Origin of the sequence: Dethiosulfovibrio salsuginis (assembly GCF_900177735.1) — a bacterium.
Taxonomy (GTDB): Bacteria; Synergistota; Synergistia; order Synergistales; family Dethiosulfovibrionaceae; genus Dethiosulfovibrio; species Dethiosulfovibrio salsuginis.
Map to the genome: position 1 here is coordinate 288,357 of NZ_FXBB01000001.1, position 42,817 is coordinate 331,173.

A 42,817-nucleotide genomic window follows, 5' to 3' on the forward strand; every position below is an offset into this window, starting at 1 on the left:
TTTTGTTTTTTGTCCACCGCAAAGTACCCTTCCCTGACCTTTTCGACGTCGTCGTAGTCGGGAAAATAGTCCTTAAACCTCTCGATTTTCTCCCTATGTTTATCGATGTAATCGCCGTACTCCTCGTCGAAGATGCGAAGGTACTCCCCTCTGCCGTCGGGGCGGTCGTTGTCCCTCACCTTCTTCACCGAGTCGATGAAGAACAAGGTCAATCCCTTGATCTTTCTGTCCCCCTCGAGTATGGAGAATTGTTTTTCAAAGTGGTTTTTTATGGCGAGCCTTATCTGGATACGGACGGCGTCGCTATCCTCCAGGCCGTTGTTGCTCTTTCCCTTCTCCAGCTCGAGATACCCCTCGGAGGTGGATATCTTTAAGGGCTTATTCTTATTGGGCTCCTCCGCCACCCTCATCTCCCTGTACTGGGCCAGACCACCGGACAGCTCCTCCAAAGAGGCGTTGGACCCTACGTTGAAGGTCTTAAAACGGATCTTGCCGCCCTGATCCTGGGATAATATCTCTATCTTGGCCTTGAGGTCTTTGGTGAAGGATAGATAACGAACGTAAGGGAAGTCTTTTGGCGTAACTCCGTTCACCGTTTTGACCTGTATTTTCTTCACCAGATTTTTTTTGTAGGCGTCGTAGGAGTTCAGCTTATATATCTGGTTGTAGAGCTTTTTATGGGTGGCGGAATAGCGAAGGACGAACAGGGGATTTATGTCCTCTATGGCTTCCAGGGATTTGGATTTCTTTCCCTTGGCCCCCTCTATCCTCTGAGGCTCGTCGACTATGACCACCGGCCTGATGTATTTGATTTCCTCCCAAAGGATGCGACCACGTTCGTCCTCGGACCTTATTTTATTGGTGTCCTTGTTGAACGCCTGGATGTTTATGACGCAGATGCTCAGGTCGTCACTCTCAACTAGGTTATAGCTCATCTTCTGGGGGTTTCCGTCGTAGACGAAGCTGTATTTCAGGAGGTCTATGCCGAACAGCCTCTTAAAATGATCCTGTAGCTGTTCTACGGATTTTTCGACCCCTTTACGGATGGCGATGGAGGGGACCACTATCATAAACTTCTTGAGACCGTATTCCCTGTATAGCTCCAGGATCGTCCTTAAGTAGACGTAGGTCTTTCCCGTCCCTGTCTCCATCTCGACGGTGAAATCCAGTCCATCCAGAGATTCGCTGGCGAAAAGCCTGTTACGGAGCTGGACCTGTCTGAGGTTCTTCAAAAGCCTGGTATTGCCGACGATCTCCGGATTTCTGACAGGGCCTGTCTCATCTATCCGTTTTATGCCTGAGGGGGACGGAGGATAGATACTGTCGCCAACCTGTCTTGAGATGCCTTTGAAGAGCTTCACCGTGGAATCGATGGCCTGAATCTGATAGTCCAGTTTATCGTCGAACTGAAAGGTTATTCTTTTGGACACCGAGACCCCTCCTAGATAAACTCGACGGTGTAGGTCTTTTTGACGTCGCCGGAGTTTTTGGCGATAAGGCCCTCCAGCCGTCGGAAGGTCTCGTCTTTGAGGCTTATGTCGTCTTTAAAGGCCGAATCTCGAAAGACAAACTTTATAGGAAGAGGGTCGATAACCGCCAGCTTATCCACCATGCCCTCGGTTACCTCGGTCTCCAGACAGATCAGATAAGAAGAGCCGTAGAGATAGGTTCGATTTCCTATGTGGCTCAGTACCTCCATAGACTCGGAGAGGGGAACGTCCTTCTGACGGAGCATGATCTCATAGACGACGTCCACGTCTTTGGCAGAGGAGGTGAAGTCCATCACGTCGGGGTTGTCCTTTATGGAGTCCAGGTCGAGCTGACCGTGGTCGCTTTCTACTAGGTTCCACTTTATGTTTGTGTCCGAGGTCCTGAAGACCTTAAAGCCTATATCGGGGACCTTTTTAGGATCCTCCCCCAGCTTAAGCTGGCCGTTCTCCCCCTCGATCTCCTCCTTTATCCTCTCCCCTGCCCTTCTGATCCGCTCTTTGCCTATCTCGCAGATGTTCTTATATCCTGCCTTATAAGCCTCGGATTCCTCGTCGCAAGTCTCGGGTAGCTGGACCATGATAAACCTGCGGTTACCACCGTCCTCGGCGTTCAACTGCATGACGGCGTGGGCGGTGGTGGCGGAGCCGGAGAAGAAGTCGAGGATGATGTCACAACTAGTCGACCCACATTTTATTATCTTTGATAAATATGGAATTGGCTTTACAGTATCAAAAACTTGCTGTCCCAAAAGGCTCTTTATTTCATCAGCAGCATTAGCTGCATTTGATGCATCAAGCCATATTGTTTCAGGGATATCTCCCTTATATTCAGAAAGAAAAAGCTTTCTATATACCTTATCTCCATTAAAGACTAATTTGCCATCTTCATCCAATATCTTCATGGTATCTTTGCCTACAAGCCAACTTCGCTCTTTAAAAGTCAGGCCTTGCTTAGATTTAAATTCATAGACTGAGCCCCCTTGTATTCCACGAGCCCAAACACCTAAAAGTCGATAATCTCCTCTGGGATCAGAGTCTGGATTTCTATAAGCCTTTCTAGTTTCCGTAGGCATATTCAAACGCCCAATCCTAAGCGAGATAGATGACTTAGCATAAACAAGGAGATATTCATGGTTCCTGCTAAAAAACCTCGCCGAGTTGTCCTTACCACGTTTTCTAGCCCAAATTATAGTCGATATAAAATTATTAGCATCAAAAATTTCATCACAAACTCTTCTGGCATTATGTGCTTCATTATCGTCAATACTGATAAAGATAACCCCATCATCGGTAAGCAGATCCCTAGCGACCTTAAGCCTTGGATACATCATGTTGAGCCAGTTGGCGTGGTAGCGGTTGGTGGATTTGAGGTTCTTCTGGAGCCTTTCGCCCTCCTCGGAGACCAGGCCCTCGGCTATGTCGCTCTCTTTGGCGTTCATCTTGAAGTTATCGTTGTAAACGAAGTCGTTTCCCGTGTTGTAGGGAGGGTCTATGTATATCATCTTGACGGAGCCGTAGTAGTTCTGTCTTAGGAGCTTCAGGACCTCCAGGTTATCCCCCTCTATGTAGAGGTTCTGGGTGGTGTCGGGGTTTTTGCTGTCCTCCTCGATGTAGTTCAAGGTCCTGCCGAGTACCTTTTCATGGGCTTTCCTCTTGGCGTTCTGCTTGCCCGACCAGGTGAGTTCGTACTTTTCGCCGTCCACCTCCTCGAACTGTCCAAGCTCCTCCTTCAACGCCTTAAAGTCGACCTGGCCGTCTTTGATCACCGAGGGAAACAGCTCCGACAGGGCTTTGAGGTTGTCGTTGGTGAAGTCGTTTATGTCCTGAGGCACTTTTTTGTATTCCATCTCTGTCATTACCACCTTTAGAGGTTTATCAGTTCATCCAGGCCGGTTATGGCCTCTTTTATCCGCCTGTTGAGCTCCATCTTTTCCTGTGCTGTGACCGCTTTTTTCAGTTTTTCCCTGCTCTCCACCGAGGCCTTCAGCAGTAGGTGAAGCTCTTTCACCCTGTCCTGGCTGTACCACAGGGGAGAGGACAGAAAGTCCATCGCCTTCGAGTGGGCCTTTTGATAGGTCAGGATGTAGGCCTTCAGGTACATCTCCAGGTAAAAGGAGACCTTATCGGAGAGGTTATCCATATTGCCGTAGGAGAGGGTGTCGATAAAAAGCTCTCTGTTCCTATCCGGCAGGACGGTCTGGAACGGATCGGTCATAAAGCTGTCGGTGACCACTATCTCGGTCAGGTCGTTTCTGTTCAGCCTCTTGAGGGCGAAGGAGTAGACCTCCCGTCCTCCGTCGTGGAGCCGAAGGACCGAGGGGGGCTTTATGATCTCCTGATAGGTTTTCGCCAGGAAGGAGGCTTTTTTGAGGTCCAGTATCTCCATATCGTAAAACTGGATTATCCGATAATTGTAGGTGTCGTTCAAAACCGACGGTATCCTCTCCCCTTCCATCTGATACAGGAGGGTGGCTTTTTTTAGGCAATCCCTTATCCTCTTTTTGGTGGCAGAGTTGAGGTTTGCGGGTATGAAGTCCTTTAGGGCGATCCTTTTCGACTTTCTGTATTCCTCCGGTATGGCGAACATCACTCTACCACCAGAAAGGACACCAGCTCGAAGTCGTCGGCGGTTTCGTCGGCGAAAGAGTTGTTGAAGCCGGTGAAGTCGAATATAGAGGTGGTGGCCTTTTCCTCTTCCGCCCCTTTGATGGAGGATACCGCCTTGTTCAGGAGGTCGGAGTAGAGGGCCATGTCGGAGGTTCCTTTCGTCCTGGCGAAGAAGGAATCGAAAAGCTCCCCGACAGGCTCCTTTCTGCCGTAGCATAGCTTTCTGAAGAGCTTTACTGTCTCTCTGGCCCTGCTGTTTCCGTAGAGGACTTTTCCGTCGTTGTCTATGTATATGAGGTAGTAGGGATAGAGAGAGCTGTCCGAGTTGGGCTTTACATCCTGATTGCGGTGGTTGAAGCAGAACAGGACCCCCTTTTCCTCCCCTCCTGTGACGGAGAAGATTCCTCTTGGAACTTTTTTGGTCTCCGGCACTTTGCTGACGTACTGGGAAAGCTCGTAGAGATAGTCGTTCATGTTCAGGTCGGTCAGGGAGATGTTCTCCTTGGCGTCCTCTATGTCTATAACCTCGTTTTTGAGCCTTTCGAGCTGCCTTTTTCTGAAGTTGAAGTCGTTCATGTCGGGGCTCAGGAAGTCCTCGTCTCCGGTGGAGGCTATATTGAGGGTGGTCATTTTGCCCTTCACACGTTGCTCCAGGCCCAGATAGTCGTTGAGCTCCATGTTGGGGAAAAAGTTTATCATCTGGATCCTCTCGTTTACGCTGCCGATACGGTCTATCCGGCCAAACCTCTGGATCAGTGACACCGGGTTCCACTGGATATCGAAGTTTATGACAGTATCGCAGTCCTGAAGGTTCTGGCCCTCGGAGATACAGTCGGTCCCTATGAGCAGGTCAATCTGATATTCCTGAGGAATCTCTTTTTTCATCTTTGACTGAGGCGAAAAGGCACAGAGGATGGAGTTAAACTCCCTGTGTATCCTTTTGTTGTTGGTCTTGACGTCCTTTCCTGTGACACAGGCGGTATGTATGCCCATATCTAGAAGCTCCTGGGCCAGGTTGGAGTAGATGTAGTTCGCCGTGTCGGAGAAGGCGGTAAAGACCATTATCTTGCGGTTTCCCCGGTTGTAGGGGGTGAATTTTATCTTGTCCACCACGATATCCCGGAGGACCTTCATTTTGTTGTCTCTGTCGTGGTGGAGAACAAGCTCGGCGTCCCTGTAGACGCTGTCTATGATCATTCTGTCGCTGTGCAGATCATGGAGGAAGTCGGCGACGTTTAGGTGTTGAACCTTTATCTCGTATTTGCCCTCCAGGTAAGGGTCTTCCGAGTATTCTTCGTCTAAGACCTCCATGGCCTCCTCGACCTGACCTCCTCCCTCGAGGACTTCGATGGTTACGTCGATCTTCTCGATCAGCCGTCGCAAGGTCTCTTTGAAAGAGAACACCGAGCTTTCCAGTCGTTTGAACAGGTTGAAGCGATGCAGGACGACCATGCCTTTGGACTGTCTCTGAAAGTCCATGTTGCCGCCTCGTTTGCCTTTCAGGCTGTATTTATCCATATAGAAAAACTGATACTGGCTTTTGATGTATCTGGTTGGGGTGTAGACCGATAGGTTCAGGACCTCCAGAAGCTCGTTGGCGTCCTCGAACCTCAGCAGCTCCCCCTGGGTGTCTATCTCGGGATAGTAGGTTTCGGGCCTGTTTTTCTCGGGAAACTTGCCTACGCTGTCGTCGCCGTAATAGCCGGTGATGTGTTTTCTGCTTCTCGATATGGTCATCATCTCGAGCAGTCTGTAGAACTCCGACGGCAGGCTGTCCAACAGGTCGTTTTTATCGTGACAGGGCATTTCCTCCCACTTGTTTATGACCGTCGAGGACTTTCTGAGAAGGTTGTCTATGCTGGCTATGCCGTGTTCATCAAAGGCGGAGTCTTTATCCCCGGTGATGATGCTGATCTGGTTTTTAAGGTCCACAAGGCTGTTGTTGACCGGAGTGGCGGAGAGCATGAGAACTTTGGTGTTGTTGTTTCCCTTTTTTATGACTTCCTGTAGGAGCCTGGCGTAGCGGGTCATTATGAGGCGATCTTCCTCGTCGTATCGGTCTTTACGATTTCTGAAGTTGTGGGATTCGTCTATCACCACCAGGTCGTATATCCCCCAGTTGAACCGCTCCAGGTCCTGGCCCGATCTGGACATTCCCTTATATCTGGACAGGTCGGTGTGAAACATGATCTTATAGTTGAAGGTCTCGGTCAAAAAGCTGTCTTTGTAGGTTCCCTTGAAGGAGTTCCAGTTGTCGTAGAGTTTCGCCGGGGTCAGGACGAGGACGTTGTCCATCTTGATCTCAAAATACTTTATGACCGCCAGGGCCTCGAAGGTCTTGCCCAGTCCTACCGAATCGGCGATTATACATCCTCCGTATTTGGTCAGTTTCTGGATCGCCGACACAACGCAGTCTTTCTGAAAATCGTAAAGGGCGTTCCAGATCTCCGTCTTTTTGAACCTGTCGCTATCTCGCTCAAACCTCTCCAGACCGCTGTCTATCTGGTGTCCAAACAGCTCGTTCAAGGTAAAATAATAGATAAATTCCGGTGAATGTTTTTCGTAGACGAACTCCAGGCTTTCGAGCAGCTTTTCCCTGTAGTCCGACGATACTTTTTCGTCGTACCATATGCGACGGTATAGCTCTAAAGCGGCCAGTATCTGCTCTTTGTCCATGGTGCCGTTGAGCATGGTATCGAAGTTGATGTTTTTGATCCCTCTTCCTTTGTCGCCCAATATCTCCAAAGAAGAGGAACCTTGTATCATAAAGTCGTCGTCGATGATAAGGATATTGCCGCTGATCTTTATTCCCGGATTGACTTTTTTTACGTTGACGTTGTTTTTGATAAAATCGTGCATCGACTTAGCTCTGGAAAAATGGCGGAGTTTATTTTTTTCCGCTATGTCGTAGGAACTGTACAGGATATCGTTTGGGGTCATCTCGAACTGCTGAGGGATCTCCGACCGCTCGGGTATAAACTTGGTGTCCCGAATGACGAAGTTTATCTCCTTGACGTTGGCGAAGTTACGCTCGAGCAGGGCAAATACCGAAAGGGTCAGCTTGTCGTTCACTATGTTTATGACGGCGTCTTTTTTGGTCCTCAGGACTTCGTTGATTTTCTCTATCATCTGCTCCGTCGAATTGATCACGTTTCCCATGAAACACGCTCCTTTAGGGAGTATGGTCGCTTACCGCACTTCAAAAACCTTACCCCAAAACCCCCTCCCGGTCTATAGGGGATTCTCCCTAATAGTGGCCCTGCTGGACCAAAAGGTGAGACAGAACCTGGGTCTTCCGGAGGTGCCGGAGGAAGCGTTTAGGTAGGGGGAAGAACAAAAGAGTCCCACTCTTCGAGATGGAGAGTGGGACTCTTTATCACGCAATTCCACCAGCTACTATATGCCTCACAGCGTCACGAAAAACGTTAAAACTGCTAGATTTACTTCTGGAGACATCCATATGCTGTGCAATTTCCCGAGCACATTCTGCCTTGCGTAATCCTGTGGAAAAATAGCCCGCTCTCTTCAAAACGCGCTCCAATGCCTCCCAAGTACCTCCCTTTATACCATCAGGGTCCCGGTAGGGATCTTTTTGAGGAATAGTCGGGGACACCCTTGGATACGCGAGTTTAACAGCGTCCCAGTCTGCAAAAAACCATGATTCAAGCTCCTCTATCACAATTCGATTTGTAATCTTAAATCGTTGCCCCTTAGATGCGGTTGTCTTGGTTACAAAACCGGAGTCAAGGGCAAACTTTTCCAGCTGTTTTTTTAGTTTTATGCAATCGTCATCATCCCTATCAACCAGAACAAGAATAGACCAGTCGTCTGGAATCCATGAGCTGTAGCCCTTTAACCGTATAGGTAACTGCTTTAGCAGATCATCTTTGCATTGGAAACGAATAATCTGGTAATCAATCTCTCCAAGCATTTTAGGTAATAGAAGCTCAAGGGCTATCTCCATCGAATATTCCTCAACAAAAACTATCAACTTACCTAACATCACTTATTACCTTTAACTTCCTGTCTTGGAGCACCGGAGTTCACCAGGGGATCTCCAAAACCGAAATGGCCCTCCATCCAGAGATATCCGAGAGAGGAGCCAGCCCGAACCATTTCGGGTATCCCCTTGATATCCGACGCCCTAACGGCCTTGGTAAACCCTGTTTTATCCCTGTAGAGCACCCAAACCTCCTCCGCTCCCATCGAATTAAGCAAAAAAGGAGAATGGGTGGTTATCAGAAGCTGGGAATTTTCCGACGCAGCTCGACATTCTTCCGCTAATTCCGGCAACAACCGTGGATGAAGAAAATTCTCCGGCTCCTCTATGCCGACAAAAAGAGGTGGTTCGGGGTCGTATAAGACCGTCAGGTAAGCCAGCATTTTCATGGTTCCATCGGAGGCAAACTTCGATAAAACGGGCTGTTCAAAAGGGCCATCCTTGATCTGAAGGAGAAGTCGTCCATCGGCCATCGGCTCGGCATCTACTCGCTCCAGGTGAGGTATTCGCTTACGAAGCACATCGAAGATTCTCTCCAGCCTCTGAGGATACTGCTCCTTCAGATATTGGACGACGTTCGGAAGATTGTCGCCGCTTTTATTTAGACGCCCCTGAGGCCCTGCTTCCGGTTGATTTCTGGTTTGATCGATGGACAGATAGGAAACGTACCAGTCGGTGATAAACTCCCGCAGGGCAGCGATCCGAGGATGGTCGGACAGCTGGCCTAAAGCGTTTACCGCTATCAGATCTGGAGACCGGAGGTTACTTTCCTTTCTCACATCATCGGAATCGGGCATCTCTCCACTGACAGCACGTCCTATACCGTTTTTAAACTCCAAGAACCTGAATGGCTGCCCCTTAGATCCCCTTCTCCATTGAAGCCACTCTTCAACCACCAAAGGCCCCTTAACTCCCTCATCGATAGCCAGATGGTAGGTTATGATCGGTGTTTTAGGTGCTTCACGATATTTTAGTTCAAACACGATCGGTCCATCGGCTCCCCGACTTTTCAGCTCTTTCCCTCTCCCACGGCGATCCCAGGCATGACGGAGACCAAACTGAAAACACTCGGAAAGAAAGTTAAACACGTCGAATATCGTAGATTTGCCGCTACCGTTAGGCCCAAGCAGAACGGTCATGGGAGTCAGGTTGTTCAGGGTTATATCCTTCAGAGCTCGGTAGTTACGGACCTTAAGCGACTCTATTCGAGGAACCTCTTTTTTTATCGTACTACTCAACACCGCCACCCCTTTACAAACCCTCACCAGGTCTAGCTTATGGTTTTATAGCTATTCAGTTGACCCCGGTAAGGATAAAAACTCACCATCCGCAGATCGTAAACTCAAGGAAGCACGCCTAAAATCGTCTTTGATCTGCTGATCTGTGCGATTTATCGATAAACTCAAAACAACAGGATCCTTTTTCATCATCTGCTTTCCTATTTGCTTTACGAATTCGCTATCAAAAAATTTTTTAGATGGCATACAATCAGCCTCCTTGTAAAAAACGGCCTACGTTGCTATACCTATCTCTACAATATTCTATCACGGTGCAATCCTCCGGGGCGAAATCCCTTGGATGAAATAAATCTAGCCCAGCTCTCCATCAAGAGGGCTGGGCTAGATTGTGTTTTTTTATACGCGGTGGTTATCTTCTATCGTCCTGGATGCCCAGGCTTTCCCTTATAGCATTCTGGAGAAGAGCGGAGAAATTGATTCCCTTAGCCTCAGCGGCACGGTTTAGCCAATAGGGCAGGGTTAAGGTCTTTTTTACCGCCTTGCTCTCCATAGCATCTCTGACCAGAGGCATTATAGCCGAGATCATGACCGTTCTTTCACCTGCTTCAAGATCGATATCGGATAGGCGGGATGGATTGGGGATAGGTTCTCCTTCCTCCTCCATCCCAAAGAGATGGAGCTCAAGGGCTTCGGTGGCCTTTTTTATTCCCTCTTCGTCGGAGGTCGCCTGACTGACGCATCCGGGAAGATCGGGGAAGTATATTCCGATACGACCGTCGGGGTTATAGTGGAACACCGCCGGGAAGTTGTATCTGTCATGCATCTATCTCACCTCCCTTGGTTCATGTATCATAATTTTGCTCAGCCGTCAGAGATCAACACACTATACTTACGGACCAAAGAACCTCGCAACATCCTGCAACCTTACCCCAAAACCCCCTCTCGGTCCATAGGGGATTCTCCCTATAAGGGATCACTCTGCCGGAAGGGGTTTTTTGTTCTATAATCTATATTTAGAGAGGGGGGCTTTGCTTGGAAAAGATGATGTTGGGGAAAACAGGGCTGGAGGTAACCAGGACCAGTTTTGGGGCTTTGCCGATTCAGAGGATTCCGCTTAAGGACGCTGCCTATCTGCTCAGGAAGGCATACGACTGTGGGATAAACTATTTCGACACAGCTCGGGCCTACAGCGACAGCGAGGAGAAGATCGGGGCGGGCCTTGGGGACGTTCGGGAGAGGATCGTCATATCAACCAAGAGCCACAGCTCGACACCTCAGGAGCTGAGGGAACACGTGGAGACCAGCCTTAGCAAGATGAAGACCAATTACGTTGATATCCTTCAGTTTCACAACCCTAAGAAGGTTTTCCTTCCTGGGGGCGACGACGGCATGTACGACGAGCTTTTAAGGCTTAAGGATGAGGGGAAGGTCCGCTTTATAGGCTACACCAACCACAGCCTCGCTAGGGCTAAGGAGGCGGCAAAATCGGGGTTTTACGATACAGTGCAGTTTCCCCTGAACCATCTGTCCTCTCAGGGGGATATGGATCTGGCACGGCTCTGCGAGGATCTTGGGGTTGGGTTTATAGCCATGAAGGGGATGTCCGGCGGCCTTATCACCGATGCCAGGCTGCCTTTCGCCTTTTTGAGGCAGTTTAAGGGTGTGGTCCCTATCTGGGGAATCCAGAAGGAGGAGGAGCTGAACCAGTTTGTAGAGCTGGAAAAAGCCCCCCCAAGGCTGGAGGAGCTTTCTTCGCTGATAGATAGGGACAGAAAAGAGCTGGCAGGGGATTTTTGCCGTTCCTGCGGCTATTGTCTGCCCTGCCCGGTTGGTATAGACATCCCCCAGGCGGCCAGGATGTCGCTGTTGCTGGGGAGGGCTCCATGGGAGCCTTTTACGACCCAGGAGTGGCGGGATAAGATGGAACAGGTCGACAAATGCCTCAGGTGCAACCATTGCAGTAATCGCTGTCCCTACGGGTTGGACACGCCGGAGCTGATCAGGAAAAACCTGATCTTTTACAGAAATTTCCTCAAAGAGAAGGGTCTTTAAGAATCAGGACAGACACAGGGGGAGGCTAGCTCTACCGAACCGACGGTGAGCAGCCTCTCCGTCACCTCCGGGGACGCTGGGCGTCCAAAGAGGTAGCCCTGTCCGATGGAACAGCCGAGGTCCAGAAGTATTTTCCTCTGACTGTCGGTCTCGACGCCTTCCGCCACAACGGTCAGTCCCCTCACCTGGGCCAGGGCCAGTATGCTTTTGACTATGGCCTGGTTGACCTCTCCGTTTCCCTCACCGTTTTCCGGCATGAACACCTTGTCTATTTTTAGGGCGTCCACGTCGAACCTCGCCAGATATCCCAATGAGGAGTAGCCCGTCCCGAAGTCGTCTATTGAGAGGGACACCCCTAGGGATTTGAGGTTTCGGAGGACCGTCTCGCTCTGCTTGGCGTCCTGGATCAGGGCGGTCTCGGTTATCTCCAGCTCCAGAAGGTCGGAGGGGAAGGCCGAGGCCTCCAGGATGTCCGATAGGTGGGCCTCGATCTGGTCTTTGAGCAGCTGTCTGGCCGATACGTTCACCGACAGAGGGACGGCACAGCCCTTTTTTATCCACTCACGGCCCTGACGGCATGCCTCGAACAACACCCATTTTCCCAGTTCGCTGATCATTCCTGTGTCCTCGGCGACTGGGATAAACTGGTCCGGCGGGATGAAAAGCCCCATGTCGTCCCAGCGGCAGAGGGCCTCCAGGCCGACGACCGACCCGGTCGCCATGTCCACCTTGGGTTGATAGACCAGGAAGAAGCCCCTAGAGAGGGGGATAGACTCGGCCATACGCCTTTCGAGGCTGATCCTTCTGTGGAAGTCGTGGCCCATTCGGTCGTCGAAGCAGACTACGTCCAGGCCTTTGACCTTCGCCTCGTTGACCGCTATGTCCGCACAGCCCATGAGCTCCTCCCATTCCCAGCCGTGATCGGGATAGAGGGCCAGGCCGACCGCAGCACTTAGGGAGATCCGTCCGCTGTCCTCGGTGTCGAAGGGTTCCTTGAGAGCTTCTAAGACCGTCTTTCCAATTTCCGGGCAGGTTCGAGGGGCAAAACCGGACATGTCCGCCAGTATCCCGAATTCGTCCCCTCCAAGACGGGCGACCTGATCGTCCTCGGAAAAGGCTTTTCTGAGCCGTTCTGCTACCGAGGCCAGAAGCCTGTCTCCCGCCATAAAGCCTATGGTGTCGTTGACGTTTTTAAACCGCTTTAGGTCGATGTGGGCTATGGCGAAGGGGTTGCCCTTTCGGACCCTGGACCGTCCCTCCTGTACGAAGGAAACCCTGTTAGGAAGACCGGTCAGCTCGTCCCTAAAGGCCAGCCAGTGGACCTTTTCCTCCACCTTTCTCTGTTCCGTTACGTCTCTGTAGAGGCCGTATAGCCCTACGGTCTCGCCGTCCACCACCACCGAACAGCCGAAGATACAGACCCTGACGTTTTGCCCGTCCCCTCTCACCCGATTGGCCTCAATGGCTACCTGCTCTCGGTCAAGAACCTTTCGGTTTATCTCTCTGCCAAGGTATGCCCTGTCCTTTCCCATTATTAGGTCGTCCAGACAGAGGCCGACTATTTCGTCCTTGCGGTAAAGGAAGATCCTCTCAAAGGCGGGGTTTACGTCCATGATTATGCCGTCTTTGTCCAGCATGACCAGGCCGTCAGGGTTGGTCTGGAAGAGTCGATCCAGGCATGCCTTTTGACGGATGGTTTCCTCCTGAACCTTTATATAGGCTTCCCTTTGGGATTTTAGCTCTTTCTCCATCTGGGCCCATAGGGACAGCAACAGGACGGCCACCACCACCGCTGGCACCGCCCAGTAGGGATCGCTGCCTACGGTGGTAGCCCATGCGTAGTCCGGCAAAAGGAGGCATAAGGTCAGGGAAACGATAGTGGCGGCGAGGAACATCGGTTATTCCAGCCAGCGAGGTACGTTTTGCCGGTAGAGCTCGGCGATTTTGGCCGTTATAGGGCCCGGTTTTCCGTCCCCTACGGTCTGAGTGCCTATCTTAACTACCGGCATAATCTCCTTCACCGATCCCGAGATGAATGCCTCCTGGGAGGAGGATACCTCGTCCAAAGACGGGGCCCTCATCTCAAGAGGAATATCGTTTTCCTCGAGGATCTGGATTATGAGAGATCTGGTAGTTCCAGCCAGGACCATGTCGTCCGGGGCGGTTATGACCTTGCCGTCTTTGACCATGAAAAATGTGCTGTGCCCAGCCTCGGAGATTACCCCTCCAGGGCAGTACAGCACCTCCAATGCTCCTGGATCCACCGAGTTTTTGGCCAGGGCTGCGCTGTAGTCTATGCTTTTAGCCGACGGAAGAAGTCTAGCCCTGTCAAGTGGAAAGAGCCTAACCCCTTTTTCGTAGTTTTCCCTGTCCGGCAAAACAAGGTCCTCGAAGGAGACGAAGTATCTGGGGTCCGGAAATCGACAGCCGTCGACGAATCGATCCCCTCCGGTTATGTAGAACTTGACCAATACCTCTCCGTCGCCTTCCATTTTGTCTATTCCCTGTCTGACTAGGGATTTCATGGCCTCGAGGCCCAGTTTTTCGTCTATTCCCAAGGAGGACGCGGAACGGGACAGTCGCTCGAGGTGATATGTCATCATCATGGGCCTCCGTCCGTAGGTCCTCACGAGGTCGAAAACCCCTATTCCCCTCTGGATTATGTGGTCGGATACCGGGATTACCGCCTTTTCAAAGGGCAAAAATTCGCCGTCCAGGTAGCATAATTTCAAAGTGAATCCCTCCTGAGGTTTATTCGGTCCAATACGGGCCTATTGTACCTCAAAAAGCCTTAGCTGGATAATCCACCTACAAATCTGTTTCGCAGAGTGGAAAGAGCCTCTGCCGCGCTGGATTTGCACACCACGCAGCAGATAGATTCGGGGGTGGCCACTATCATCTCCAGGTTTATTCCTCCCTCCGCCAGCAGGGAGAACACGTCCGAGGGGAGCCCTGGCCGGGAGGAAAATCCCTGTCCGTAGAGGGCGATCCTGGAGACCTCGGTGTCGAAGGTAACACCCTGGGCACCGATTTCGTCGGGCATCCTCCGGCAGACCTCTATGGCGGAGTCCAGTTTTTCCGTCCTTATGAGGAAGGCTATGTCGTTTACGTCTCCCCTCATGACGCTCTGTATGACCATCTCCACCGGCACCATGGCATCGCCCAAGGCCTTAAACAGGTGGGCCGCTATTCCGGGTCTGTCGGGAACCCCGAGGACCGCCACTTTTGCCACATCGTCGTCACATATCACCGAATCTACGATAAAGGTCTCTCCGTCCATTTTTATTCCTCCTGATCTATCCATCTATTTTCACCGTGGCGCCCTTTTGATCCACGTCCAGCACGAAGAACCGGGAGTGAACCCCAAGCCTGGCGAATATGGAACACATGGCCCTTGCTATCTCGCCGGGGTTTGTCCTGGTGAAGGCCACCATTGTGGGCCCCGATCCGCTTATGGCAACTCCGTCGCAGCCTGGGAGGTCCCTTAGCTCATTGAGTATATCCTCCCCTCCGGGAAAGAGCTTGGACCTGAAGGGCTGGTGTAGCCTGTCACCCATAGCCCAGGAGAGGTTATCCCACCGCCCTGTGGACCAGGAGGCGGCCAGGAGTGCCGACCTGCTTAGGTTGAACACAGCGTCCTCCATGGAGACCGACGACGGCAATGCGGCCCTGGCCTGGGACGTGGGAACCTTGATATTAGGGACCGCCACCACCGCGGTGACCATCTCCCCCTGGGAAGGAGGGAGTTTGACGTATCTCAGTTCCCCTCTGTCCCAACAGCTGACCGCCATTCCCCCGACGCAGCAGGGAACCACGTTGTCCGGGTGTCCCTCCAGGCTAACCATAAGGGGCAGTAGCTCCTCTTTGGAGAGGGGGTTGCCCCTCAGCTGGTTGGCTATCATTACCCCTCCGACTATGGCGGAGGAGGAGCTTCCCAGCCCTCGGCAGAAGGGTATGGCGTTCAGGCTGAGCAGGTTAAGCCCCGGGGCTTCTATCCCCCACTGGGCGCAGGCGGCCTCGTATCCCATTATGACACCGTTGGCGTTTACGTCTTGGGCCTCGGTGGAGCCCTCCCCGACGGTCTCAAGGTCGTATTTTCCCTTCGGGAGCAGCTCTCTGACCTTGAAGACGTTGTAGAACTTGAGGGCCAGCCCTATAGAGTCGTAGCCAGACCCCAGGTTGGCACTGGTCGCAGGTACCCTTACGGAGATCATCGCCTAAACAGCTCCTCCAGGCTCGACCATTCCCCTGGAACCGGCTCGATCGGGGGAATCGACGACAGCAGGACGTTAGGGTCCTTGAGGCCGTTTCCTGTTAGGACTGTGACCACCTTTATGGACTGGGGGAGTTTCCCGGCGTTTTTGAGCTTTAACAGCCCCGCAAGCCCGGCACAGGAGGCGGGCTCGGCGAAGACCCCTTCTTTCGACGCAAGAAGGGACTGGGCCGCCAGTATCTCCCTGTCCTCGACGGCCATGAAGGACCCTCCGCTGTCTTTTACGGCGCTTTTGGCCTTTTCTCCGTTCACCGGTCTGCCTATCCTTATGGCTGTGGCGATCGTCTCGGGGTTTGGAAACTCCCTTTCAAGGGCAAGGGGGGCGGCGCCGGAGGCCTGTACCCCTATCATCTTGGGAAGGCCGGAGCATCTTCCAAGTCCAGCGTAGTAGTCAAATCCCTCCCTGTAGGCGGAGATGTTGCCGGCGTTACCGACGGGGAGGATTAGCCAGTCGGGCCTGTCGCCGAGCTCTTCGCAGATCTCCCAGGAGGCGCTTCTTTGCCCCAGCAGTCTGTAGGGGTTTACCGAGTTTACTATAGCCATGCCAAGCCGCTCCGAGCCCTGTCTCGCCATGTCCAGTGCGACGTCGAAGTTGTCCGATATGGCGATTATTTTGGCTCCGTAGGCCACCGCCTGGGCCAGCTTACCCATGGCGACGTTGCCCGCCGGAAGAAGGACGAAGCAGGGAATCCCAGCTCTTGCGGCGTAGGCTGCGGCGGAGGCGGAGGTGTTCCCTGTGGAGGCACATATTATGGACCTTGCCCCTTCCTCTATGGCCTTGGCCACCGCCATGACCATTCCCCTGTCTTTGAATGATCCGGTGGGGTTGAGACCGTCGAACTTGGCGTAGAGCTCTATGCCAAGCTCTTCGCCGAGGTTTTCCAGGGGGATGAGAGGGGTGTCCCCTTCGCACAGTGAGAGTGCGGGAGTATTAGGGCTTACCGGAAGATGGTCTTTATATTTGCTGAGTATGCCTTTTCTCATGGTCTATTCCTCCAATGGTGATATAATAAAGGCCAGGTCACGATCGTAACCAGGCATGTACCTGGAGACGACCATGACCTGGCCGCGGTTCCACTCCAATTCCGGCCCCTAGCCGGCTCTCTTCGGTGCTGTAAGGGGCACACCCCGACGACTTATCCCTAAGGGCTTCGCCGTCAGCTCCGAGGTGGTTTCGTACACTGGCCTATCCGAGACGCCTTTCAGCCTATGGGCATCCCTCTCTGTGGGGGCTTCCTGCACTACTTGTCCTCATCATCGCAACTGTCCTCTTTTGGAGGGGAATTTTACAGATAATCTCCCCATCTGTCAATAACGACAAATCCCACTATTTATGTACCCAAAAAAAACCAGGAACTAGGGAGTTCACCCTATGGAATAACACCATAGGCGATGTTATTATGTCCTCGTTCGCGAGATGCGAACGTTCTGTGGAACCCTCCAAAATCCACCACCCCAGGCGATGGGATCCCCCCCATCGCCACCCTTTTTTTATTCCACCTTTATGGCTCCCTCTATCCCGCCGCTTCTCATTATCTCAAGAGTGTCATAGTGGGTCATGTCCATGTGTATCGGCGTGACCGATACGTAGCCGTGGGCTACAGCCCATACGTCGCTTCCCTCCACTAGGTCGTCCTCAGGCCGACCGGCCACCCAATAGTAGTTTCTTCCGTGAGGATCCTGTAGCTTGGTCACCTTATCGGCGTATATTCTGGTCCCTTTATGGGTCACCTTGATTCCCTTTATCAGAGCTAGAGGGAGATTGGGGACGTTTACGTTTAAGACGATCTCTCGAGGTGCTGGGCTTTGAGATAGCCAATCCGTAAGTTGCACCATGATCTCCGCGGCGCTTTCGTAGTGCTTTTCCGAGTCCTCCCTGGAGCAGTTAAGGGACACCGCCAGAGAGGGGTATCCTAGGATAGAGCCCTCCATGGCGGCGGAAACGGTGCCCGAGTAGGTCAGGTCGTCTCCTAGGTTAGGTCCGTTGTTTATGCCTGAGACCACCAGGTCCGCCTGAGGGCAGAGTTGGTCTATGCCAAGCACGACGCAGTCCGAGGGAGTTCCGTCGCAGGTGTGTACCTCTATCTCCGGGCCGTAAAGGTCGCTCTCTATGGACCAGAGCCTGAGCGGTCGATTGAGGGTTATGGCGTGTCCCACCGAGCTTCTCTCTCTGTCCGGTGCAACAACCGTAGGAGAGTGACCGGCGTTCTTGAAGGCCTTAGCCAGTGCGGCTATGCCTGGGGCGTGTACTCCGTCGTCGTTTGTGACAAATACTATCATATAGTCCTCCTCATGCCAGTATAATCCTCAAAAACATATACATTATCGGTCTCATTATGGCGCCGAGTGTCCCGGTTGCCACAAGAAGAAGCAGTACGAAAAAACCGTACCTCTCCAGGAAAAACCATCCGTTCATCCAGGCTCTAGGTATAAAGGGATATATGAGCTTCGACCCGTCCAACGGAGGGATCGGTATGAGGTTGAAAACCGCTATTCCCACGTTTACGTAGACCATGAGTATCATTACCCTGCCTAAGGCCGGTATGGCCATAAAGGGGCCGGGGATGTATTTGATGGTAAGGGCCACCACAAAAGCTGTGAGTATGTTGCCTGTTATCCCAGCGATGGAGACGAGGAGCATGTCCCTCCTGGGATCTTTGAAGTATCTGGGATCCACCGGTACGGGCTTAGCCCAACCGAAGTGGAAGAGGAGCAACATCAGGGCTCCGACCACGTCGAAGTGGGCCAAGGGGTTCAGCGTAAGCCTGCCAGCGTCTCTGGCTGTGGGGTCCCCTAGCTGGTAGGCCACCCAGCCGTGACAGAACTCGTGGAAGGATATGGCCCAAAGCACCGCCGGAAGGGTCAACAGAATGTCCGATATCTGGGTTGAAAAACCGCTCATCTTTTACCTGCACTCTCCTTGTAGTCAGGGTATTTAGCCCTGATCCAGTCTATTTCGTCGTCTCTGGTGTCAACCTCTCCGTCCAGCCTGGCGGCCAGAAGGGCTCTGAGCATATCACCTATAGCCGGACTTTCTCTATATCCCATGTCTATCAGGTGAGACCCGGTCAACATAGGCCGAACCTTGACCAGTCTCGTCAGGTAGAGGACCAGCCGTCTTCTGAATCGCCATAGGGAGGTGGACACCGCCCAGGCGAATACCGCTACAGGGCTATATTCCTCCAAAGAGCTCACTATTGTGGAAAAAGGGGGAGACTGCTTTCCACCTAGCTTTGCCTCCATCGTGCCCATGTCCTCTACGCAGAGGGAGAGAAGTTCCCTTTCCTTTGCGGTCAGGCAGAGCCTGTCTGCGACCCGGTGGTATAGGTCCGAGGGGCTATCCAGAAACAACATGGACAGAGTGGCTATCCATAGGTCCCCTCCCATAGGGAGGAGGTCTCGACCCAGCCTTCTGGTCGATAGGGATAGCCGCCTGAGGGCCCAGGCCACCCGAGAGCCTATTTTTATGCCCGGAAAAACCGCCTCTAGAAGCCCTAGTTCGTCCATTCTTCTGACGATAGGCCAGGGCCTGGGCTCTATAAGGCAGATCTCCAACTCGGAACGAAGGCGGAAGCCCGATAGGTTGCCGAGCAATCCCCCTCTTATGCAGCTGTTCATCGTCCTGAGGGCGTTGTCGTCCAGCTCAAATCCCAGACGCTGTTCCAGCCTAACCCCTCTGAACATCCTGGTAGGGTCCTCCACAAAGCTCAGATTGTGAAGGCTTCTTAGTTTTTGTGACAGCAGATCTCTTCTGCCACCGAAGTAGTCCACCAGGGTACCCCAGTTTTCGCCGTCTATGGACAGTGCCATAGCGTTCACGGTGAAATCACGCCGGTATAGGTCGTGTTTTAAGGAGTCGCTGGAGACGGTGGGCTGGGCTGTAGGGTATTCGTAGAACTCCCTCCGGGCCGTGGCCACATCCACCTTTCTTCCGTCGGGAAAGGACAGGGTTCCGGTCTGGAATCGACCGTGAAGGGATACCTGCACTCCATCCCTTTCCCAGGACCTCAAAAAGTCGATTCCCCTTCCCTCGACGACTATATCCAGGTCGTATATAGGTTTTCCAAGCATCAGATCCCTGACTACCCCTCCTACTACGTAGGCGTTCATCCCCATGTCCGAGGCCCGTCGCCCTAGACCTATGAGGAGGTCTCTATCCGATGGGGAAAGACCTTCGTTAAGCAGTCCAGCCATAGATTCGGTCCAGGGATATTCGGAGCCTATCTGTCTGTCCTCCACCGGAATGGAGACGGGGTAAAGAGCCCGGAGCAGGTCGGTTCTGGTGACTATGCCTCGGAGCTCCCCCTGGGCCACCACAGGCAGTCTCCCGATATTGTGGGCGACCATAGACCGGTGGACCTCTTCGATAGAGGCGCCGGAGGGGACGGTTATCACGCCCTCAGTCATGAACTCGTTGACCTGAGCCTCGCCGTAACCGTGGAGCTGGGCTTTATCCAGGTCTTTTCTCGTTATGAGGCCGAACAGCCTACCCTCTCTGGTGACAGGAAGGGCGGAGTGGCCGTATCTGAGCATTATCCTGTAGGCGTCGTTTACCGAGCTCGCTTCGTCTACGGCCATAACCGGCGTGGTCATTACGTCGTCCACCGTCAGGACCGGGGTTATCATGGTCTCCAGCCTGGATTCCAGTTCCTCCAGTATGGATCTAGGGGTTCTGCCCGAGACCGCCGCCGAGGCCGCCTGAGGGTGTCCCCCTCCTCCTAGAGGTTTCAGTAACTCAGAGACGTCCAGGAGGTCTTCCTTGCTTCTGGCCACGACGTAGGTCCTGTTCTCCATTTTGACCGCAGCGAGGACGACGTCGGCGGCGAAGAAGTCCCTTAGCCTGTGAGCGAACAGGGAAATTCCCTCGACGTACACGTCCACCGCTGCTCTTGTCAGCACTATTCTGGCGCCGGATATATACCTTTCCCAGGCGTTTTCTACAAGTCTGTCCATCATTCGTCTTTCAGGGGCGGATAGACCGACCTCTATGGCCGAGGGTATTAAGGTGACGTCCGCACCGCAGTCTTTCATCCGGCTCATCATGGCGTAGTCCCTGCTGGTGGTGCCGCCGAAGAGGAGCCCTCCGGTGTCCTCATAGATTCCCATGGCGAACAAGGTGGCCTCGTGGGGGTTTGGCGTTATGCCCCTTTTGAACATCTCCTCAAGAAGAAGGGTCACAGTGGCGCCAACAGGTTCGATCTTTGAGAAGGATGCCTGAATTTCGTCGGCACAGGGGGGGTGGTGGTCGTAGATATGGACGTCCACGTCAGGACGACCGGCCAATGGAGCCAGTACGCCTAGCCTGCGCACCGATCTGGCGTCCACCACGATAAGCTTGGTTACCTGGTCCATTCTGACCTTCCTGGGGGTCAGGACGGTCCATCGACCTCTGTGCCGTTTCAGGAAGTCCCTGACGTTTCTCTCAGCGGAGCCGGAAAAACAGGGAACGCCGTCGGGATATAGTTTCCCGGCGGCGATCATGCTTGCCAAAGAGTCGAAGTCACTGCCGACGTGACTGGTTATGAGTTTCAACGACAGGCCCCACAGAGGGCTTCCCTGAAGGGAAGGCTGGCCCTGAGGACGTCGGATACCGCGACCGGCACAGGAGGTTTTTTCATTATGGATGCGGCCTCCTCCGATATGGCCGGTACGAGGTTGGCGAGGGTGTAGAACTGGACCTCCCAGTTTTCCGTCAGAAACTGTTCGTACTTGGAGTAGGCGGTCTCAACGGAGGAGAGGTTCGCCTGATAGGCCAGTTTTTTACCCAGCACTCCCGATATGATCTGTCTGGCCTGTTTTCTGAAGGCACATTGAATTTTTACGGTACAGATGGAGGCCATTCTCTGCATCTTTTCTCCGTAGGGGGTCAGAAAATCCCTTAGTTCGTCAAGAGAGCCTTCGTTGTGAATGACCAAGTCGGCGGAGTTTTTCTTTTCCTCCGACGGGAGCATAAAATCCTCCCTTTTTTGAAGCATATCCATAGAGAGGCCTCTGTGGCCGTTTCTGGTGGATCTGATCTCCTGAGAGGCGGTTACGTAGGCGGTCATGTCACACCAGTAAGGAACCCCCGATTCAAACATAAGCGGTATTTCAACCACCACCCAGCCTCTTTCGGAGGCCAGACCTGCGGTCATATCCCGCCTCACCATAGGATGAATTAGGTCGCACAGCCAACGGTAGTCCGCTTCGTCGGAGAATACCTTATCGGCGATGCCGCTGAAGGATATCTCCCCGTTCTCCGCTATAACCGAATCTCCCCATCTGACCTTGGCGGCCTGAAGTAGCTCCGGTTCACACCACAGCTTTTTCACTATCAGATCGGCGTCGATTATCCTGGCACCCATATCCCGAAATAGGGACGCTACGGTGGATTTACCAGCTCCTATATCCCCGGTTAGACCTAAAACGAACATTCTGGAGATCCTCCTCTCCTGTTTCCTCTATACACCTGCAGGTCTCGGGGATCTCCCACAAAAACCTGGACAGGCCGTTCATCAGAACCGATCCAAAAAGACGACGGAGCTCTACGCCGGAGATGTATAGCCTCTCCTCCGCTCTCGTTATGCCGACGTACCAGAGACGACGCTCCTCCTCCATCTCCTCCGACGATCCGTCCACCACTCGATTGTGGGGGAAAAGTCCTTCCTCTAAGCCTACCACAAAAACCACCGGAAATTCCAATCCCTTTGCGGAGTGAAGGGAGGAAAGGCTGATCCCATCGGGGACCGAGTCGACCTCCTGGTCGGTGTAGAGGGATATCTCCGCCAGCACGTCCTCCAGGGCGTCGGATAACACGTTTAATGACGCCAATTCCATTACGTTTTCGAGTCGCTCTTCCCATTGATCGGGATAGCCTTTTTCCAGGTAGGCTCCGTAGCCTATGGAGTCGAGGACGTAGGGGACCAGCCTGGACATATCGGAGCCCATATCGAGCATGGATATCATGTGACCAGCCAGATCTTTGATACCGACAGCCCCTTTGCCTTTCAAGGGGCATCTGCCGTCGGCCAGTTTTATCCATACCGACCGAGAGTCTCCTTTTTCCCTGAGCAGAAAGTCCGATAGGATGGACAGTCCTTTAGGTCCTATCCCTCTAGGGGGGACGTTGACCACCCTGGCGAGGGCACTGCCGTCTCTGTGGTTTACCGCAAGACGAAGGTAGGAGACCACGTCTTTGACCTCTTTCCGGTCGTAGAAGGCGGTTCCTTTGACGACCCTGTAGGGCAGCGATCGGGAGATAAACTCCTGCTCCAGGTTTCTGCTCAAGGCGTTGATCCTGTAGAGAACCGCTATGTCGCTGTACCGATATCCTAGAGAGGATAGTTCCTCCACTTTGTCCGCCACGTAACGGGCCTCGGATCTCTCGTCTCTCAGTTTAGCGACCCCTATAGGCTCTCCCCCCGAACGGTCGGTCCAGAGCCTTTTATCCGGCCTGTTTACGTTGTTCTGTATCACCGAGTTAGCCGCTTTAAGTATTATCTCCGATGAACGGTAGTTCTGTTCGAGCAGGACGATTTTCGCTCCCGGAAAGTGTCTCTCGAAGCCCAGTATAACCGACATGTCCGCCCCTCTCCATCCGTAGATGGACTGATCCGGGTCTCCGACGACCATTACGTTAGCGCTGTCTCCTGCGAGGGTTTTCATCATGGAGAACTGGGGCCTGTTGACGTCCTGATATTCGTCCACCAAGATCCAGTCGAGCCTGGATCTTTCCCTGAGGAGGATGGATTCATCGGTTTTCATGAGGTGCAGAGGCATTATTATTAGATCGTCGAAATCGAAAGCCCCCTGTTCCTTCATGGCCATACGGTATTTGTCGTAGACCTCCGCCATGTCCCCCTCAAGGGAAGGGTCGAGGGTTGAGGGATCGCAGGAGGTTTTCGCCTTGGAGATACCCTCCAGCAACCAGGAGGGGTCGTAGCGAGAGGGGTCTATTCCCAGCTCTTTAGCTATTTTTTTGACCAGAGAGAGACACTCCGATCGGTCGAAGATGACGAAGTTTCTCCTGTATCCCAGGGATTCGAGGGCATCTCTGTTCCGAAAGAGCATCTGGAGTCCGAAGGAGTGGAAGGTGGAGACCTGGGCGTCTTTGGCCCTTTCCCCTAGCATTCTCTCCACCCTGTCTTTCATCTCTCTGGCGGCCTTGTTGGTGAAGGTTACGGCTAAAATCCTCCAGGGAGCTACGGAGGATTCCTGGACCAGCCAGGCGATTTTGCTGGTGAGAACCCTGGTCTTGCCGCTTCCCGCTCCCGCTAAAACCAGAAGAGGGGCCCCCTGAAAGGAGACCGCCTCTCTCTGTCTGGGGTTTAGGCCCTCAAGGATCGAGGAGATTTTATTCATCCCCGCCTCTTCTCCTCCAGCCATTTTTTTATAGTGGACGACCAGGCCTCCAGCCCTTCACCGTTATAGCAGGAGAGTTTCATAGTCGGAGCCTCCGGGTTGAGCCTTGCCACGTCTCCCCAGAAAAGCTCCTGATCGAAGGAGACGTAGGGCAGCAAGTCGGTTTTGGTCAGGACCACAGCGGATGCCTCGGTGAAGAGCAGGGGATATTTGAGCGGCTTGTCCGGCCCTTCGGGGACGGAGGATATGGCTACTTTATGGTCCTCGCCGACGTCGAACTCGGCGGGACATACCAGGTTGCCGACGTTTTCGATGTAGATAACGTCCAGGTCGTCGAGAGGCAGGCCGTCGAGGGTCATGTCGACCCAGTTGGCCTCCAGGTGACAGCCCCCTTCGGTGTTTATCTGTATAGACGGAACCCCGAGGGCGTCGATTCTAACCGCGTCGCGGTCGGTGGCCACGTCTCCCTCTATAACCGCCGATCTGAGGCCGTCTTTGCCCAGAGTCTTTTCAAGCAAAGTCGTCTTGCCCGATCCAGGGGAACCTATCAGGTTCACCATGAGTATGCCCTTTTCGCTGAGCCTTTCCCTGATCCTCTTGGCGTAGCACATATCCGCCGCCATGACCGCCTGCTGTATGTCTATCTTTTTTACCGACACTACTCCTCCACCTCCAAAGAATCTATATCCATCTCCATCCCCTGAACCATGTCCACGTCTTTGCCACCGCAGTGGGGACAGAGGTAGCCCAGGTCCGCCTCTCCCCACCTGCCTCCACAACTACGGCAGGAAAACTCCACCGGCACAGGAGTTATGATAAGCTCCGCTCCAGCTAGAGAGGTCCTCTCGATAGAGGCGTTAAAAGCGAAACGAAGTATGTGGGGAATGACCTGCCTCATCGACCCTACTTTCAGGTTTACCGACCTGATCGAGCTCCAGTTGTTGCGGTCCTGAAGCTCTTCAAGGGCATCTATAATAGCCTTTACCATGGAAAGCTCATGCATCCCTCGTCCACCAGCCCCCTCGACTTTCGATTATTAAGAAAGGGGACCCTGGAGGGTCCCCTTGGAGATTTTCTAGTCCGCCGGCTCTAATAGGCCGTATCCCCCGGACTTCCTCTTGTAAACCACGTTTATAGAGCCACTCTCGGCGTTGGAAAAGACGAAAAAGCTGTGACCGAGAAGGTCCATCTGCATACAGGCTTCCTCGGCGTGCATGGGCCTGAGAGGGAATCTCTTGACCTTTACGATGTCCTCTTTCTTTTCCTCTACCGCCGACTTGGACATGTCGGACGTTATATCGTCTAGGTTAAAGGAGATATCGTGGGTCTTGAGCTGAACCCTGTCGGTGAGGTATTTCTTGTGCCGTCTGATACGCCTCTCCAGGTTCTTGAGAGCGATGTCAAAGGCCTTTCTCAGGTCTGAGTCCCTCTCCTCACCTCTCATGATGACGCCGTTGACGTTGGAGGTCACCTCTATGGTGTGGATACCTCGACTAAGACTGAGAACGACTTGGTTATCAAGGATCTTCGGAAAAAACTTCTCCAGCTTGGAGAGCTTCCTCTCCATGTACTCCTTTAGATCGTCCGCTAGTTCGGCGTTACGGTTAACAAAACGAATATCCATTCTCTATTTCCTCCCTTCCTCCAACAGTTGCGTCTTGCTGCAATTTTATTTTAACACATAGAGGAGATATGAGCAATATCCGCCTCCTGTACATAGAGTATAAACTACTTCCGCAAAAAGTACGAGATAGGCAGTAGCTTTTTATCCCTTTTTTTGTTTAAATGGCCCTGGTGATCTTTACCATAAGACCTAAGGAGATGAGTTTTATGATTCTTTCTGAAAGGGCACGTAGACTGGAACCTTCGGCCACCTTGGCGGTGGTAGCGAAGGCGAAGGCTATGAAGCGAGAGGGCAAGCCGGTTATATCCTTCGGAGCAGGGGAACCCGATTTTAACTCCCCAGAGTCCGCTCTGAGATACGGCAAAGAGGCTATGGACGCCGGACATACCCACTACACCCCTGGCACCGGAATACCGGAGCTGAGGGAGGCGGTATGCAGCTACTATAAGGACCGTTTCGGCCTTGAGTACGCACCGGGAGACGTAGTAATAGGTGCAGGAGCAAAGATACTCCTCTACGAAGCTCTGAGCTGCATAGTCGATCCCGGTGACGAGGTTATCGTATTCGCACCGGCATGGGTCAGCTACGTGGAACAGATTCGTCTCTGCGAGGGAAAAGAGGTCATTATCGACACCTCGGAGACAGGGTTTATCCCCGATCTGGATATAGTGAGAAAAGCTATAACCTCTAGAACCAGGTGCATAATGATAAACTCCCCTAACAACCCCACCGGAGCGGTCTACGACGAAAAGACCCTTAAGGGCCTCGCCTCTTTGGCTGTGGAGCACGATATCACCATCATCTACGACGAGATATACGAGCAGCTGGTATACGGCAAGGCGAAACACCACCAGATAGTCGCCCTGGCCCCCGAGGCTAGGGACAACGTTATAGTGGTCAACGGCGTCAGTAAAGCCTACGCTATGACAGGGTGGAGAATAGGCTACGCCATGGGCCCCTCGAAGGTCATGTCCAAAATAGGCTCTCTCCAGGGACACCTGACGTCCAACCCCTGTTCGGTGGCTCAGTACGCCGCACTAGGCGCCCTTAAAGAGGCTCACGACGATATAGTGACTATGCACGGTCACTTCTCCGCCAGAAGAGAGCTCATACTGAAGTTACTGGCCGATATGCCGCTGATAAAGTTCGTAGAGCCGGAAGGAGCTTTTTACGTCCTGATGGACGTAAGGGAAGCTCTCGGCAAAAAGCAGGGTGACGAGGTAATATCCGACGACATATCCTTCTGTCAGAGGCTTCTGGAGTCCTCCTACGTCGCCATGGTTCCTGGAAGCGCTTTCTACGCACCGGGTCACATAAGGGTGTCCTACTCCAACTCTACGGAGGATATTACCGAGGGTATGAGAAGGCTGAAGGAGTTTTTAGAGTCCCTGGCTTAGAGCAAAACCAGAGGGAGGGCAAAGCCCTCCCTCTTTGAATTAGCCTAGCTAAGACAGGAACAGATGAACCCGGAGTATGTTCAGGCCTATAAGACAGAGGACCACGCCACCTAAAAACTCCGCTTTATGGCCCACCGCTAGCCCTATTTTGCATCCCGCCATAGCGCCTATCGTCGAAAGCACTCCGGTGATAAGCCCTGCGGAGATCGCCAGGGGAATTATAGGGCTTCCTATGGCCGCCGAGGAAAAACCGACGGCCATAGCGTCTATGGAGGTAGCTACCGCGAGACCTAAAAGGACCATCGGCCTAGCGACGTTAAGTAGATCGCAGTTTTCCTCCGGCCATATGGACTGATGGATCATCTTTCCTCCGACTACAGCCAGCAGTAAGGCGGCTATCCAGTGATCCCAGGCGGATATGAAGTGGGCGATTTTATCCCCTAAAAACCAGCCTCCTATGGGCATGGCAAACTGAAACAGGCCAAAGGCCAGAGCCATGTACAGAACCTGGGTCTTGGGCATAGAACAACGGCAGGCCCCCGCTCCCAGGGACACGGAGAAAGCGTCCATGGCAAGGGCGGAAGCGGTGGCGATGGTGGATATCATCGCTAACGGACGACCCATCGGAGGGAGCTAGTAGACGATAGCTCTGCCTCTTTCTCCAGGTCACCGTAGGCTCGAATCGACTTTTTAGCCGGTATTCCTACGTTAAAGGTGGCCTTCCCCAGGGCGTTACCTTTGTCGTCCTCCATGTATACGGTCCCCTCCACTGGCTGAAAGACCTCTCCGTCGTTGATCAAGGTGATGTAAAGCCTGTTCCCTTTGGCGTGGGGCTTTTCCCATCGCAGCTGAAAAAGGCCGTCTACACAACCGCTCTGGGGCATGGCACACACCGCCGTGGCAAAGAGCAGGACACATAGCACCATCGCGAACCATACAGCTATTTTTCTGGACAAATAAAAAACCTCCCCCTCTATTATTCAGGACAAAGTTACCATAAGAAACACCTGAGGGAAAGCATTAAAAAAAGTGATTTTGTAACAAGCTATGTTCGTTGATATGATCGAATCAGAGGGGTGTTCTGGCATTATATTATTTAAGTAAAGGAAAGCTCTAGAAACTCTAATCCTCGGAGAGATCGTTCCGACGGAGCCCATTTGAGCCCGTATACTCGACATGCCGTAGTGTAGTACGAATGGGGCGACAGGACGTCGCCCCAAGCCGAGGGGGCACAGGACGTGCCCTCCGAGGCGGTTCGTACGAAACAGGCAGGTCGAGTATACGGTTGGGCGAAACAGGGCGTAGGCGGAATGGTCTCTCCGAGGGGACTCGAAAGTGAGTTTCTAGAGATACCCTAAAGTTATCTTTATTCTATTGGGAGGGATCGTCGTGACAAGTTGGATTGAGAACCGTTTCAAGGTGAAGGAAGCGGGAAGCGACATAAGGACGGAGGTAATGGCGGGCATTACCACCTTTATGACAATGGGTTATATTATTTTCGTGAACCCCGATATTCTGTCTAAAACAGGTATGCCTTTTGGACCTCTTATGGTGGCCACCTGTTTGGCCAGTGCTATCGCGACCTTGATGATGGCCTTTATGGCCAATTACCCTATAGCCCTTTCCTCCGGTATGGGGTTGAACGCTTTCTTCGCTTTTTCCGTGGTTCTCGGGATGAATATCCCCTGGGAGGTCGCTCTAGCCGCCATTTTCATCGAGGGAGTCATTTTCATACTCCTCACCCTCACAAAGGTAAGGGAGGCGGTGGTAAACAGCATCCCTAAGTCGCTTAAAATAGGGATATCGACGGGTATAGGCTTCTTCATAGCCCTGATAGGCCTTCAAGGAGCGGGGCTTATCGTAGGAAACCCAGCCACTCTAGTTTCTCTGGGAAGCTTAGGTTCCAAGCCCGCTATTTTGGCCATGGTGGGATTCGTCATAATGATGGCCCTTGAGGCCCATAAGGTTAAAGGGGCTATTCTGTGGGGTATCTTGGCAGTGACGGCGATGGCGGTACCTCTAGGCGTGGCGTCTATGCCTCAGGGAATCGTTTCTATGCCTCCTTCCATCAGCCCTATATTCATGAAGATAGATTTCTCACAGATCGCATCCGGTACTTTCTGGGTGATCGTGTTTACCTTCTTCTTCGTCGACTTTTTCGATACCGTAGGGACCTTGGTCGGGGTTACCAACAGAGCGGGACTGCTGGACGCCAACGGCAACCTTCCTAAAGCCAGAGAGGCTCTGATGGCCGACGCCGTTGGAACCACCGTCGGTGCGGTCCTCGGGACCTCCACGGTAACCGCTTTTGTGGAGAGCGCCAGCGGAGTGGAACAGGGAGGCAGAACCGGCCTAACCGCCATGGTTACGGCGATACTGTTTATTCTCGCCATTTTCTTCAGCCCTATCGTGTCTATAGTGCCAGCCTGTGCTACCGCTCCTGCTCTGGTTATGGTCGGTATCTACATGATGATGAGCCTCAAGGATCTGGATTTCTCCAGCTTTACGGACATAGTTCCCGCCTCTGTGGCTATCTTCATGATGCCCTTCAGCTACAGCATAGCCACCGGGATAGAGTTCGGAATCCTCACTTTCGTCGCTCTGAAGTTCGCGGCCTGCCGTAAAAACGAGATAAGCCCGGTTATGTGGGGGCTTTTCGCCATCTTCGTTCTGAAGGAACTTCTCGTCTAACTATTGAAAAGCAGAGGGAGCGGCTTAAGCCGCTCCCTCTTAGCTCTAAAACTTTGTGAGGATTTCTTCCTCTTTTTCCTTCATCGCTACGTCTATTTTGTCGATATAGCGATCGGTGATCTTCTGGACATCGTCGAGGAAGTCCCTAAGCTGGTCCTCGCTTATCTCTCCGGCGGTCTCCTTTTTCTTGTAAAAGTCGTTACAGTCCCTGCGGAGGTTGCGGACGGCTATACGGGCCTCTTCGGAGAGCTTGTTCACCATCTTGGTGAGTTCCTTACGACGGTCTCCGGTGAGCTCCGGCAGGTTTAGCCTTATAACCTGACCATCGTTTTGAGGGGTCACCCCCAGGTCAGAGGCGAGTATACCTTTCTCCACGTCCTTCAGAGCGGTTTTATCGAATGGGGCTATCAACAGAGTTCGCCCCTCAGGTACGCTCACCGTGGCTAACTGCTTTATAGGGGTAGGAGCTCCATAGTAGTCCACCTTGATATCGCTAACTAGACCGGGATGGGCCCTTCCTGTACGGATACCCATAAATTCTTTTTTAAGAAAGTCTACCGCTTTTTCCATCTTTTCTTCCAGGTCGAACTTAGCAGTACTGTCGCTCATAAAATCACCCTCCTTTAGGTTACTCCTCCGAGACTATAGTACCAATCTTACGGCCTCTTATCAAGAAATCCGCCAGACGACCGTCCTCAAGGACGTTCATTACGACTATAGGTATCTTGTTCTCCATGCAGAGGGAGTAAGCAGCCGCGTCCATAACCTCAATTCTCTGTCTCAGGGCTTCCATGTAGGTCAACTTGGTGTAGAGAACGGCGTCGGGGTTTTTCATAGGATCTTTATCGTATATTCCGTCGACTTTAGTGGCTTTCACCAGACAGTGTGCCCCTATCTCAGCGGCTCTGAGGGCAGCGGCGGTATCGGTGGAAAAGTAGGGCGATCCTGTGCCAGCGGAGAAGATAAGAACCCTTCCCTTATCCATGTGCCTAAGGGCTCTCCGTCTTATGTAGGGTTCGGCTATCTCCTGCATCTGGATGGCAGACTGAACTCTGGTCGGTATCCCCTGTTTCTCTAGGACATCCTGAAGGGCGAGGGAGTTTATGACCGTCCCCAGCATTCCCATATAGTCCGCCTGAGCCCTCTCTATTCCCTCGTCTACCGCCTGTTTACCTCTCAGGAAGTTTCCTCCCCCAACCACGAGACCGACCTCTACTCCCGCTTTGGCCACTTCGGCTATCTGGGAAGAGATACCCCTTATAGCGTCAAAATCTAGCCCAAAACCCTGGTTACCTGCCAAAACCTCCCCTGATAGCTTTAGAAGGATCCTCTTGTAAGTTACTCCTGTCATTTAAGCCCCTCCCTTGACCATAATTTGTACACAAAAAAGGGGCCAGGAATAGAACCCCTGAGCCCCTTTTACGGGTCTTATACGTTACTCGCCTATGGTGAAACGGGCAAAACGACGGATAACCATGTTCTCGCCGAGTTTGGCGACAGCGTCCATCAACAGATCACCTATCTTCTTGTCGCCGTCTTTTACCCACGGCTGCTCAAGAAGACAGATAGTCTCGTAAAACTTTCTAACCCTGCCCTCGGCAATTTTATCGAGCATGCTCTCCGGCTTGCCGTCCTGGAGGGCCTGCTGACGATAAACTTCCTTCTCCCTCTCAAGCTCGTCCGCAGGGACATCGTCAGGGGAGACGTAAAGGGGAGCGGCAGCGGCTATGTGCATGGAGATCTCGTGTCCCAGAAGCTGGAACTCGTCGGTCTTGGCGACGAAGTCGGTCTCGCAGTCCAGTTCGAGAAGGACTCCGATCTTGCCGGTGGTGTGGATGTAGGAGAACACCCTTCCCTCTTTAGCCGCCCTATCCGCTTTTTTGGCGGCCTTGGCGAGACCTTTCTCACGAAGAAGGTCGACGGCTTTCTCCATATTGCCCTCGCACTCCACGAGAGCTTTTTTGCAGTCCATCATGCCACAACCGGTACGTTCTCTAAGATCCTTGACGTCAGAAGCGCTGATTGCCATGGTAAGTTCCTCCCTTTATCAAAAAACGTCTAAAGACGTTACTTATCTTCGCCCTCAGCGGTATCGTCGCCGTAGGCCTCGGTGAGCTTTTCCTTTACTTCGATGATGCTGTTTCCGTCGGCATCGTCGTCGGCTCCGTCGTCAGCGCCGTCGACACCCTGACGTCCCTCTATCACAGCACTGGCCATGAGGCCGGAGATGAGCTTAATGGCTCTGATAGCGTCGTCGTTGCCAGGGATGGGGTAGTCTATGACCTCGGGATCACAGTTAGTGTCGACTATGGAGATCACCGGAATGCCCATCTTTCTGGCCTCTTTGACGGCGATATCCTCTCTCCTGGGATCGATAATGAAAAGAGCGTCAGGAACGGTCTTCATGTTTTTGATCCCGAGAAGGTACTTCTCGAGCTTTTCCTTCTGTTTCTTGAGGAGGACGACCTCTTTTTTGGTGAGGTTGTCCCAGGAGCCGTCGGACTCCATACGATCGAGCTCGACCATACGGAGAACCCTTTTGCGGATGGTCTGGAAGTTGGTGAGCATACCACCGAGCCAACGCTGGTTTATGTAGTGCTGACCGCAACGGGCAGCTTCTTCTTTTATTGTGTCCTGGGCCTGCCTCTTGGTCCCTACGAAAAGAACGCTTCCGCCCTCTTTAGCGACCTCTCTGAGGAAGGAGTAGGACTTCTCAAGACCTTTTACGGTCTTCTGAAGGTCGATGATGTAGACCCCGTTTCTCTCGGTGAAGATATAGGGCTTCATCTTGGGGTTCCATCTGCGGGTCTGGTGGCCGAAGTGGACACCGCACTCCAAAAGCTGCTTCATGCTTACTACGGACATGGTATTTCCTCCTTGATATGTGGTTTTTTATCCTCCATCGGACGACAAACACGGAAACCGTAAGGCACCACTCCGTGCTCCATACCGATGTGCGGAATATGGACCATCGGAGAGTATATCATAACCGGCCTTGACCGACAAGATAGTTCATATTACCATTGGAGGTCATCGGGAAAGATCGTTTCCACACAGGATCAGGGAGGGGTATTGAGTTGGAACCTTTGAAGGACAAAACAGGAGAAATGTCGCCGGACAGAAAAGCCATGTTGAACAGGCTTAAAAGGGTAGAGGGACAGATGAGGGGAATACAGAGGATGATCGTCGAGGAGAAAGACTGTTGCGATGTATTGCTTCAGCTTTCGGCGGCCAGAAAAGCGATGCAGAACACCTGCATTGAGATAGTTAAGAACTACATGTCCCAGTGTATGGTGTCCCAAGAAGAGGACGGAACCGTCGACGTAGACCGGCTACAGAAGCTCATAGAGGCGTTGGTGGAGATAGCTCCGATAAAGCAGGGACAGGAAGAATAGAAGAAGGCCCCCAACAGGGGACCCAGGGCTCCGTGGCACCCGACAGACACCGCTTACCGCTGCTTCCTTCCGGACCTGACGGGGTTCACGGGCTCTCGCCGCACGGGACTGGGCCCCCTGTTGGAGGCCTTCCGACACCGAGGGATTATACCAGACCTGGCCTGGTTATACAACCTCGCAAAAAAAGGCGGCTATAAAGACCCAAAGGACCATCAGAGGAACCAGTGTCCCTATATGCCAGAGCATCAGAGATACCAGGATCCTTCCGGGAAATACGCCAGCCCAAAAGGCCAGGTTTTGCCTTATAACCCTGGAGAATGTCCCCAGCAGGTTGCCCAGCAGAAGGGCGAAAACGGCGTCACCGACGGAGAGGGCCCCCGCCGAAAGTCCCGCTCCAGCGGCGGCTAGAGCGGCGGTGTTGTGGGCGATCCCCGCAAGAGCGACGGAGAGGAGCACCGGAGGGACGGAGCTTCCAAGACGATAAAAGTAGGGCTCTATTATCGGCATAACCCAGTAAACCAGGGCAAAGGCTCCCCATCCCCAGGGGAGCGTCTTTTTTATCATCGGCCATAACGGAGGAACGGGCTTCTCCTTTTCCCACTGGACGGCACAGGAGGAAAAGGATTTTCTAGCTCTGACTAGGAGATGCAGAAAGAAGGCGAAGCGGACGACGCTCCTCAGCAGAAGGGATAGGGCGTACAGTGCCCCGGCGGTCCCAGCCAGTCCAACGGAGGCTCCGAATGTTCCCACCCAACGGTGGAGATAGCCGGGAAAAGAGAGCAATAATGTGCCGAAGACGGTCTCATCCCGGTCTAGGTCCCCTTTTTCGTAGGCCGAGGCGATCATCCCTGTAGCGACTCGGGAAGTCCCAAGGCTGAGGGCCAGGGCGACCACCAGATCGGGGTGGAGCCCACAGCGACAGACTAAGGGCCCTATTTTGCCTAAGGCCCTCTGAGGCACTCGGAGTTTGACAATAACCCATCCCACGAAAACCCCGGTTAAGACGCTGACTGTGAGTCTGGCTTCCCCTGCTACAAATCCGTAGAACGAGACGGTCATCTTTTTTCACCGTACGCCCTCTCGACCAGCATCCTGACCGTTTTCTCGAGACGGAATAGAGAGGGGCGAGTCAGGTCTTTTTCGTCGATAAAGACCAATTCGGTTCCTTTAAAGGCCTTCATCCAAGGTCTGTGGATTACGTCGTCCTCGTCCACGTCGTTCATGGTCCCTTTCTGGACTATATACAGGTCCAGTCCCTTCGACGACAGAGATAGAAGCCTCTCTAGGCCGTAATAAGCCAGAGGGCTCCCGTTTTTTATCGGCTCGGCATCCGGTGCGCCGTTTTCAAGCCCCGCCAGAGAGAGGACCCCTGCCGCCCAGCTAGCTGGAGAACAGGTCCTTACGCCTCCTTCTCCGGTCTCCAGGAAGTAAACCTTTTGCACCCTGTCACCTCGCCTCTCAGAGGACATCTCGGTAAGCTCGGATATCTCACTCCGGAGCTTTGCAACCGACTCCACAGCATCTCCCCCCATCAGTTCGGAGAGCCTCCTGACGTAGTCCTCAAGGCCATCCCAGGACGACGGCTCCATGGAGATCACCGTCAAGCCCGATCTTCTCAGGGTATCCACCGCCCTGCGGTTCACCGTCTCTATCATCGGCCTTATCAACACGAGATCCGGCGACAGGGCTATTATGGACTCAGGATCAAACCTCACAGGCAACCTCACCCTGCCTGGGAAAAGATCGGGGTCGTCAGACTGAGAGACTCCGACCAGCCTATCCCCGTAGCCCAGAGCCAGCAGGGATTCGCTGTGACCGGCGTAAAGGGATATCGCCTTTGGGGAATCAGCCATAGAGGCCGACGGGTTAGCAAAGAGACAGAGCAACCCTATTATCAGCGAAAGAACCATCTAGAGCCTCCCCTTTCATCGTCGTAACGGTGGAACTCTATGCCATAGAGCTGAAAAAGCAGCCCCCCGTCAACGACCTGACAGGGATCGCCCTGGGCTATAACCTTGCCGCCTTTCATAGCCCACAGGCTATCGGCAAAGGCGACGGCCAGATTTACGTCGTGAACGGTGACCAGCACCGCCTTCCCCGATTCGGTGGCCCTCTGAAGCAGTTTAAACAGGGCAGCACCGTGGCCTGGGTCGAGAGCGGAGGAGGGTTCGTCCAAAAGGAAGACAGGGCAGTCCTGAACGAACGCCCTGGCGACCGCGACTCTCTGCCTTTCGCCGCCGGACAGCTGGGTTACAGGACGATCGAGAAGCCCTGTAAGATCCATAGAATCGGCGGCGCAACAGGCCCTCTCGACGGACTCTGTGCTGTAGGGCTCCTTTCTGCCGTAAGGCAACCTCCCCATTCTGAGGACCTCCAAAACGGAGAAAGGGTAGGCCATCTGAGGGCTCTGATCGACAAAAGCTACGGTCCGTGCCATAGCGGACCTGGATAGCCTGGACAGATCTAGATCCCTAAACCTAACCTTTCCGGAGAACCCCATCAATCCAGCTATCGCCCTGAGTAAGGTGCTTTTTCCACTTCCGTTTGGCCCTATGACGGCGGTTATACTTCCTTCATTGACCACACCTGATAGGGCCTCAACCCCCCCGCCACCGGGGTAGAGGGACTTTAGATCCTCTATAGCCAGACCGTTCAAGACGTTCCCCTCTCTTTTATCAGAATCCAGCAGAAAAACGGACCTCCCACGAGAGAGGTCAGAACTCCCACAGGGAGCTCACCTAAGCCCCTTGCGAAACCGTCGGCGACGGACAACAACACACCTCCAGCCATAAAGGAGAGAGGAATTAACGACCTGTGAGAAGCCCCTATTATTATCCGTATGAGGTGGGGGACCACCAGTCCCACGAAGCCTATTACCCCAAAGGAGGATACCACCGAGGCAGTTGCCAGGGCAGAGGTGGACAATAAAAGCACCCTCAGCTTTTTTTCCTCCACCCCAAGCACCGATGGATTAGACCCGCCTAAGGATATAGCGTCTAGATCGGATGAAAACCACCATGCAGATGAGGTTATCAAGACCCCTCCCCAGACGAACAGGACGTTTCCCCAGGACGCACCGGCAAAACTTCCCATGAGCCAGAACACTATACCACCGACCTTTTCACCTGCCAAAGCCTTGGCCAAGGTCACGCCAGCGGAAAGAGTGGATCCCACCACTATACCGGCCAATATAGTATGTCCCGACGACCCGCCGGACCTCCAGGCTAGAAGGGACACCAACCCCATCGCTCCGAGGGCACCTAAAAAGGCGGCTAGGGACACATACCACCCGATAAGGATAGCCAAAGAGGCACCGAAAGCGGCACCGGAGGCTATTCCTAAGGTGTAGGGCTCCGCTAGAGGATTGGACAGAAGGGCCTGTAAGATGACCCCCGATAGGGCGAGAGATGCACCGCCACCTACAGAGGCCAGTAGCCTAGGCAACCGGATATCCCTGACCACCAGATTAACCTGAACTCCTTGGCTGTCCGGGAAAAAAAGGGAGAGAAGGACCTGAGATGACGATAACCCCATCTCCCCTGAGGTCATTCGTATCAAAAAAACCCCGACGAGACAGACGGAGAGGAGGAGAAAAAGGATCCAATAGGCTCTATCCCTTCCCTTGGGATCGATTAACATCATATGAAATCACCTCAAAAAAACGTCCGAAGGACCGGGAAAAGATCCTTCGGACGTCGAACTATAATCGAGTTCTAAAAACCTTTCCCTGCGACGGAGCGAAACTTGCGAACGACCATGGCACCGATTTCGTCGTACTCTCCCAGTCCTTTTAGGACGGAGGACACTCTGAAACCCTCACCTTTAAGGACGGTAGACCAAGAATCGTCCTCAGGGCCCGCCATGTCGTTGGTGGCGTGGTCCCCGGCGACCATCATAAAGGGGACCAAGGTAACTTTTCTCCCCTTACGGTGATTGAGGCGGCTCACGACGTCGTCCAGTTCAGGAGTTCCCTCCACAGTGCCGACGATAAAGCCGGGAGCAAGATCGTCGAGCACCACCTGAAGCTGACCGTAGGCGGAGTTGGCGAAGTGGGGAGAGCCGTGTCCCATAAGGGCTACGGCGCTATCCTCGTCCACCTTTGAACCGTAAGTCCTGCTCAGGAATCCCGCCATCGCCTTGAAGTCCTCCTCTTTGTAGAGAAGGGGCTCGGAGAGAACCAGCCGGTCAAAGCCGTATTTGCCCTCTATTGAGCGAAATCCATCTACAACCGCCTGTAGATCGCAGTATTCCTCTCCAGGGATGATGTGGGTGGACACCACGACGACGTCGGTAAAGCCCTCGTCCCTCATCTTTGACAGGGCGATCATAGGGCTATCGATATCCACTCCCTCTTTCGCCAGTTTACGGCGTATTATATTGGACGTGTAGGCCAGTCTTACCTCCACACCTGGACAGGAGGACTTAAGTGTCGAGTGCAGATTATCGATAGCCCTCTGCCCAGAGGGAACCGTCGTCCCAAAGGACACCATCAAAACGCCTTTCTTTTCCACCGCCGAATCATCTCCCCACGCTAAACCCGAAAATAACGTAAAACACAAAACCAGAACCGCTAGAACGCCTTTTCTCAAATCGAACATCACCTTCCGATAGATTATGACAAAGAGGACCCTTAGGCAACCGCCACAGAGTCCTCTTAGACATCATGTGATCCTCCGCCCACGCAGGTACACATCGCCTCTGTATCAGCGATCTGGCTCGCCCATCGAGGATGGACTTACAGTGGCGGGGCCGCTCCGGATTCTAACCGGATTCCCTGATTACAGGACGTCGGATATTACTTTTCGACCAGAAGTATAGCACAAAAGTGGTATAGCCGCTAAGGGACATTCATTCCGTCGAAAACGCCGTCTCCGGCGGTCACTATGACGTTTCTGCCGGGAAGGACCTGATGGTAGAACTCCAGTTTTTTCATGAAGTCGTACAGACCGGCAGCGGAGCGGTTTGCGTCCGCCAGAAGCTTTTGGGCCTTCATGTCCCCCTCCCCTTTGATCTCCTCCGATTCCTTCATAGCGGAAGCCAGTATCTCTACTTTATCCCTGTCGGCGGCGGATCGGAGCTTCATGGCCTCCGCCCTTCCCTCGGATATAAGCTGGGCGGACATTCGGTTACGCTCGGCCTCCATAGAACGATAGACGGCGTCCTCGTTTTCCTGAGGGAGATAGAGTCGCTTAAACTCAACGGTCCTGACGGTAACTCCGTACTTTTCGCTTTCCTCCGCAGCGATCCTCAAGGCCTCCGCCTCCGCCTCATCCCTTTTGAGAAACAGGATATCGTCGAAGGTTATCTGACCAGCAACCGCCCTTACCGCTGCGTAGACCGAATCGTCGAGCCTCTGCTGGACCGCCGAAATGGTCCTGACCCTTCTTCGAAAGGCCTCAGGATCGGTTATCTGAAATATAGCGATAGAGTCGAATATGATATTCTTCTTGTCCGCCATGACCACCGACACAGGGCTTGCATCGTACTCTATGAGCCTTTTGGTGTATCTAACCACCGTATCGGTAAAAGGTATTTTCATCGATATGCCTGGGGATTTTTTGGTGGCGACGATCTTTCCTAGCCTCAGTATGACCGCCTGTTCGTCCTGTCTTATGACGTAAAAGGAGTCGTAAGACAGTCCCAGCAGGACCAGAAGGACAGCGTAGATAATGGCTTTTTTATATTTCATCTCCATACCTCCTATTTCTGTCCATCTTGGGAGGGAAAAGATAGAATACGATCGAGAGGCAGTATCTTAAGCACCTCGGAGGAGCTGATAAAAGTCGGATTCATATCCTTCCAGACGTCTGTCATAGTCTCCATCCATAGGTTCAGCCGAACCAAGTTCGGGTTTATCCTGTAGGATTCGGTAAGAGCCTGTATTCTGGCCACATCCCCTTCCGCCAGAGCAACCCGCCTGAAGGCGTAGGCGTTGGCCTCGTTTATTACCCTTTCGACGTCGCCTATTACCTCGGACTGCACTTCCTTTGCATAACGCTCCGCCTCCAGTATCATCCTCTCCCTTTCCGCCCTAGCGGAGTTGACGGCGTTGAAGGATTTTTGGACCGCCTTAGGGGGCACCACGTCCTGAAGGGATACGGAGGAGACGAAGATTCCGGTGGAGAGCTGGTTCATCTTCTCCTGAAGGCCCTTTCTGACCTCCGTCTGGATAGCCTGTTTTTCCTTGGTCAGCACGTCGTCCAGGATACGAAAACCGACGACCTCCCTGAGGTAGGATTCCGCCAAATCCCTTATCATCTTTTCACGGTAGGCCCGATCCTCCGGGATGTGGGTAATATAGTCCACCGGATCGGATATCTGGTACTGCAATACCCAGTCTATCTCGACGATTTTATTGTCCCTGGTCAGCATCCTGGATTCCTCAGGTACGTCCTGATATCTGGCAGGAGGACCTACCTGAACAGTTCTGTAACCGTACTCAAGACGGCGGATATTCTCGGTGTTGACCACCTCTACATGGTCCACAAAGGGGATCTTCAGATGAGGTCCCTGATCCGCCACGTGAGAGACGATCCCTAACCTGAAAACAACTCCCATAGATCCTGATGGAACGATGTAGAAAGACTTGGATAGCCCCAAAAACAGGATAACAACCACCACTATCGATCCTAGAAGACCTTTCCCCCAGGCCCCCATCTTAGGGGGCCTGGGCATCTCCCAGTCGAATCCTTTAGCCTTATTTGCCTCAAAGACATCCTTTATCCTGCCATCTCTCAGCTTTTTGCTCAGCCTGGTAAGGGCAAACAACAGGGCAAAAAGCAGAAGAACCCTCCAATCCAAACACATCACATCCTAACGTAATCTCGGTTAAGGGCAGTTCGCCCTTACCTCGTAGTGCCATCTGGTCCCTTCCTCTGGACCGTAGACTACGACCACCATAGAGTTTGACGCTCCTTTGGTGAATAGTCCCATTTTCTCTCCTTTTCCAGGTCCCGCAAGGCCTCCAGGATACAGATGGGCCTTTTGATCCAGTCTGGACTGGCTACCTCTCCATCCTGAATCGAACACCGTAACGCCGGCAGGATACTGAACCACGTATCTGTCGGGAACCGACAGAGCGTCGTAACGAATGTCGAAGGTTGTTCCCTGAGGGAGGGTACCGATATCCCAGGTATCTTTCGTCCCCAGGTATCCTCCGCTTTTTGCCTGTTTCCAGGTGTTGCACTGGTCCAGAACGTCGTCCCGTTTTTCCGTGTCCTTATCGCTAGGAAGCCCTCCTGGCCCGGACTGGTCGGACGTCGATACCGATTTCGTGACGGAAAGATCGTAATTTCCAGGAGGAGGAAGGACTACGACCTCGGTGCTATCGGAGTTATTCCCTAAGTCAGAGTCCCTGTTCTGGTCGTCCGGCCCTTGAACTGTGACGGAGTTGAGTATTTTCTCCCCTACCTTGCCAGTAACGTCGACATGGTAGGTCCAGGTCCAGGTCTCCCCTACGTCGAGGACGTGATCCTGGTTTCCTCCGGTCTTTACCGCTTCGTCGTTTTTCAGGATATTTCCGTTATCCTTGACCACAGGGTCTACCACCGGAACGCCGGAGAGGTTTTGAACCACTACGGTATAGGTCAACCTGGTTGGCACCCCTGCGGTGATCGTGGCCTGCTTATTCCCTCCGCTCGTCTGGTTTGACCCACCTAGCAAACGATCTAGATGAGCCGCCTGTTCTGCACCGATAATTTCCCTTATCTTCTGCCTCTGTTCCGGGCTCAGCGCCTTGTATCTCTCCAGCTGCTCTACGCCGATCTGAGGCTGTTGAGCCACCGCTAGCACAGGTAGCATCGACACCGCCAACAGACCTATTAGGGTAGATACGGTAGACTTGAACTTAGAATACATTTTCTTAACCTCCTCTCATCACTGAACGCAGCTAACGAAAAACACAGACTAGTATACCTGTCTAAAGTATAGCAAAAAAGGCCCTGCATATGCAGGGCCTTTTTAAATTAAACAAAGTAGTGGCGGAGAGGGAGGGATTCGAACCCTCGGTACCTTGCGGCACACTTGCACTCCAAGCAAGCACCTTCGACCACTCGGACACCTCTCCGCTTCAACGAAAGAGATTCTATCACGTTTTATCCGATCAGGCAAGGTCCTGAAAAACCTCTGGATCAGATTTTTGCTTTTCCGACCATTTTATCCCATCACAGGAACAAGCCCGACCTTTGCCTCTTCTTTTAGCCTCGTAGAGGGCGTCATCGGCCACCTTTATAAGCCCTCCAGAGGTCCAAAGGCTTTTACCGGAAAAGCAGGAAAGATAGGCGACACCGCAGGACAGGGAGACCTTAAGCGGTATTCCGTCAAAAACGAATATCTCTTTCTTTACCCTGTCGTAGAGCTTTTTTATCACCTTGGCGACGGAGAAAAAATCCATTCCTGGGAAGAGGAAAAGGAACTCATCTCCTCCATATCTGCCGACGGCTCCGGTATCCACAGCGACCTCGTCGAAGAGAATACCGACCTGAGCTAAAATGAAGTCACCTGCCTGGTGTCCGTAGGTATCGTTAATTTTTTTGAAAAAGTCTATATCGCAAAGGCAGATAGCCACAGGGTTGTTGTTCCTTTGAGACTTTTCTAAAACGCCGCCTAAGATGGACATTATGGATCGCCTGTTGAGGTTACCTGTCAGGACGTCGGTTCTGGACAGTTTATCTATCTCCTCTTTCTGCCTCCATAGCTCTCTGTAGGCCCTTATAAACCGGATACCTACGGAGATCCTGGCGTTCATCTCCTCAGTATCAAAGGGTTTAGTTACAAAGTCATCCGCACCGGAGGACAATCCGTGAACGATGGATTTTCTGTCTCCTTTGGACGTAGTGATGAATATGTAACAGTACCCTTGGTCGTTGTCTTTATTCGTAGATCTAACTTTATGACAGACCTCAGGGCCTTCCATCCCGGGCAGTACCCAATCTATGAAGACCATGTCCGGTTTAGTGGATATAATACGTTCAAGGGCATCGTCCCCTCTGGAGCACATCTCGACGATGTAGTTATGGGATCTATCAAAAGCCCTCTCGATACCGTCGACGAGGATACTTCTCTCCAGCCTCGAGTCGCTGGCTATCACTACTTTAAAGGGATTTTGAAGGTCTTCTTCAAGAACCATACCGAGGCCTCCTTAGATAAAGTGAGGAAATAAATTGCCTAACTAAAAAGACTTTTGAACTCGGCACAAATTGTACCATCAGGGAGAAAGGCTGTCTATTGTGCGAAAATAAAAAAAAAGAGGCAACGACATGGGAGACCCATATCGCCACCTCTTTTATGGCTGTACAAACTTAAGGGAACCTCTAAAAACTCACTTTCGAGTCCCCTCGGAGAGATCGTTCCGCCTACGCCCTGTTTCGCCCAATCGTATACTCGATCTGCCTGTTTCGTACGAACCGCCTCGGGGGGCACGTCCTGTGCCCCCTCGGCTTGGGGCGACGTCCTGTCGCCCCATTCGACTACACGACGGCATGTCGAGTATACGGGCTCAAATGGGCTCCGTCGGAACGATCTCTCCGAGGATTAGAGTTTTTAGAGATACCCTTAAGGGTTGTTCGGAAGGGAATAGGTATACCAGGAGGGCTCGACTCTCATAGAACCCTGCCCAGAGACCGGATTAGCCTGCACGACCTGCACAACTGCAACCGCAGGTCCGGCGGCTGGAGCCCACATATAGCCGTCTCCGAAGGGCATCAGGACCA

At 52.8% G+C, this 42,817-nt stretch carries 40 protein-coding genes, 1 tRNA gene, 1 other RNA gene, 1 riboswitch and 1 other annotated feature (1 of these 44 running past the window's edge); of the genes, 4 read left to right on the forward strand and 38 right to left on the reverse strand.

Features of this window, described 5'->3' with window-relative positions; genetic code table 11:
* The 8 genes from B9Y55_RS01490 to B9Y55_RS01525 all read right to left on the reverse strand — a co-directional run.
* Window positions 1-1,430, reverse strand: the 5' end (the start) of a protein-coding gene (locus B9Y55_RS01490) for a restriction endonuclease (protein WP_085543573.1). Its footprint begins 1,669 nt before the window's first position; 1,430 of the gene's 3,099 nt are visible here — the first part of the coding sequence; the start codon lies at window positions 1,428-1,430; its stop codon lies off the left edge, out of view.
* Between the two features lie 11 nt (window positions 1,431-1,441).
* Window positions 1,442-3,337: a site-specific DNA-methyltransferase gene (locus B9Y55_RS01495; RefSeq protein WP_085543574.1), complete on the reverse strand. Its 1,896-nt coding sequence runs from the start codon at window positions 3,335-3,337 to the stop codon at window positions 1,442-1,444.
* Window positions 3,338-3,354: 17 nt separating this feature from the next.
* Window positions 3,355-4,077 carry a DUF4391 domain-containing protein gene (locus B9Y55_RS01500; RefSeq protein WP_085543575.1) on the reverse strand — a complete coding sequence of 241 codons (723 nt, stop codon included), beginning with the start codon at window positions 4,075-4,077 and terminating at the stop codon, window positions 3,355-3,357.
* Entirely contained in the window at window positions 4,077-7,256 is a 3,180-nt protein-coding gene (locus B9Y55_RS01505; protein WP_085543576.1) for a DEAD/DEAH box helicase, read from the reverse strand. Before B9Y55_RS01505 ends, B9Y55_RS01500 begins: the two co-directional genes overlap by 1 nt.
* Window positions 7,257-7,473: 217 nt before the next feature.
* Window positions 7,474-8,100 carry a DUF4276 family protein gene (locus tag B9Y55_RS01510; RefSeq protein ID WP_085543577.1) on the reverse strand — a complete coding sequence of 209 codons (627 nt, stop codon included), beginning with the start codon at window positions 8,098-8,100 and terminating at the stop codon, window positions 7,474-7,476.
* Window positions 8,100-9,335, reverse strand: a complete 1,236-nt coding sequence (locus B9Y55_RS01515; RefSeq protein ID WP_200806596.1) for an AAA family ATPase — start codon at window positions 9,333-9,335, stop codon at window positions 8,100-8,102. Before B9Y55_RS01515 ends, B9Y55_RS01510 begins: the two co-directional genes overlap by 1 nt.
* Before the next feature lie 51 nt (window positions 9,336-9,386).
* Complete coding sequence (locus tag B9Y55_RS01520) at window positions 9,387-9,581, reverse strand: hypothetical protein (RefSeq protein ID WP_085543579.1); 195 nt, start codon at window positions 9,579-9,581, stop codon at window positions 9,387-9,389.
* Between the two features lie 163 nt (window positions 9,582-9,744).
* Window positions 9,745-10,158, reverse strand: a complete 414-nt coding sequence (locus tag B9Y55_RS01525) for a type II toxin-antitoxin system HicB family antitoxin (protein WP_085543580.1) — start codon at window positions 10,156-10,158, stop codon at window positions 9,745-9,747.
* A gap of 218 nt (window positions 10,159-10,376) precedes the next feature.
* On the opposite strand from B9Y55_RS01525, the gene B9Y55_RS01530 reads away from it, so the two are divergent.
* Window positions 10,377-11,387, forward strand: coding sequence for an aldo/keto reductase (locus B9Y55_RS01530; protein WP_234986083.1), 1,011 nt, complete (start codon window positions 10,377-10,379; stop codon window positions 11,385-11,387).
* Here B9Y55_RS01530 and B9Y55_RS01535 read toward each other — a convergent pair.
* From B9Y55_RS01535 to hpf, 13 genes are all read right to left on the reverse strand, one after another.
* Entirely contained in the window at window positions 11,384-13,282 is a 1,899-nt protein-coding gene (locus tag B9Y55_RS01535) for a putative bifunctional diguanylate cyclase/phosphodiesterase (RefSeq protein WP_085543582.1), read from the reverse strand. The two genes, B9Y55_RS01530 and B9Y55_RS01535, sit on opposite strands and share 4 nt — an antisense overlap.
* A 3-nt stretch (window positions 13,283-13,285) precedes the next feature.
* Window positions 13,286-14,119, reverse strand: coding sequence for an aminotransferase class IV (locus B9Y55_RS01540; RefSeq protein WP_085543583.1), 834 nt, complete (start codon window positions 14,117-14,119; stop codon window positions 13,286-13,288).
* A gap of 59 nt (window positions 14,120-14,178) precedes the next feature.
* Window positions 14,179-14,667 carry an ACT domain-containing protein gene (locus B9Y55_RS01545; RefSeq protein ID WP_085543584.1) on the reverse strand — a complete coding sequence of 163 codons (489 nt, stop codon included), beginning with the start codon at window positions 14,665-14,667 and terminating at the stop codon, window positions 14,179-14,181.
* A 16-nt stretch (window positions 14,668-14,683) separates the two neighbouring features.
* Entirely contained in the window at window positions 14,684-15,601 is a 918-nt protein-coding gene (gene thrB / locus B9Y55_RS01550) for a homoserine kinase (protein WP_085543585.1), read from the reverse strand.
* Window positions 15,598-16,644 carry a threonine synthase gene (gene thrC, locus B9Y55_RS01555; protein ID WP_085543586.1) on the reverse strand — a complete coding sequence of 349 codons (1,047 nt, stop codon included), beginning with the start codon at window positions 16,642-16,644 and terminating at the stop codon, window positions 15,598-15,600. The genes thrB and thrC overlap by 4 nt, the downstream gene beginning before the upstream one ends.
* Window positions 16,645-16,704: 60 nt before the next feature.
* Window positions 16,705-16,927, reverse strand: a binding site (T-box leader).
* A 224-nt stretch (window positions 16,928-17,151) separates the two neighbouring features.
* Complete coding sequence (surE, locus tag B9Y55_RS01560; RefSeq protein ID WP_085543587.1) at window positions 17,152-17,940, reverse strand: 5'/3'-nucleotidase SurE; 789 nt, start codon at window positions 17,938-17,940, stop codon at window positions 17,152-17,154.
* A gap of 10 nt (window positions 17,941-17,950) precedes the next feature.
* Window positions 17,951-18,562, reverse strand: coding sequence for a site-2 protease family protein (locus B9Y55_RS01565; protein ID WP_085543588.1), 612 nt, complete (start codon window positions 18,560-18,562; stop codon window positions 17,951-17,953).
* Window positions 18,559-21,192: a CBS domain-containing protein gene (locus tag B9Y55_RS01570; protein ID WP_085543589.1), complete on the reverse strand. Its 2,634-nt coding sequence runs from the start codon at window positions 21,190-21,192 to the stop codon at window positions 18,559-18,561. The genes B9Y55_RS01565 and B9Y55_RS01570 overlap by 4 nt, the downstream gene beginning before the upstream one ends.
* Complete coding sequence (gene coaE / locus B9Y55_RS01575) at window positions 21,189-22,073, reverse strand: dephospho-CoA kinase (protein WP_085543590.1); 885 nt, start codon at window positions 22,071-22,073, stop codon at window positions 21,189-21,191. Before coaE ends, B9Y55_RS01570 begins: the two co-directional genes overlap by 4 nt.
* A complete protein-coding gene (locus B9Y55_RS01580) occupies window positions 22,033-24,000 on the reverse strand; it encodes an ATP-dependent helicase (protein WP_085543591.1) in 1,968 nt (655 codons plus the stop codon). Before B9Y55_RS01580 ends, coaE begins: the two co-directional genes overlap by 41 nt.
* Complete coding sequence (gene hypB / locus B9Y55_RS01585) at window positions 23,997-24,659, reverse strand: hydrogenase nickel incorporation protein HypB (protein ID WP_085543592.1); 663 nt, start codon at window positions 24,657-24,659, stop codon at window positions 23,997-23,999. The genes B9Y55_RS01580 and hypB overlap by 4 nt, the downstream gene beginning before the upstream one ends.
* Window positions 24,659-25,003 carry a hydrogenase maturation nickel metallochaperone HypA/HybF gene (locus tag B9Y55_RS01590; protein ID WP_085543593.1) on the reverse strand — a complete coding sequence of 115 codons (345 nt, stop codon included), beginning with the start codon at window positions 25,001-25,003 and terminating at the stop codon, window positions 24,659-24,661. Before B9Y55_RS01590 ends, hypB begins: the two co-directional genes overlap by 1 nt.
* 72 nt (window positions 25,004-25,075) lie before the next feature.
* Window positions 25,076-25,624 (reverse strand): ribosome hibernation-promoting factor, HPF/YfiA family, encoded by a 549-nt coding sequence (gene hpf, locus B9Y55_RS01595; RefSeq protein ID WP_085543594.1) that lies wholly within the window; start codon window positions 25,622-25,624, stop codon window positions 25,076-25,078.
* Between the two features lie 206 nt (window positions 25,625-25,830).
* On the opposite strand from hpf, the gene B9Y55_RS01600 reads away from it, so the two are divergent.
* Complete coding sequence (locus tag B9Y55_RS01600; RefSeq protein ID WP_085543595.1) at window positions 25,831-27,021, forward strand: pyridoxal phosphate-dependent aminotransferase; 1,191 nt, start codon at window positions 25,831-25,833, stop codon at window positions 27,019-27,021.
* A gap of 48 nt (window positions 27,022-27,069) precedes the next feature.
* Here B9Y55_RS01600 and B9Y55_RS01605 read toward each other — a convergent pair whose 3' ends face one another.
* Window positions 27,070-27,645: a manganese efflux pump MntP gene (locus B9Y55_RS01605; RefSeq protein WP_085543596.1), complete on the reverse strand. Its 576-nt coding sequence runs from the start codon at window positions 27,643-27,645 to the stop codon at window positions 27,070-27,072.
* Window positions 27,630-27,977 carry a hypothetical protein gene (locus tag B9Y55_RS01610; protein ID WP_085543597.1) on the reverse strand — a complete coding sequence of 116 codons (348 nt, stop codon included), beginning with the start codon at window positions 27,975-27,977 and terminating at the stop codon, window positions 27,630-27,632. The genes B9Y55_RS01605 and B9Y55_RS01610 overlap by 16 nt, the downstream gene beginning before the upstream one ends.
* A gap of 433 nt (window positions 27,978-28,410) precedes the next feature.
* Between B9Y55_RS01610 and B9Y55_RS01615 the strand changes: the two genes are divergently transcribed.
* Window positions 28,411-29,712, forward strand: a complete 1,302-nt coding sequence (locus B9Y55_RS01615; protein WP_085543598.1) for an NCS2 family permease — start codon at window positions 28,411-28,413, stop codon at window positions 29,710-29,712.
* A gap of 45 nt (window positions 29,713-29,757) precedes the next feature.
* Here the strand turns inward: B9Y55_RS01615 and frr are convergent, their stop codons facing one another.
* The 4 genes from frr to rpsB all read right to left on the reverse strand — a co-directional run bounded on the left by frr (window position 29,758) and on the right by rpsB (window position 32,577).
* On the reverse strand, window positions 29,758-30,321 hold the full coding sequence (frr, locus tag B9Y55_RS01620; RefSeq protein WP_085543599.1) for a ribosome recycling factor: 564 nt from the start codon (window positions 30,319-30,321) through the stop codon (window positions 29,758-29,760).
* A gap of 19 nt (window positions 30,322-30,340) precedes the next feature.
* On the reverse strand, window positions 30,341-31,063 hold the full coding sequence (gene pyrH / locus B9Y55_RS01625) for a UMP kinase (protein WP_085543600.1): 723 nt from the start codon (window positions 31,061-31,063) through the stop codon (window positions 30,341-30,343).
* Between the two features lie 84 nt (window positions 31,064-31,147).
* Entirely contained in the window at window positions 31,148-31,741 is a 594-nt protein-coding gene (tsf, locus tag B9Y55_RS01630) for a translation elongation factor Ts (protein WP_085543601.1), read from the reverse strand.
* A gap of 38 nt (window positions 31,742-31,779) precedes the next feature.
* Window positions 31,780-32,577, reverse strand: a complete 798-nt coding sequence (gene rpsB, locus B9Y55_RS01635) for a 30S ribosomal protein S2 (protein WP_085543602.1) — start codon at window positions 32,575-32,577, stop codon at window positions 31,780-31,782.
* Window positions 32,578-32,789: 212 nt separating this feature from the next.
* Between rpsB and B9Y55_RS01640 the strand changes: the two genes are divergently transcribed.
* Entirely contained in the window at window positions 32,790-33,107 is a 318-nt protein-coding gene (locus B9Y55_RS01640) for a metal-sensitive transcriptional regulator (protein WP_327078425.1), read from the forward strand.
* A gap of 16 nt (window positions 33,108-33,123) precedes the next feature.
* Here B9Y55_RS01640 and ffs read toward each other — a convergent pair.
* From ffs to B9Y55_RS01695, 11 genes are all read right to left on the reverse strand, one after another.
* An RNA gene (gene ffs, locus B9Y55_RS01645) (signal recognition particle sRNA small type) lies at window positions 33,124-33,222 on the reverse strand.
* A gap of 50 nt (window positions 33,223-33,272) precedes the next feature.
* Window positions 33,273-34,166, reverse strand: coding sequence for a hypothetical protein (locus tag B9Y55_RS01650; RefSeq protein WP_085543603.1), 894 nt, complete (start codon window positions 34,164-34,166; stop codon window positions 33,273-33,275).
* A complete protein-coding gene (locus tag B9Y55_RS01655; protein WP_085543604.1) occupies window positions 34,163-35,017 on the reverse strand; it encodes an ABC transporter substrate-binding protein in 855 nt (284 codons plus the stop codon). The genes B9Y55_RS01650 and B9Y55_RS01655 overlap by 4 nt, the downstream gene beginning before the upstream one ends.
* On the reverse strand, window positions 35,002-35,763 hold the full coding sequence (locus B9Y55_RS01660) for an ABC transporter ATP-binding protein (RefSeq protein WP_159448185.1): 762 nt from the start codon (window positions 35,761-35,763) through the stop codon (window positions 35,002-35,004). The genes B9Y55_RS01655 and B9Y55_RS01660 overlap by 16 nt, the downstream gene beginning before the upstream one ends.
* The gene (locus B9Y55_RS01665; RefSeq protein WP_085543606.1) at window positions 35,760-36,749 is read right to left on the reverse strand and encodes a FecCD family ABC transporter permease; all 990 of its coding nucleotides are present in this window, start codon (window positions 36,747-36,749) and stop codon (window positions 35,760-35,762) included. Before B9Y55_RS01665 ends, B9Y55_RS01660 begins: the two co-directional genes overlap by 4 nt.
* 71 nt (window positions 36,750-36,820) lie before the next feature.
* On the reverse strand, window positions 36,821-37,696 hold the full coding sequence (locus B9Y55_RS01670; protein ID WP_085543607.1) for a sirohydrochlorin cobaltochelatase: 876 nt from the start codon (window positions 37,694-37,696) through the stop codon (window positions 36,821-36,823).
* Between the two features lie 94 nt (window positions 37,697-37,790).
* A riboswitch (cobalamin riboswitch) is annotated at window positions 37,791-37,933 on the reverse strand.
* A gap of 11 nt (window positions 37,934-37,944) precedes the next feature.
* The gene (gene hflC, locus B9Y55_RS01675; RefSeq protein WP_159448186.1) at window positions 37,945-38,796 is read right to left on the reverse strand and encodes a protease modulator HflC; all 852 of its coding nucleotides are present in this window, start codon (window positions 38,794-38,796) and stop codon (window positions 37,945-37,947) included.
* An 11-nt stretch (window positions 38,797-38,807) separates the two neighbouring features.
* Window positions 38,808-39,908: an FtsH protease activity modulator HflK gene (gene hflK / locus B9Y55_RS01680; protein WP_159448187.1), complete on the reverse strand. Its 1,101-nt coding sequence runs from the start codon at window positions 39,906-39,908 to the stop codon at window positions 38,808-38,810.
* Between the two features lie 27 nt (window positions 39,909-39,935).
* Entirely contained in the window at window positions 39,936-40,964 is a 1,029-nt protein-coding gene (locus B9Y55_RS01685; protein ID WP_085543610.1) for a hypothetical protein, read from the reverse strand.
* 120 nt (window positions 40,965-41,084) lie between these two features.
* Window positions 41,085-41,172: transfer RNA gene (locus B9Y55_RS01690), tRNA-Ser, on the reverse strand.
* Between the two features lie 36 nt (window positions 41,173-41,208).
* The gene (locus B9Y55_RS01695; RefSeq protein WP_085543611.1) at window positions 41,209-42,234 is read right to left on the reverse strand and encodes a GGDEF domain-containing response regulator; all 1,026 of its coding nucleotides are present in this window, start codon (window positions 42,232-42,234) and stop codon (window positions 41,209-41,211) included.
* Between the last annotated feature and the right edge of the window lie 583 nt (window positions 42,235-42,817).

Excerpts from the sequence above, each read along its gene's own strand:
- B9Y55_RS01600 (WP_085543595.1), top strand. The coding sequence starts at position 25,831 with ATGATTCTTTCTGAAAGGGCACGTAGACTGGAACCTTCGGCCACCTTG.
- B9Y55_RS01665 (WP_085543606.1), bottom strand. The coding sequence starts at position 36,749 with ATGATGTTAATCGATCCCAAGGGAAGGGATAGAGCCTATTGGATCCTT.
- B9Y55_RS01565 (WP_085543588.1), bottom strand. The coding sequence starts at position 18,562 with ATGAGCGGTTTTTCAACCCAGATATCGGACATTCTGTTGACCCTTCCG.
- pyrH (WP_085543600.1), bottom strand. The coding sequence starts at position 31,063 with ATGACAGGAGTAACTTACAAGAGGATCCTTCTAAAGCTATCAGGGGAG.
- B9Y55_RS01500 (WP_085543575.1), bottom strand. The coding sequence starts at position 4,077 with ATGTTCGCCATACCGGAGGAATACAGAAAGTCGAAAAGGATCGCCCTA.
- B9Y55_RS01655 (WP_085543604.1), bottom strand. The coding sequence starts at position 35,017 with ATGGTTCTTTCGCTGATAATAGGGTTGCTCTGTCTCTTTGCTAACCCG.
- B9Y55_RS01685 (WP_085543610.1), bottom strand. The coding sequence starts at position 40,964 with ATGTATTCTAAGTTCAAGTCTACCGTATCTACCCTAATAGGTCTGTTG.
- frr (WP_085543599.1), bottom strand. The coding sequence starts at position 30,321 with ATGAGCGACAGTACTGCTAAGTTCGACCTGGAAGAAAAGATGGAAAAA.
- B9Y55_RS01495 (WP_085543574.1), bottom strand. The coding sequence starts at position 3,337 with ATGGAATACAAAAAAGTGCCTCAGGACATAAACGACTTCACCAACGAC.
- B9Y55_RS01520 (WP_085543579.1), bottom strand. The coding sequence starts at position 9,581 with ATGCCATCTAAAAAATTTTTTGATAGCGAATTCGTAAAGCAAATAGGA.
- B9Y55_RS01525 (WP_085543580.1), bottom strand. The coding sequence starts at position 10,158 with ATGCATGACAGATACAACTTCCCGGCGGTGTTCCACTATAACCCCGAC.
- rpsB (WP_085543602.1), bottom strand. The coding sequence starts at position 32,577 with ATGTCCGTAGTAAGCATGAAGCAGCTTTTGGAGTGCGGTGTCCACTTC.
- B9Y55_RS01545 (WP_085543584.1), bottom strand. The coding sequence starts at position 14,667 with ATGGACGGAGAGACCTTTATCGTAGATTCGGTGATATGTGACGACGAT.
- B9Y55_RS01605 (WP_085543596.1), bottom strand. The coding sequence starts at position 27,645 with ATGGGTCGTCCGTTAGCGATGATATCCACCATCGCCACCGCTTCCGCC.
- B9Y55_RS01580 (WP_085543591.1), bottom strand. The coding sequence starts at position 24,000 with ATGAATAAAATCTCCTCGATCCTTGAGGGCCTAAACCCCAGACAGAGA.
- B9Y55_RS01695 (WP_085543611.1), bottom strand. The coding sequence starts at position 42,234 with ATGGTTCTTGAAGAAGACCTTCAAAATCCCTTTAAAGTAGTGATAGCC.
- tsf (WP_085543601.1), bottom strand. The coding sequence starts at position 31,741 with ATGGCAATCAGCGCTTCTGACGTCAAGGATCTTAGAGAACGTACCGGT.
- thrC (WP_085543586.1), bottom strand. The coding sequence starts at position 16,644 with ATGAGAAAAGGCATACTCAGCAAATATAAAGACCATCTTCCGGTAAGC.
- B9Y55_RS01530 (WP_234986083.1), top strand. The coding sequence starts at position 10,377 with ATGATGTTGGGGAAAACAGGGCTGGAGGTAACCAGGACCAGTTTTGGG.
- coaE (WP_085543590.1), bottom strand. The coding sequence starts at position 22,073 with ATGTTCGTTTTAGGTCTAACCGGGGATATAGGAGCTGGTAAATCCACC.
- hpf (WP_085543594.1), bottom strand. The coding sequence starts at position 25,624 with ATGGATATTCGTTTTGTTAACCGTAACGCCGAACTAGCGGACGATCTA.
- B9Y55_RS01510 (WP_085543577.1), bottom strand. The coding sequence starts at position 8,100 with ATGTTAGGTAAGTTGATAGTTTTTGTTGAGGAATATTCGATGGAGATA.
- thrB (WP_085543585.1), bottom strand. The coding sequence starts at position 15,601 with ATGATCTCCGTAAGGGTACCTGCGACCAGTGCCAACCTGGGGTCTGGC.
- B9Y55_RS01590 (WP_085543593.1), bottom strand. The coding sequence starts at position 25,003 with ATGCATGAGCTTTCCATGGTAAAGGCTATTATAGATGCCCTTGAAGAG.
- hflC (WP_159448186.1), bottom strand. The coding sequence starts at position 38,796 with ATGAAATATAAAAAAGCCATTATCTACGCTGTCCTTCTGGTCCTGCTG.
- B9Y55_RS01650 (WP_085543603.1), bottom strand. The coding sequence starts at position 34,166 with ATGACCGTCTCGTTCTACGGATTTGTAGCAGGGGAAGCCAGACTCACA.
- B9Y55_RS01505 (WP_085543576.1), bottom strand. The coding sequence starts at position 7,256 with ATGGGAAACGTGATCAATTCGACGGAGCAGATGATAGAGAAAATCAAC.
- B9Y55_RS01535 (WP_085543582.1), bottom strand. The coding sequence starts at position 13,282 with ATGTTCCTCGCCGCCACTATCGTTTCCCTGACCTTATGCCTCCTTTTG.
- surE (WP_085543587.1), bottom strand. The coding sequence starts at position 17,940 with ATGATAGTATTTGTCACAAACGACGACGGAGTACACGCCCCAGGCATA.